The organism is Metapseudomonas boanensis (genome assembly GCF_042232855.1).
Taxonomy (GTDB): Bacteria; Pseudomonadota; Gammaproteobacteria; order Pseudomonadales; family Pseudomonadaceae; genus Metapseudomonas; species Metapseudomonas boanensis.
Genome location: NZ_CP113889.1, coordinates 2,420,117 through 2,475,227 on the forward strand (window position 1 = coordinate 2,420,117; position 55,111 = coordinate 2,475,227).

The window sequence follows — 55,111 nt, forward strand, 5'->3', positions numbered from 1 at the left end:
GCGGCTGTGGGCCGAGGTCCAGCAGCCAGGACAGGGTACGGCCTTCACCTTCCCAGGCGTCGGCCTTGGCGGCCAGCGCCCCGGCGTCCAGGCCTTTGTCCTGCAGCAGGCGGCGGTTGCCCAGGGCCAGCAGACGGCCATCGACGCGCCCCTGGATCCCGCGTCCGGCCAGTGCCATGCTCTCGTCCACTGCAGGCACCGCCAGTTGGCGTTCGGCGCAGGCGTCCAGCACCGCCTTGGCCAGCGGGTGCTCACTGCCGCGCTGCAGGGCTCCGGCCAGTTTCAGCAGTTCTGCTTCGTTGCCGTTCTCGGCCGAGAGGTGGGCGATTCGCGGAGTCCCGGAGGTAAGGGTGCCCGTCTTGTCGAAGGCCACCACATTAACGCCGTGGGCCACTTCCAGTGCTTCGGCGTCCTTGATCAGGATGCCGTAACGGGCGGCGACGCCGGTGCCGGCCATGATCGCTGTCGGCGTGGCAAGGCCCAGGGCGCAAGGGCAGGCGATGACCAATACGGCCACCGCATTGATCAGCGCGATTTCCAGAGGCGCTCCCGCCAGTAGCCAGCCGGTGAGAGTGACCAGAGCGATCAGCAGTACCGCGGGTACGAAGACCTCGCTGACCTTGTCCACCAGTTTCTGGATCGGTGCCTTGGCGGCCTGTGCGTCTTCCACCAGGCGGATGATCCGCGCCAGCACGGTCTCCCCACCGAGAGCGGTGGTGCGGACCAGCAGGCGGCCTTCGCCGTTGATGGCCCCGGCGGTTACCTTGTCACCCGGCTGCTTCGCCACGGGCAGGCTTTCGCCGCTGATCAGCGCCTCGTCGGCATGGCTTTGGCCTTCGATCACTTCACCGTCGGCCGGGAAGCGCTCGCCGGGTTTGACTACCAGCACATCGTCGAGGCGCAACGCAGCGATGGCGACGTCTTCCTCCTGGCCGTTGCTCAATCGGGTGGCGCGCTCCGGGCGAAGGGCTTCGAGGGCGCGGATAGCAGAACTGGTCTGGCGTTTGGCGCGGCTCTCCAGGTATTTGCCGAGCAGGACCAGGGCGATGACCACGGCGGAGGCCTCGAAATACAGGTGCGGCATGCCGCCTGCTGGTGTGGCCCACCATTGGTAGACACTCAGCCCATAGCCAGCGCTGGTGCCGATGGCTACCAGCAGGTCCATGTTGCCAGCGCCAGCCCTGACCGCTTTCCAGGCTGCACGGTAGAACCGCGCGCCGAGGACGAACTGCACCGGCGTGGCGAGGGCGAACTGCACCCAAGCCGGCAACATCCAGTGGATGCCCAGCCATTCCAGCGCCATGGGCACCACCAACGGCAGGGCCAGTGCGATCGCCAGCAACACGGCCCAGCGTTCGCGATGTAGTCGGGTTTCGGCATCGTCGACGGGCGGGTGGCCTGCATCGATTAGCCTCGCCTGGTAGCCGGCCGCAGCCACGGCCTGGATCAGCGCGTTGCTATCGGGCTGGCCGAAGAGTTGCAGGTGGGCTCGTTCGCTGGCGAGGTTGACGGTGACATCGGCGACGCCGGGCACCTTGCGCAGGGCCCGCTCGACGCGGCCGGCGCAGCTCGCGCAGGTCATGCCAGTGATGGCCAGTTCCAGACGCTGGCTCGGCACTTCGTAACCGGCTGCTTCGACGGCTGCAATCAGTGCGGGGAGACTGTCACCCGAGGCTTCGACGCGGGCGTGTTCGGTGGTCAGGTTGACTGTTGCGGCCTGCACGCCGGGTACCTTGCCGAGCGCGCGCTCGACGCGGCCGACGCAACTGGCGCAGGTCATTCCACTGATGGGCAGGTCGATGGTGGTAAGGCTGGACATGGGACGATCCTCCTTGGATTAAGGATAGGATCAACCTTGACATGAGGTTAAGGTCAAGGGGCTTCTGCGTTCGCCGGTTGCGCGGCTGGGCTTTGCGGAGCCCAACCTACGTTTCTGCCGTTCCCGCAGGAGCGAGCTTGCTCGCGAACTTGGCCCCGCCTTCGCCAGCAAGAACTCGGCGTCCCCCTGGCTCCTACAAGAAAACACCACCGGCGATGGGCTGGGGAGCGGGAGAGCGGTGTCACTGCCGCGCCGTCGTCGGCACCAGATGCAAGCCTTCCGTGCTTTGTACCAGTCGGAACTTGCGCGCTTCACCGGCCACCAAGGTGACGGACTGCTGGCGCAACTGTTCGATGCCTGGTTTGCAAGGACCGGGCCCCAGCAGGCTGAGGCGGATGGAGAGCGGGCCCGGCGGCAGGTTGAAGGAGACCGCCTGGCCTTGCACCAGGCGTGCAGCCAGCTGGTCCTGGAGGTAGAGACCCACGTCACAGGCGGTGGCCAACTCGACCCGCTCGCGGGAGATGATCAACACGCCATAGTCGACCTGGGACCGCGCACCAGCCGCTTGCATGCCGGTGAGCAAGGCGAGGGCGAGCAGCAGGTTGGAACGAAAGCCAGACATGGTGCGCTCTCCGGCAAGGCACTGTTCCTGCAGTGTAGGAGCATTTCGGTCGGTCTTGACCTTGCCATCATGGCAAGGGTGAGACTGTCAGCGTTATCCACAAACGGAGTTCGATCATGCAGGTATTCAAGGTTCAGGGTATGTCGTGCGGCCATTGTGTGCGCGCCATCACTCAGGCGGTCCAGGCTCTGGACAAGGCCGCCGAAGTCCAGGTCGATCTGGCAGCAGGCGAGGTGCGGGTCGCCAGCCGGCTGGCCGAGGAGCAGGTCGTGGCGGCCATTCGCGAGGAGGGGTATCAGGTCGAGGCGGCCTGAGTCCACTCGTCTGACTGCCACATCAGGCAGGGCGTGGGCCAACGGTGGAAGTTGCTGCGCACATCCATCATGGCCCGTGTCACTCCCAGTCACGCACCAGTCCGGCGAACAACGCATCGACCATGGGTTCGGCATCGCGCAGCGGATCGAACAGGCCGGGGTCGCGTGTCCAGTCGATGAATAGGCCGATCACCAAGGCATGCACGGCGCGCGAGGCCTGCAGCGGCGTCAGTCCGGCGCGCAGGCGCTCCAGGCAGCCAGGGCGAGCGAAGAGTTGCTCTCCCAGCTGAATGAACTGATTGACGAAGTCCCGGTGGCGTTCCTCCGCTTCGCGCAGTTCTGCGGTGAATTCGCAACGGTGCAGCAGGATGTTCATCACGCGCTGGCGCTGCGGATCGCGCGCCAGGCTGACGACACCCTCCACGCAGAGGTCGCGCAGGGCTCGCAAGGGGTCCTGGTTGCCGCAGCCACTCAGGCGTTCGGTCATTTCTTCCGGAGGCAGTCGCACCTGGTTGAGCATTTCGTGGAACAGATGGGCCTTGTTCTGGAAATGCCAATAAACCGCGCCACGGGTCACCCCGGCAGCACGAGCAATCTGTTCCAGCGAGGTATGGGCGACACCGTGCTCGAGGAACAACAGTTCGGCGGCAGAGAGGATGGCGCTGCGGGTTTTCTCGGCTTCTTCTTTTGTTCTGCGCATAGCAGTTGGGCTAATACTGTCTAGGCTTCTTATTTGGGGAACAGAGTGTACCGATTATTGCGCGGAAAACCCTGTTTACAAACAAAGGTGCACGTAAATGCATCGCTAGATCGCTTGCCCAACCGGCGTCGTATGGAGACACCTTATGCCGTTTGCCCGTTTATTCCCTATCAGCCTCACTCTCCTGATGGCTTTGGCAGGGGGGGCCAAAGCTGCAGATGCTCCATCGGGCGCCCCACCCGTACCGGAAGTGGTGGTGGAGATCGCCAAGGCTGGGTCCCTGCCGCTGGTACTCGAGTATTCAGGACGTACGGCGGGTTATCGCGAAGTGGAAGTTCGGGCCCAGGTGAGTGGCATCCTGCAGCAACGTACCTACCAGGAAGGTAGTCGCGTCAAGCAGGGGCAGGTGCTGTTTCGCATCGACCCGCGCACCTATGAGGCTGCGCTGGCCCGGGCCAAGGGTGCGCTGGCCCAGGAACAGGCCCGCTACCGGCAGACCGAGCGCGACCTCAAACGTACCCGCGAACTGCAGAAGAAGGGCTATGCCAGCGAAAGCGAGCTGGACAATGCCATTTCCAATTTCGAGCAGAGCAAGGCCAACGTAGAGGCCGCCCAGGCCGAGGTCAAGGCGCGGCAGATCGATGTCGACTACACCACCGTCGAAGCGCCCATCTCCGGCATGACCAGCAAGGAAACCCGCTCCGAAGGCAGCCTGGTGGTGGCCGGAGACCCCAACTCCAGCCTGCTGACCCAGCTGACCCAACTCGATCCCATCTACGTCAACTTCGCCTACCCGGACACCGAAGCCGAGCGCCTTCGTGAGGGGGTCAAGAGTGGCAAGCTGGAACTCCCGCCGGATGGCTTGTTGAGCGCCGATGTCGAGTTCGGCGATGGTTCGACCTATCCGCTGTCGGGGCGGGTGGACTTCACCGACAGTTTCGTCAACACCGGCACCGGAACCGTCAGTGCCCGCGCAGTCATCCCCAATCCGGAACAGAAGCTGTTGCCCGGTATGTTCGTCCGCGTCCTGGTGAAGGGATTCAATCGCAGGGAAGTCGTCACGGTTCCGGAGCGGGCCCTGGCCCAGGGGCCACGCGGCACCTTTGTCTACGTGGTGGATACCGAAGGCGTGGCCCGGGTCAGGCAGGTGAAGACCGGCGACACCCGTGATGGCCGCTGGGTCATCGAGTCGGGGGTGAGCGACGGTGAGCGCGTGATCGTCGAAGGCTTGCCCAAGGTGCGTCCGGATGCGCCAGTGAAGGCCATCGAGGCCGGCACCGTCGCCGATCAGTCCACGAAGAAATCCTGAAGGAGCGCCGCCGTGATCTCGCGCTTCTTCATCGACAGGCCGGTGTTTGCCGCCGTTATCTCCATCATCGTCGTGCTGGCCGGCCTCGCTGCCATGCGCGCGTTGCCCATTGCCCAGTACCCGGAAATCCTGCCGCCGCAGGTTTCGGTGAGCGCGTCATACCCCGGCGCCAGTTCCCAGGTCATCGCGGAAACCGTCGCCGCTCCGCTGGAGCAGGAAATCAACGGCGTCGAAGGCATGATCTACCAGCTGTCGAACTCCGATAGCAGCGGTGCCATGAGCCTGACGGTTTACTTCCAGGTCGGTACCGATCCGGACCAGGCCACCATCAACGTCAACAACAAGGTTCAGGCCGCCCTGGCCAAGCTGCCGGAGGAAGTGCGGCGGCAAGGGGTGAAGGTGGAGAAGAAATCCTCCGACATCCTCCAGGTTGTTACCCTGTTCTCGCCGGATAACTCCCGTGACCCGATCTTCATCAGCAACTATGCGCTGATCAACGTGATCGACGAACTCAAGCGCATTCCCGGCGTCGGAGATGCCAGCCAGTTCGGCTCCAAGGACTATTCCATGCGCATCTGGCTGCGGCCGGACAAGCTGGCGCAGTACAACCTCACCCCGACCGATGTGGTCAACGCGATTCGCGAGCAGAACTCGCAGTTCGCCGCGGGCAACTTCGGGCAGCAGCCGCTGAACCAACCCCAGGACTTCACCTACACGGTGACGACCCAGGGCCGCTTCACCGATCCGAAAGAATTCGAGCAAGTCATCCTCCGATCCGACGCCACCGGCGCCAGCCTGTTGCTCAAAGACGTGGCGCGGGTCGAGCTGGGGGCCCAGTCCTACTCGCTGATGACTTCCCTCAACGGCCAGCAGAACGCCGCCTTCGGCATCTACCTGCAACCGGGTGCCAACGCCTTGGATACTGCGGAAGCCGTCAAGGCGACCATGGAACGACTGTCCAAACGCTTCCCCGGCGGCATCGCCTACAAGATCCCCTACGACACCACCAAATTCGTGGAGGTCTCGATCGAGGAGGTGATCCACACGTTCTTCGAAGCCCTGGTGCTGGTGGTGCTGGTGGTCTTCATCTTCCTGCAGAACTGGCGCGCCACGCTGATTCCAGTGCTCGCGATTCCGGTTTCGCTGATCGGTACTTTCGCCGGCATGTACGCTCTTGGCTTCTCGATCAACTTGCTGACCTTGTTCGGCATGGTGCTGGCGATCGGTATCGTGGTGGACGATGCCATCGTGGTGATCGAGAACGTCGAGCGGGTCATGGCGACCAAGAAGATCGGTCCGCGGGAGGCCGCCATCGAGGCTATGGAGGAGGTGACCGGTCCGATCATCGCCATCGTCCTGGTGCTCTGCGCGGTGTTCATCCCGGTGGGCTTCCTCGGCGGCCTGGCGGGGCAGATGTACAAACAGTTCGCCATCACCATCGCAGTGTCGGTGGTGATCTCCGGCATCGTCGCGTTGACGCTGTCGCCAGCGCTCTGCGCCTTGATGCTCAAGCCCGGCCATGGGCAGCCAATTGCACCATTCCGCTGGTTCAACAGCTTGTTCGATCGTATGACGGAAGGGTACGGCGCAGGCGTGCAGTTCTTCCTCAAGCGCTCGCTGCTCGGGTTGGCGCTGTTCGGTGGAATGATCGTCCTGCTGGTCATTCTCTTCGGCCGGGTACCCGGCTCTCTGGTACCCGATGAGGACCAGGGCTATGTCCTCAACGCCTACTTCCTTCCACCGGCGGCCTCGCTGACCCGCACCGAGCAGGTCACCAGTGCCGTCACCGAACAGTTGATGGAGCACCCGGCGGTGCAGGATGTGGTGACCTTCGCCGGCTTCGACATCCTCACCTTCGGCACGCGCAGCAATGCCGGCGTGTCCTTCATTCCGCTCAAGGACTGGCGCGAACGCACTACCCCGGAACTGGACGCGCGCAACCTGACACGCACCTTCATGGCCATGGGGGCCGGGCAGAAGGACGCTTTGGTGATGACCTTCAACCCGCCGCCGATCTCCGGCATGAGCACCACTGGCGGCTTCGAGGCCTACATCCAGGATCGCAGCGGTGGCACCACCATGCAGCTGCAGGAAGTGGTGCAGAAGTTCCTGGCGGCGGCGGCCAAGCGGCCGGAACTGGCGGGGGTCAACAGCACCTTCAACGCCAACGTGCCGCAGTACTACATCGACCTGGACCGCACCAAGGCGCGGGCCTTGGGCGTGGCGATCAACGATGTGTTCACCGCCATGCAGGCCACCTTCGGCAGCTACTACGTCAACGACTTCAACCTCTATGGCCGCACCTGGCAGGTCAGCCTGCAGTCGGAGTCGGAGTTCCGTCGCAAGCCGGAGGATCTGAGCCAGGTCTATGTGCGCTCGGCCAGCGATGATCTGGTCCCGCTGTCGTCCCTGGTTCGGGTGGAGCGCATCCTCGGGCCTGACTCCTATGCGCGGTTCAACGTCTACCCGGCCGCCAAGGTACTGGGCGGTCCAGCGCCGGGCTACAGCTCCGGGCAGGCGCTGGCGGCCATGCAGGAGGTGGCCGATGAGGTGCTGGGTGAGGACTACAGCCTTGGCTGGATCGGGTCGGCCTTCCAGGAACTGGCCACCCAGGGCTCCGGCAGTATCGCTTTCGTCTTTGGCCTGATCATGGTGTTCCTCATCCTCGCCGCCCAGTACGAGCGCTGGACGTTGCCGTTGGCGGTCGTGACTGCGGTACCCTTCGCGGTATTCGGCGCCATCCTTGCGGTGTGGTTGCGGGGCATCCAGAACGACGTGTACTTCCAGGTCGGTCTGGTGACCCTGATTGGTCTGGGGGCGAAGAATGCAATCCTCATCGTCGAATTCGCCGTGCTTTGCCGCGAGCAAGGCATGGGCCCGGCACAGGCAGCGTTGGAGGCCGCCAAGCTGCGCTTCCGTCCCATCGTCATGACCTCGCTGGCCTTCATTCTTGGCTGCGTACCGCTGGCGATCAGCTCTGGCGCGGGTTCAGCGAGCCGGCACTCCATTGGTACCGGGGTGATCGGGGGCATGCTGGCGGCGACCGTGCTGGCCACCTTCATGATTCCGATGTTCTTCATGCTCGTGGAGAAAGCATCGGACTGGATGGCGCAGAAGAAGGCGCCCAAGGCCGAGCAGATGCATGAGGGCTAGGTAACGGTTGGCTTGCGTGTCGTGGGTGCAAATTCATTGACAAAGGGGCGCGCAGCGCCCCGGGTGGGGGCGATGGCCGGGCCTGCCGGATCGGTTAGCGAATGAATTCACCCCCCACAGAAAAATGTCCTCGGCACAATGCCGCTCCCAACCCCTGCTACTATCTGGCGCCTTCTCCGCAATGGATGGCGCCGGCCCTGACCATGACTTTCCGCATTCTGCTGATCCTAGGTGCATTGAGCGCCTTCGGCCCCATGGCCATCGATTTCTACCTGCCCAGTTTCCCTGCCTTGGCCGAGGCATTCGCCACCGATGTCGAACATGTCCAGCTGAGCCTGGCCTCCTACTTTATCGGCCTGGCCATAGGGCAACTGATCTACGGCCCGCTGGCGGATCGCTTCGGCCGACGCAAGCCGTTGTTGGTCGGCGTGGCGATATTCATCCTCGCGTCCATCGCCTGTGCCCTGGCACCGAGCCTGGAGTGGCTGATCGGTGCCCGCTTCGTCCAGGCCCTGGGCGGTTGTGCCGGGATGGTGGTGTCGCGGGCGGTGGTGCGTGACCTGTGCGACCCGATTTCGTCGGCCAAGGTGTTCTCGCAACTGATGCTGGTGATGGGCTTGGCGCCGATCCTGGCACCGCTGGGAGGAGGCCTCTTGCTCGACCTGTTCGGCTGGTCCTCGATCTTTTATGGGCTGACGCTGTTCAGCGCGCTGGTGCTGCTTGGCATAGCCTTCTGGTTGCCGGAAACCCTCGCCGCGGATAGCCCGCGTGCGCCATTACGAGGCGCGGCGGGCCAGTACCTGCGCTTGTTGAAGGATGGCCAGTTCATTGCGTTCGGTCTCACCGGCGGCCTGGCAATTGCCGGGATGTTCGCCTACATCGCCGGCTCGCCCTTTGTGTTCATCCAGCTCTACGGTGTGCCGCCGGAACACTATGGTTGGTTGTTCGGTGCCAACGCGGCGGGCTTTATCCTTGCCGCGCAGGTCAACGCGTACCTCATGCGCTGGCGTGGTCCAGCGTTCTGGATGCGTCGGATCGTATGGTTCTACCTGGTCTGCGCGCTGGCGCTGGTGCTGGTGGCCTATCAGCGCACTGATGCGCTCTGGCCATTGTTGCTACCGCTGTTCGGTTGCATGGCCAGCCTTGGCTGCATCCTGCCCAATGCTTCGGCATGTGCCATGGCCGGCCAAGGCCAGAACGCAGGCAGTGCTTCGGCATTGATGGGCAGCTTGCAGTTCAGTGTGGCGGCGGGGGCCGCCACACTGGTTGGCGTACTGCATAACGGCACGGCGATGCCGATGGCAGTGGTCATCGGTCTATGCGGGGTAGCGGCGGTTGGTTGCTCGGTATTGACCTGGCACCTGGGCCGAAACAGCCCTGTGCTTTAACCGGCAGCGCGTTGGGGCCAACTGGGAAGGACGTGTGGGGCTTTCAAACGGGCCTCCAGGACACTGACGAACTGGCGCGCTTCCGCCTCGTTTCGGAAGCTGACTGCATGCTGGTCAAGGCATACCTGCCAGACAGTTCCTTGGGGAGTAGGGGTTGGACGAACGAGTATTTTCACCTCAGACATCTCCCAAAAATGTACGCGGGAATGAAAGTGTAGACCTGGCCTGATGGCAGAAAATGATCCAGGTCAACCTCCCGACTGATGGTCGAAGGCAAGGCCTAGGCGCTGTCGTGCTGGTCGTCGGCGACGAGCGTTGGCGACGCGCCATACCGGCTCGCCTAAGCTTCAGCCCAGGTCGAGGGAAATGAGAACTTCTAACATTTTGCCGCGCCCTGCCAATACCGACTCGAGGGCTCCATCATGCGCGCACTTCCGCTGCTCCTCCTGACCATTGCCTGCCCGATGGCGCTTGGCGGCCCGCTGTGTACCAACGCCGACAAGGTCCAGTGGCAGGACCCGGTCAAGTTCCAGGAAAACCTCAAGGCCCAGGGTTACGAGATCAAGAAATTCAAGGTCACGGACGGCAACTGCTACGAGATCTACGGCCTGGACAAGGACAAGCGCAAGGTCGAGATCTATTTCGATCCCGTTAGCGGCGACGCGATGCAAGAGGAAGAGGAAGAGTACTGATAGTCGCTTCGCGGCAATTGCCTGCGCTGCCGTTGCCGGGGTGAGGTGACGCCGCTGAGCCTTTTCTGCATCCAGCATGCCCCTGGCGCGAGTTCGGATGGCGTCGCTGTGCGGTGGGCGCCTGCCCGATGAGCCTTGGCTGTAATGACTTGCAACGTGCCCATACGGCGATGCCCGGTGACAGGCTCGGTGGCTTCACTTAAGCTGCGCATCCCTTTGAGTGAATGAGAAGTTCTAACATTCGCTCTCGCTGACTCAATAACAATTCGAGGTGTCACCCATGCGCAAACTCCTGCTCCTTTCCCTGGTCCTGGCCAGCCCGCTCGCTGTTGCCGGCCCCGAATGCACCACCACTGACAAGGCCCAATGGCAGGACCAGGCCAAGTTCCAGGAGAACCTGAAGGCTCAGGGTTACGACATCAAGAAGTTCAAGGTCACCGGCGGCAACTGCTACGAGATCTATGGCTGGGACAAGGACAAGCGCAAGGTCGAGGTCTACTTCGACCCGGTCAGCGGCAAAGTGATCAAGGAAGAGATTGAGGACTGATACTTGTCGAGCGAAACCCTGCGCCTCTGGGACCCTTTGGTACGCATCTGCCACTGGATCCTGGTAGCCGCCTTCATCGGGGATTACTTCCTCAACGAAGCCGGCGACGGCTGGCACCGCTGGCTCGGCTATGCCGCACTGGCGGCGGTGCTGGTACGGCTGGTGTGGGGTTTCGTCGGCCCTCGCTCCGCGCGTTGGGTGGACTTCTGGCCGACCCCGACGCGCCTCGCCAGGCACTTGCGGGTGCTGGTCAGGGGCGGTCATATGCATCACCTCGGTCACTCGCCCCTGGGCGGTCTGGTGATGATTCTGATGCTGTTGTTGATGACCGGCCTCGGCATCAGCGGCTTCCTGATGGAAGAGATCGACTACTTCTGGGGTGAGGACCTGCCCCGGGATATCCACGTATTCATGGCTGACAGCGTGTTCGCGTTGGCCTGCCTGCATGTCTTCGCCGCCATCGTGGAAAGTTTTCGCCTGCGCGAGAACCTGCCCTGGTCGATGGTCACCGGCCAACGCCGACGCCCAGCCGAACTGGGCGAGTGAGCTGAAGTTGGGCCCCGGCCAGGTCGGTCCGGGTTGTCGCGAGGTCGCAACCAGTGCATATCGGCTCCCCCCTCCCTGACCATACTCGGGCTGACCTCAACAGCCGACTACGGAAGGGACTCCCATGCATGCCCCGGGCTATAGCGCCGCCGAGCGCCTCGAACGTCTACCTCTCAGCGGTTACCACCGACTGATCTTCATCATCATCGCGTTGGCGTTCTTCTTCGACTCGATGGACCTGGCGATGATGACCTTCCTGCTGGGCTCCATCAAAGCCGAGTTCGGTCTCAGCAGTGCCCAGGCGGGACTGCTGGCCAGTGCCAGCTTCTTCGGCATGGTGCTCGGCGCCTCCTCCTCGGGGATGCTCGCCGACCGCTTCGGACGCAAGCCGGTGTTCCAATGGAGCATCGTGCTCTGGGGTGTAGCCAGCTACCTGTGTTCCACCGCTCAGGATGTCGAGACCCTGACCCTGTATCGCGTCCTGCTCGGGATCGGCATGGGCATGGAGTTCCCCATCGCCCAGTCGCTGCTCTCGGAAATGATTCCGGCAAAGCGCCGTGGCCGCTACATCGCCCTGATGGATGGCTTCTGGCCGCTGGGCTTCGTCGCCGCTGGGCTGCTTTCCTACTTGCTGCTGGAGCGCATCGGCTGGCGTGACATCTTCCTGGTGCTGGCCTTCCCGGCGATCTTCGTGCTCATGATCCGCTTCTTCATTCCCGAGTCGCCGCGCTGGCTGGAGCAGGTCGGCAAGCTCAAGGCAGCGGACAAGGTGCTGCGCGGCATCGAGACACGCGTGATGGCGTCGCTGGGCACCTCGGAGCTGCCGGAGCCCGTGCGTATGCCGCGTCAGGCGGCTCGCGAGCCGAGCCTGTTCACCGCGTTCGGCGAACTCTGGTCGCCACGTTTCCGCCAGCGCACCTTGATGATCTGGAGCGTCTGGTTCTTCGCGCTGCTGGGCTTCTACGGCCTGACCTCCTGGCTCAGCGCCCTGCTGCAGCAATCGGGCTTCGCCGTGACCCAGTCGGTGTACTACACCGTGCTGATCTCCTTGGGCGGTATCCCCGGATTCCTCGTGGCCGCCTGGCTGGTCGAGTGCTGGGGACGCAAGCCGACCTGCATCATGACTTTGCTCGGCGGCGGCATCATGGCGTTCTGCTACGGGCAGAGCGCCGTGTTCGGCGGCAACCTGGCGCTGCTGATCGGCACCGGGCTGCTGATGCAGTTCTTCTTGTTCGGCATGTGGGCGGTGCTCTACACCTACACGCCGGAGCTGTACCCCACCTCGGCCCGCGCTACCGGATCCGGGTTCGCCTCGGCTATCGGTCGGGTCGGCTCACTGCTCGGCCCGACACTGACCGGTCTGATCTTCCCGCTCACCGGCCAGGGCGGCGTATTCGCCCTGGGGGCGCTGTGCTTTGGCGTTGCCGCATTGGTGGTCTGGGCGTTCGGGATGGAAACCCGTGGGCGGACGCTGGAGGAGCTTTCGGGGGCCTAGGGCTAGGCATGGTGGGGACTGGTTAGGTCCCCCTCCTTGGATGCACTAGTGGCGGGTTGCGCCGCTTGGCGAACAAATTCGCCCCTAGCGGACGCCGGGCAGCGGACAGGGTGGAGCGTGTCTTGAATCGAAGGCTATTCCTGACACGCGGGTCAAGTTAGAATGCGCGCCGTCGTGGCGACCCCGCTGCGACATGGGTTCCCTCACCCCATCGGCAAAAAGGATGCGAATCACCATGCCCGTTGTGATCCCTGCGGTCTGGCGCCCGGCGCTGGCCGGCCTGATCGTGTTCCATATCCTCATCATCATTGCCAGCAATTACCTGGTGCAGCTACCCATGACCCTGTTCGGCTGGCAGACCACCTGGGGCGCATTCAGCTTTCCGTTCATCTTCCTGGCCACCGACCTGACCGTGCGCCTGCTCGGCAAGCAGGCAGCGCGGCAGGTCATAGCGCGAGTCATGCTGCCGGCGCTGGCGGCCTCCTACGTGGTGTCGGTGCTGTTCCAGGAGGCGGCGTTCCGCGGCCTGGATTCGTTGCTGGAGTTCAACACCTTTGTCGCACGTATCTCGTTGGCGAGTTTCCTGGCGTACGCGCTCGGCCAGGTAATGGACATCCAGGTCTTTGACCGTCTGCGGCATGTGCGTCAGTGGTGGATCGCGCCGGTGGCCTCGACCATTGCCGGCAACCTGCTGGACACCTTCACCTTCTTCTCCGTTGCTTTCTGGCACAGCGACAACGCTTTCATGGCCGAGAACTGGGTGGAGATCGCCACCGTGGACTACGGCGTGAAACTTACCGTGAGCCTGGTGCTGTTCGTACCACTGTATGGGGTGCTGCTGGGCGGCATCCTGCGGGCGATGACGCCGAAGGCGGCGCAATCGGCCTAAGGGCGTTGTGGGGGCGAATTCTTCCGCAGGCCGTTGGCCTGCCCTGCCGACGCACTCGGGGCCGCAGCGCGACCCTTTGCGAATGAATTCGCACCCACAGGTTTCTGCGCTAGGGCTCCCTACTTCACCAAGCGCGCATCCAGGCTGTTCTGTGCCAGACGCCTGGCCTGTTCCTGGGTCATGCCCAGATGCTCGTGCAGGGCGGCGAAATTTTCGGTGACGTAGCCGCCGAAGTAGGCCGGATCGTCCGAGTTCACCGTCACCTTCACGCCGCGCTCCAGCATCTCGAGGATGTTGTGGTGGCGCATGTGGTCGAACACACAGAGCTTGATGTTGGACAGTGGGCACACGGTGAGTGGGATCTGCTCGTCGATGATGCGCTGCATCAGGCGCTCGTCCTCGACAGCGCGCACTCCGTGGTCGATGCGTTCGATCTTGAGCAGATCCAAGGCTTCCCAGATGTATTCCGGCGGGCCTTCCTCGCCCGCATGGGCGACGGTGAGAAAGCCTTCGGCGCGGGCGCGGTCGAAGACGCGCTGGAACTTGCTCGGCGGATGGCCTTTTTCCGAACTGTCGAGGCCGACGGCAATGAAGGCATCGCGGAAGGGCAGGGCCTGGTCGAGTGTCTTCTGCGCTTCCTCCTCGGAGAGGTGGCGCAGGAAACTCAGGATCAGCCCGGAGCTGATGCCCAACTGCTCGCGGCCATCTTCCAGTGCCTGGCAAATGCCGGCCAGCACCACCTCGAAGGGAATACCCCGGTCGGTGTGGGTCTGTGGGTCGAAGAAAGGCTCGGTGTGGATGACATTCTGGGCCTTGCAGCGTTCCAGGTAGGCCCAGGTCAGGTCGTAGAAATCCTGCTCGGTGCGCAGCACGCCGGCGCCCTGGTAATACAGGTCGAGGAACTCCTGCAGGTTGTTGAAGGCGTACGCCTTGCGCAGTGTTTCCACGTCGGCCCAGGGCAGGGCCACCTTGTTGCGTTCGGCCAGGGCAAAGAGCAACTCGGGTTCCAGGGAGCCTTCCAGGTGCAGGTGCAGTTCGGCCTTGGGCAGGGCATTCAGCCATTCATACATGGTGGTTTCTCGTAGTCAGGCACGGTTGGGGGAAAGTTTAACCGCCCGTACAGGAACTCGCCGCGCTTGATCCTGGCGATCGCATTCCGCCTTGCCGTCACCGCGCGGGTCGTTGGCGGATGCGCTCATTGCTGGTGCGGCATGGATCCTTACGGGGTGGATCGCTGGCGATTATTTGACCAGCCTTCCGCAGGCGCCGTCGGCCTTGGCCTTGAGCGTCTTTCCCTAAGCTTATCCACAGTTTTGTCCCCGTCGTTCGGGGACAAATGAAGGCCCGTCACGCGTGCTGCCGAGAGCGCTGCCCGGGCATGGTGCAGGGCACAATAGACCGAAAAATCAGCTGCTTATCTTTGGTGCAGGGTTGAATCCAGTGCCGCTGAACAAAAAGTGAACAATGGCTGATAAGGCGCGGCACTGGAGGGCTCCAGCAAGGAGTCCACGAGTTATCCACAATCCGTTCAACAGATTTTGTGAGTGGCCCGGCGACATCGAGGCTGCTGTTGGATGATTCCTGGGAGGAGTATCAGAGCCGCTTGAGCTCCAAACGTCCCCGGCTGATGTCCCGCAGCAGCCGTTCCAGTCCGGCGGTCTGGCCCTCGGGCAGGGCCAGCACCAGTTCGGCGCCATCGGCGTCGAAGCTTTCGCTTTCCAGCAGTGCCTCGAATTCTCCGAGACGGGCCTTCAGTACTGGCAGTTCGGCGAAGCCTGGATGGCAGCTGACGCGGCTACGCGCCACCAGTTCAGTGCGCTGCCCTCCTTGCAGGCACTTGGCGGCGCTGCCGCCGTAAGCGCGAGCCAGGCCGCCGGTGCCGAGTTGGATGCCGCCGTACCAGCGGATCACCAGCACCGCCACCTGATCGCAATCCTGCCCCTCGATGGCCGCGAGTATCGGGCGGCCAGCCGTACCTCCGGGCTCTCCGTCGTCGCTGAATCGGTATTGGTTGCCGACTTTCCAGGCCCAGCAATTATGCGAGGCGCTCGCCTCGGACAGGCGCGCAATGAACGCTTGCGCCTCGGCTGCGCTGGTCACCGGCGCAGCATGGGCGATGAAGCGGCTCTTCTTGATTTCCTCGCGGTATTCGCAAGGTATGGACAAGGTGAATGGCATCAGGCGGTCGGCGGAGTCAGACCGCAACCTTTGAGGATGATGTGGATAAGATTCTGCGTGGCCGACTCGAAGTCATCCTTGGTCAGGCGCTTGCGCCCGGTGACGCGGCAGATTTGCGCGCCGAAATCGGCGTAGTGCTGCGTGCTGCCCCAGAGCAGGAAGATCAGGTGTACCGGATCGACCGGGTCCAGCTTGCCAGCAGCGATCCAGGCCTCGAATACTGCGGCGCGGCCACGGAACCAGTCGCGGTAATCCTGGTTGAAGTGCTGTTCCAGGCAACTACCGCCGCTGATCACTTCCATTGCGAAGATCTTCGAGGCCAGCGGATAGCGGCGCGAGAACTCCATCTTGGCGCGAATGTAGCGGGCCAGTGCTTCGGCCGGATCGTCCTCGGCGGTAAGGGTGTTGAAGGTGCTGTCCCACAGATCGAGGATGTTGCTCAGCACCGCGATGTACAGGCCAAGCTTGTTACTGAAGTAGTAATGCAGGTTGGCCTTTGGCAGTCCGGCCCGGACTGCGATGGTATTCATGCTGGTGCCCTTGAAGCCGTGCCGGGCGAACTCTTCTTCAGCCGCGGCCAGAATCAGCTCTTCGTTCTTCTGGCGGATGCGGCCGATGGGTTTGGCGGAGGGGGTCGGGCTATGGGCGGGCACCAGTGAGGTCATCAGGCCTTCCAGATTGTGTGGGAATGGGCGAGTGCACTGATAGCGCAGTGCCCGCGCCGATACAAGCCGCTACGCAAGAAAAACCAATGCGATGGTCAGCTTTCTGACACTCCGATCGCTCCCGTAGGGTGTTTCATGTTTTATCGATCAACCCGTCGTCGCCAGTGCTTCGAGGAAGCTCTCCAGCACCAGGTGCGGTCGCCGTCCCTTGCGCGTCACCGTAGCGAGGCTCAGGTCGTAGTAGCGGCTGTTAGGCTTGAGCGCGCGCAGGCGGCCCTGTTGCACCCAGAAGGTGGCGTAGTGGTCCGGCAGATAGCCGATATAGCGCCCGGTGAGGATGAGGAAGGCCATACCCTCGCGGTCAGAGGCACTGGCGCTGCAATTGAGCACCTGGTACTGCGCCTGGATGTCCGCCGGTAGACGGAAGGTGGGGGCGATGGCTTCCTGCTCGTTGATCCGTGCATCGCTGAGCTGCGCGTCGTCGGCGTAGAACAGCGGGTGGCCGACCGCGCAGTAGAGCAGCGAACGCTCGTCGTACAGTGGCTGATATTCCAGGCCGGAAAGGGCCACCGTCTGCGGCACCACGCCGACGTGCAGGCGACCGTCGAGCACGCCTTGTTCCACTTCGCTCGGCGGCGTCATGCGGATATTGATCCGCACGTCTGGCCCGCGCTCCTTCAAACGCGACAAGGCGTGGGTGATGCGCATGTGCGGCAGCGTCACCAGGTTGTCGGTGAGGCCGATGTTCAGCTCGCCACGCAGGTGCTGGTGCAGGCCGTTGACCTCGGTCCGAAAGCTCTCCAGCGCCGCCAGCAGCTGCATCGACGACTGGTAAACCTCGCGACCTTCCTCCGTCAGCGCGAAGCCGGCTCGTCCGCGCTGGCACAGGCGCAGACCGAGGCGCTGTTCCAGGTCGCTCATCTGCTGGCTGATGGCCGAACGGCCGATACCAAGCACGCTCTCGGCGGCGGAAAAGCCGCCGCATTCCACGACGCTGCGGAAGATGCGCAACAGGCGGATATCGAAGTCGCTGACCTGCGCCAGCGGTTCGGGGCGGCGGCTGCTCATGGTTTAGTAACCTCTAACCTAAAGATTTGAAAAGTTGGATTTTCGTGACTTTATGCTCGTGGCAATGTCGGCAGCAAGTAGCGCGTAGTTCCCGTTTACATCCCCTAGCCCCGGACGGGCGAGGGCAGAACAAGACAGAGGCCACTCCATGAACATGCCGCAGACCGCATCTCTCTCGCTGGCCAGCCAACTGAAGCTGGACGCCCACTGGATGCCCTTCTCCGCCAACCGTAACTTCCATCGCGATCCGCGCTTCATCGTCGGCGCCGAAGGCAGCTGGCTGATCGACGACCAGGGTCGTCGTGTCTATGACAGCCTCTCCGGCCTGTGGACTTGCGGCGCTGGCCACTCGCGCAAGGAAATACAGGAAGCCGTGGCCAAGCAGCTCGGCACCCTCGACTACTCCCCGGGCTTCCAGTACGGCCATCCGCTGTCCTTCCAGTTGGCCGAGAAGATCGCCAACCTCACGCCGGGTGAACTGAACCACGTGTTCTTTACCGGTTCCGGCTCCGAGTGCGCCGACACCGCGATCAAGATGGCCCGTGCCTACTGGCGCCTGAAAGGCCAGCCGGCCAAGACCAAGCTGATCGGCCGCGCCCGGGGTTACCACGGTGTGAACGTCGCCGGCACCGCGCTGGGCGGCATCGGCGGCAACCGCAAGATGTTCGGCCAGCTGATGGACGTCGACCATCTGCCGCATACCCTGCAACCGGGCCTGGCCTTCACCAAAGGCGCGGCCGAGACTGGCGGCGTCGAGCTGGCCAACGAACTGCTCAAGCTGATCGAACTGCACGACGCGTCGAACATCGCCGCCGTGATCGTCGAGCCGATGTCTGGCTCCGCCGGCGTCATCGTCCCGCCGGCCGGCTACCTGCAGCGCCTGCGCGAGATCTGCGACCAGCACAATATCCTGCTGATATTCGACGAAGTGATCACCGCCTTCGGCCGCATGGGCAAGATGACCGGCGCCGAATACTTCGGCGTGACGCCGGACCTGATGAACGTGGCCAAGCAGATCACCAACGGCGCCATCCCCATGGGCGCGGTAATCGCCAGCCGCGAGATCTACCAGACCTTCATGAACCAGGCGACGCCGGAGTACGCCGTCGAGTTCACCCACGGCTACACCTACTCCGCCCACCCGGTCGCCTGCGCCGCTGGCCTCGCCGCCCTGGAGCTGCTGGAGAAGGAAAACCTGGTGCAGCAATCCGCCGAACTGGCCCCGCACTTCGAGAAGGCCATCCACGGCCTGAACGGCGCCAAGCACGTCATCGACATCCGCAACTGCGGCCTGGCCGGCGCCCTGCAACTGGCCCCGCGCGACGGCGATGCCATTGTGCGTCCGTTCGAGGCCGGCATGGCGCTGTGGAAGGCTGGCTTCTACGTGCGCTTCGGTGGCGACACCCTGCAGTTCGGCCCGACCTTCAACGCCAAGCCGGAAGAACTGGACCGGGTGTTCGACGCCGTCGGCCAGGCTCTGCAGGGCATTGCCTGATGAGCCAGCGTCCCCAGGCCGTACCCACCGTGCAGGTGGACAACGACGAAGTGATCGTCACCGAGTGGCGTTTCGCTCCCGGTGCCGAAACCGGCCGGCATTGCCACGGTTACGACTACGTGGTGGTGCCGATGACCAACGGCACCTTGCTGCTGGAAACTCCTGAGGGCGACAAACACGCCCCTCTGGTGGCCGGGCAGAGCTACTTCCGCAAGGCCGGTGTGGAACACAACGTGATCAACGCCAGCGACCACGAAGTGGTCTTCGTGGAAACCGAAATCAAGTAATGCACGGTCTGCGCCCTCTCCCAGCGGGAGAGGGCTGGGGTGAGGGAAGCAACCTCCCCGTGGACTCACCGAACAAAGCCCTACAAGAGAAACGACCATGAGCAGCATCCCGCACCTGATCAACGGCGAACGCATTGCCGAGCAAGGCCGCAGCACTGACGTGTTCAACCCGTCCACCGGCGAAGTCGTACACAAGGTTGGCCTGGCCAGCCGCGCGACCGTGCAGCAGGCCATCGATGCCGCCAAGGCTGCCTTTCCTGCCTGGCGCAATACCCCTCCGGCCAAGCGCGCCCAGGTGCTGTTCCGCTTCAAGCAACTGCTGGAACAGAACGAGGCGGTGATCGCCAAGCTGATCAGCGAAGAGCATGGCAAGACCCTGGAAGACGCCGCAGGTGAACTCAAGCGCGGCATCGAGAACGTCGAATACGCCTGCGCTGCCCCGGAAATCCTCAAGGGCGAGTACAGCCGCAACGTTGGCCCGAACATCGACGCCTGGAGCGACTTCCAACCGCTGGGTGTGGTCGCCGGCATCACTCCGTTCAACTTCCCGGCCATGGTTCCGCTATGGATGTATCCGCTGGCTATTGCCTGTGGCAACACCTTCATCCTCAAGCCTTCCGAGCGCGACCCGAGCTCCACCCTGCTGATCGCCGAACTGTTCCACCAGGCTGGCCTGCCTAAGGGCGTGCTGAACGTGGTCAACGGCGACAAGGAAGCCGTGGACGCGCTGATCGAAGCGCCGGAAGTCAAAGCCATCAGCTTCGTTGGCTCGACTCCGATCGCTGAATACATCTATAGCGAAGGCGCCAAGCGCGGTAAGCGCGTCCAGGCCCTGGGCGGCGCGAAGAACCACGCCGTGCTGATGCCTGACGCTGACCTCGACAACGCCGTCAGCGCACTGATGGGCGCGGCCTACGGTTCCTGCGGCGAGCGCTGCATGGCCATCTCCGTGGCCGTGTGTGTGGGGGACCAGATTGCCGACGCGTTGGTCGAGAAGATCGTCCCGCAGATCAAGGCGCTGAAAATAGGCGCCGGCACCTCTTGCGGCCTGGACATGGGCCCACTGGTCACCGGAGCGCACCTGGACAAGGTCACCGGTTACGTGGAAGACGGCGTCAAGGCCGGCGCCCAATTGGTGGTTGACGGCCGCGGCATCCAGGTCGAAGGCAATGAGAACGGCTTCTTCCTTGGCGGCTGCCTGTTCGACCGCGTGACCCCGGACATGCGCATCTACCAGGAAGAAATCTTCGGGCCGGTGCTCTGCATCGTCCGCGTGAATAGCCTCGAAGACGCCATGCAGCTGATCAATGACCACGAATACGGCAACGGCACCTGCATCTTCACTCGCGATGGTGAAGCCGCCCGCCTGTTCTGCGACGAGATCGAAGTCGGCATGGTGGGCGTCAACGTACCGCTGCCGGTACCGGTGGCCTACCACAGTTTCGGCGGCTGGAAGCGTTCCCTGTTCGGCGACCTGCATGCCTACGGCCCGGACGGCGTGCGCTTCTACACCCGCCGCAAGGCCATCACCCAGCGCTGGCCGCAGCGCGCGACACACGAGGCAGCGCAATTCGCGTTCCCGAGCAATGGTTGATCGGGATTGAGTGGTGAAGAAAAGGCCAGTCGAGAGACTGGCCTTTTTGCTTGAGGGGTGATGACGAGCATCCTACGAGTCGACATGGCCTGGGACCTGCTCCCGCGGCATCCACAGCTCGCTATCCGGAGCCTGCTGGCCGTGCAGAGTGGGGATGACTGCGCGGGTCGGCCATTCATCGAGCTGGTGGCATTCGGGATGGCCGAAGCGGATCAGGGCCTTGTAGAGGCCGACTTCGTTGATGACGTGGATGACTTCTTCATTGCCGTTGGTGTAGCGAACAGGGACGCGCCGGGTTTCAAAGGGCTTCAGGAGTCGGTGCAGGCTGAGCAGGCGGGTGAGGTCGTAGGCGGCGAACCCGGGTTGGTTGTCGCTCATCACGCCGCGCTGGGGGCGGTTGTGGCGGTCACTCGGGTATCGGACGCGGGTTGGACGTTCGTAGGTTGCGGCTGAGCTAAGCGAAGCCCAACGTTTCGGGCGAGGCACCGCTGTTGGGCTTCGCTGCGCTCGCGGAACGCCGCACGGCCCAACCTACCGGTTCAAGCGGCAGGTATCGAAAGCGTCACGGGCCTGGAAGGCGGTGTAGGTCATCTGTGCGGCGAGCAGGCCGGCGAGGCCGAAGGTACGGGTGAGGCCAAAGTGGCTGAATCCCGCGGGAATGGGCGTTGATCGGGCGATTGCGTCTGCCAGGACTTCCCCGGCCACGGTGGTCGGCGCCATACCGTGGCCGCCGAACCCGACAGCGTGCCAGATGCCGGCTTCGTTCTGGCCGATCTGTGCCATCTGGTGGCGGCCGTAGCTCATAAGTCCGCCCCAGGCGTATTGGACCTCGACGTCTTCCAGCTGTGGATAAACCGATATCAGGTCCTGTTTCAGCAGGGCGGCGATGGCGTCCGGTCGACGGTCCAGGATGGAGATGCGGCCACCCCAGAGGATCCGGGAATCGGTGAGCGGCCGGTAGTAATCGAAGGCGAAGCGGGTGTCGTAGATCGCCGAACGGCAGTCGATGGCGTCCTTGAGCCGTTCACCCAGCGGCTCGGTAGCCATGACGTAGGTGGCGATGGGCAGCACCGCGCGCTCGATGGGGCGGTAGACGCCACGCGCATAGCCGCCGCCGGAGAAGACTACATGCTCGGCATGCACCTCGCCGCCCTCGGTGTGTACCACGTAGCGGCCGGCGCGCCGCTCGATGGCCAGCGCCGCTGAACCTTCGAAGATACGCACGCCGAGCCGGGCTGCCGTGCGGGCGACGCCACAGACGTACTTCAGTGGATGGAAGTGGAAGGCGTTGCGTTCCAGCAGACCGCCGAAGTAGCGGTCGGTTTTCAGTTGCTCCTTGAGCTGGCCGGGTGGGATGGGTTCCCAGTGGACACCGTAGGCCGCCTTCATCAGCTGGCGGGGTTCGTCCAAGCGGGCCGAGTCGTTGAACCAGTTGGCGAGGATCACGCCTTCGTCCACCAGGTCGCAGTCGATGTTGTATTGCCGGACACGGTGGCGAATCAGCTCCACGGCATCGATGGTGAGGCGGTAGAGGCGCCGCGCTTCCTCGGCGCCCAGAGTGGCCAGCAGGTCGGCGTTGCCCAGGCTGTATCCGCCGAAGACGAACCCACCGTTGCGCCCGGAGGCGCCATGGCCGACGCTGTGCGACTCCAGCACCACCACGTCGGTGACGCCGCGTTCGGCCAGGCCCAGGGCAGTCGAAAGGCCGGCCAGCCCGCCGCCGAGGATGCAGACGCTCGTGTCGATCCGGCCGGACTGGGCGGGGAAGGTCGGTTTGTCGACCGTGGCTTCGTAGAAGGTCTGGGAAAATGGGCTTTGCATCAGTCGCTCCTGTCCGTGAGGGTTTGCCCCTGCGCCTGTCGGTTAGTTGAACGACTGTTTAGCGTCATGAGTGGGGGGAGGGCAACCGAATATTCCTCCGCATGTCATTCCGCGAGGGAATGTTTTGCGAACTGGCAGCAGCTCGTAGGACAGGTGAAAAGAAAAAGGCCAGTCGCGAGACTGGCCTTTTGCTTGTTGGGTATCGCGTGGCTCAACCCAGTTCGATGCAGTCGAACTGCACTGCTGGCGATACGTCGGCGTCGTAGTCGACGTCCTTGCGCTCGAAGCCGAACAGCTTCAGGAACTCGTGCTTGTAGCCGGCGTAGTCGGTGAGCTGGAACAGGCTTTCGGTGGTCACCTGCGGCCACAGCGCCTTGCACTCGCCTTGGACGTCGTCGCGCAGTTCCCAGTCGTCCAGACGCAGGCGATGCTCACCGTCGGTCTCGGCTGCCTGGCCGTCCTCGCGATAGAGACGCTCGCGGAACAGACGGTTGAGTTGTTCGATGGTGCCTTCGTGCAGACCCTTGTCCTTCATCACCTTGTAGACCAGCGCGATGTACAGCGGCATTGCGGGGATCGCGGCGCTCGCCTGGGTCACTACGGACTTCAGCACTGCCACATTGGCGCCGCCGTTGCGTTTCTGCAGGCGCGCATCAAGGCGCAGGGCAGTGGCGTCTAGGTCGGCCTTGGCCTTGCCCAGTGCGCCGTGCCAGTAGATCGGCCAGGTGATTTCGGTGCCGATGTAGCTGAACGCTACGCTGCGAGCACCCGGTGCCAGCGCGTCGGCACGCTCCAGGGCATCGATCCACAGTTCCCAGTCCTGGCCACCCATCACAGTGACGGTGTCTTCGATTTCCTGCTCGTTAGCCGGCTCGATCGACGCTTGGATGATGGTGTCCTTGTTGGTGTCGATCGCGGTGGAGGTGTAGGTCTCACCGATCGGCTTCAGTGCCGAACGCTTCAGTTCGCCTGAGCCGGGCAGCTTGCGCACCGGCGAAGCCAGCGAGTAGACCACCAGGTCAACCTGGCCACCCATCTCGTTCTTGATCAGTTCGATGGTCTTTGCGCGGGCTTCGTCGGAGAAGGCGTCGCCGTTGATGGAGCGGCTGTAGAGGCCTTCCGCCTTGGCGAACTTGTCGAACGCTGCAGCGTTGTACCAGCCGGCGGTGCCGGGTTTGCTCTCGGTGCTGGGCTTCTCGAAGAACACGCCCAGGGTGTCGGCACCGTAACCGAATGCGGCGGTAATCCGCGCCGCCAGGCCGTAGCCGCTAGAAGCGCCAATCACCAGGACCTTCTTCGGCCCGTCAGTGCGCACGCCACGCGCGCGAGTCGCTTCGATCTGATCGCGTACGTTGAGCTCGCAGCCCAGCGGATGCGTGGTGGTACAGATGAAACCGCGTACTTTGGGATGGATGATCAACTTGTATACCTCACCAGGGAATGCGCCTGTCGTATCCGAATGCCTCTCTGGAGGCTAGTCATTCAAATGCCGACAAGCGTTGTCGCGAAATGGGTGCCCGATATTAGCGCAAGGAGTCGGGTTTATGGTTCGTTGCGGCCAGCGATTGGCGACGCACCGTGAAATGGACGCAGGTCGACGCCGATCAGACACGTCTTGATGGATATCACATCGATGTTTCCCACGCGGGTGATGGGCCGGGTAGCTCCAGATCGGCTATTTGCCGGACTTGCGATTGCGCACGTACAGCGACTCGCCGCCGCTGGCGCTGCTGCCCCTGACCTGGATCTCGAAACGTTTGTTCTGTCCCTTGACCAGGTCGCTGAGCTTCTTGAACCCATAAAGGCGGGCATCGAAGGCCGGGCGTAGCTTGCTGATGTTCTGGCCAAGGGCGCCGAGCTGGATCCAGCCGTCTTCGTCGGAGACGTCGTCAATCAGCTTGGCGATGAAGTCCACCGGCACCTTCTGCGGCTTGGGTTTCGCTTCTTCCCTGGGCTGTTCGCTAGGGGGTTCCCCCGCTGCGACGGGCTGTGGTTTGTCACCGCTGCTGACCTGGGCTTCGGCGCGGAGGATTTCGGTGTAGATGAACTTGTCGCAGGCAACGACGAAGGGCTTGGGCGTTTTCTCTTCGCCGAAGCCGTAGACGCTGAGCCCTTCTTCACGCAGGCGTGCGGCGAGTCGTGTGAAGTCGCTGTCGCTGGAGACCAGGCAGAACCCATCGAAGCGTCGAGTGTAGAGCAGGTCCATGGCGTCGATGATCAGGGCGCTGTCGGTGGCGTTCTTGCCCTTGGTGTAGGCGAACTGCTGGATAGGCTGGATGGAGTGGTCGAGCAGGACCTTCTTCCAGCTCCCAAGTTGGGGCCCGGTCCAGTCGCCGTAGATGCGTTTGACGCTGGCAACGCCGTACTTGGCGATTTCCTCGAACAGGCCTTCGATGATGGCGGCCGGTGCGTTGTCGGCATCGATCAACACCGCGAGGTGCTTCTGCTGACGCGGGGACTGCGGTTTGATGGCCATGGTTCGTCCTTGCTGGGGGATGGCTGAACATACTGCGGTTGGGCGCCGGAGCGCCATGGGGCGGATGTGCGTTCGGTCGACTGGCAGTGAAGGTGAAGCAGATTGAACCTGCGAAGCCCAGCGGCTCTGGGCTCTGGGCACCTTGTTTCTAGTCTCGTGGAGCCAACCTGGGGCAAGGCGTTGGTGAGGGGGAAGCGGGGGAGGAACTTCGAGCGGAGCCCCCCTCTCCCTGAAAGAGAGAGGGAGCCAAGCGGCGTCAGACCTTGCGGACAAACTCCGACTTCAGCTTCATGGCGCCGATGCCGTCGATCTTGCAGTCGATGTCATGGTCGCCGTCGACCAGGCGGATGTTCTTGACCTTGGTGCCGACCTTGACCACCAGCGAGGAGCCTTTGACCTTGAGGTCCTTGATGACGGTGATGGTGTCGCCGTCCTGGAGGACATTACCAACGGAGTCCTTGATCACCTTCTCGTCGCTGGCGGTTTCGGCGGAGGCGTCAGCGGGCCATTCGTAGGCGCACTCCGGGCAGATCAGCTGGGCGCCGTCTTGGTAAGTGTATTCGGAGTTGCATTTGGGGCAGGGCGGCAGAGTGCTCACGGAAACCTCGATATCAGGCGTGGAAAAACCGCATATTGTATAGGGGATCTTGTCGAATTGGGGCGTTCTTCCTGTAGGCAGGGGCATGTTGTGCAGGGACTCAGGGTGTGTCCCGGGGCTCGGGAATGCTGATCACGCCCGCGTTGGTAAAGCGACGGGTGCCCCAGAGTCCGCCGCCCAGTTTGCCACGCAACCTGTAGGGCACATGCTGCACTGGGCCATTTTCGGTGATCCCCCAGGCTTGCCGCAGTATGGAAAAGGCGGAAATGGTCACCGGGACTTCGATCAGGCTCTCACCGAACCCATTCACAATACCGCCCCGGCTGCTGACGCCGCTGGCGAGCGGTAGGCCGTTCACGTCCAGTTCCAGTGCCACGCCGTTGTAGTTGATGGCCGCTTCATTGGGGTTCTGTATCCGCAGCTTGAGATTGAAGCGCATTTCCAGTCCCGCGCCGGGTAGCGGCTGCATGCCTGCCAGATCGACGCGCAACGGATCTTGTTGGCCAAGGCTGCCACAGCCAGCAAGCAGAAGGGCCAGAAAGGTGCCGGCGATCGGCCTGGAGAGTCTGGGATAGCGCATGCAGGCTGCCCCCTCGGGAATCTGCCTTGAGTAAAGGACAGACTGGCGGCTGCATCTTTGCGTGCCCACAAATTCTGTGGAGCGCACTGTGGATATCTTTTGGATAGTTCGTCAGGGCGCCCGTACTTGCTGTGCCAGCGGCGGTTGCTCGGTCATTGATCGCCAGGGGTGCAACTCGTGCATGGGCGAGGCATTGTCGTCGGTGATTCGGGATACCCACGGATTCTGTGGGGCAAGTTGTGGATAGCTTCTGGATGCTTATCTGCAAGGCCCAAGGTTAAAGGCTTTGAAGCGGTTGCTTGGTTTTTGTGCAGGAGGGTTGTAGTCAAGGATGTTCGGGTTGCACCGGAAAGGCCTCTGGCCTGCGTTCGGGGAAGAATTCGCTCACACATATGGGGCTTTGGCGCGGGTTGGAACAAGCGGAGATGCACACAGAATCTGTGGGGCTCTCTGTGGATATCTTCGGGATAAAAGTCTGGGTTGCCCATGAGGGCTGGGCTGGAAGCAGTTGCTTGGTTCTTGAGCGGTTCAGTCGTATTCGGCTGCTTCGTGGTCGCCAAGCAGGCGGCGTTGGCGGGGTGAGCAGGCAGCCAGGACTGTGGGGTTGAAGTGCCAGTCCAGGTAAGGGGAGAACTTCTGCGCCACCATGCGGCGTCCGTAATGCACCTGCAGCAGGTAGCGGGTGCGGTCGGGGGTGCGGTTGCGGCTGCCGGCATGCCAGAGCTCGCTTCGGAAGATGAGCACATCTCCGGCCTTGCACAGCACTGGCCGGGCAGCCTGCTCGTGCCAGCGGGTTTCGCCGGGCGCGGGTCTGCGGCCGGCGCGGTGGCTGCCGGGAATCACCAGCGTGGGGCAGAGGTCGGCGTCGATGTCGTCGAGATAGAGGTGTGCGGTGCAGATCTGCATCGGCAGCTGGAATCCCGGGTCGGCCAGCAGCGCCTCGGGCAGTTCCATCACCAGGTAGTCCAGATGCAGGTCAGCACCGATGAAGCCTGGATGGCTGCGCCAGGCGGTCTGGCCAACGACGTGGCAGTCCGGCCCGAGCGCGGCTTCGGCCAGTTCGATGATGCCCGGCAGGTCGAGGTAGGGCAGCCAGGATGGATCCCGGTTGAACACGCACTTGAAGTGGTCGTCGAGCAGGCCGATGTAGTCCCAGTGAATGGGCTGGAGCTGGTCGATGGCAAGACGCAGGGCTTTGACCTGCTGGGCGTCCAGAATGCCGGGGAGGAGGGTGAAGCCCTGGGTGTGGAGGGCCTTGAGGTGCTGGGCGATATCCATGGTGAGGTCTTCCCGGTCGGGGATGACTTCAGGGTGGCACTGGTTTGCGGGCGGAGCCAGTCGGCGTTGCCCTCTCCCCATGGTGGAGAGGGCGGCAGCGCCTCACGCCTTTAACAAACCCTCCAGCCTAACCCGCAGCGGCTCGATGTCTTCCTCGACCAACCCGATCCGGAAGTCGACAAGCAGCGTTTCGATGATCTGCTCGGCGCTCTCCAGCGTGCGGCTGTCCACTCGGCCATCGATATAGCGACGGTTGAAGGTGCCATTGGCCAGAGTGAGGCGGCTGTCGCCTTCGGTGCGGGCGATCATCAGCATCTGGCGGAAGATGCTGTCGGGGTGGGTGGAGGTGTACCAGTTGCGGGCGATGTAATCGACCCAGGGGCTGGGCGTCAGGTTGAATCGGTAGACCGCCACCCAACCCTGTTCCGGCCGGTGGTTTTCCAGTTGCAGCTCGCCGCTGGCGTCATCCTGCGAGCGCAGCCGAAATGGGAAATCCGGCAGCTCGGTGCCATCCAGCGGCATGGCGCGGAAGGGTGTGGCGGAGCCGAAACCGACGTCGACGAGAAATGGGCCCTCGTCCAGCTGCACACGCAGCGCCAGGTGAGACTGCATGGTTTGTGGGGCGTCCAGCGGCAGGCCCCAGCGTACGCGGGCGATGAGCAGTTCGACGGGATAGCCAAGACCGAGTAGCAGGCGGGCGAACAGCGAGTTGAGCTCAAAGCAGTAGCCGCCGCGCTGTCGCTCGACGACTTTGGCGAACACCGCATTGGCCTCGATAGCGATGGGCCGGTCGAGCAGGACATCGACATTCTCGAAGGCCACGCGCTGCTGGTGGGCGGCAATCAGCCGGTCGAGGGTCGCCAGGTCGGCTCGCTGCGGCGCAGGTACGTCCAGGTAGCGCAGGTAGGTTTCCATCTGCTGTGGGTTCAGCGCGTGCATGGGGAGTCAGCTCCGTGACAGTAGAGCGAGGATGCTAGCAGAACGGGTTCGATTAGCCGCTACCTCCTGCAGCGGTGTTTTTCTTAAGCAACGGTCATTGTAAAAAATAAAAAACTATCGAGTCACAGGATGATGGCGATATCTGCTCTATGTAGGGGCTTTTAGTCGATTTGTGGGTTTTTCTCACCAAGCATTCTGTCGATTTTTATGCTCACTAGCATCGTATTTGTTTGACATATTTTACGTCTTTGGCAGACTGCGCGACCGTGGCAAGTGCCCGAGGTCCTGTAATCCAGGACTCGCCACGCCAATAACAAAAACTTCGTCCGTCGTGGTGCCCTGTGCGAGCTCCCTTCCTCGGCAGGTTTCCAGACCCCGACTGTCGTGCCTCTGGAACAAGAACAAATGCTGATCTGGTTTGTCGCGGTTTACCTGCTGATCACGGTGGGTGTCGGTTTCTACGCATCCACTCGAGTCAAAAACTCCAAGGACTTCGCGGCCGGTGGCCGGAGCATGTCCTTCCCCTTGGTTGCGGCGATGGTGTTCGCCACCTGGTTCGGTTCGGAAGCCGTGCTGGGTATCCCCGCGACTTTCATCGAGGAAGGCTTCGCCGGGATTGTCGAAGACCCCTTTGGCTCCTTCGGTTGCCTGATGCTGGTGGGCCTGATCTTCGCCCGGCCGCTCTACCGCATGAACCTGTTGACCATCGGTGACTTCTTCCGCAAGCGCTTCGGCCCGAACGTGGAAATGATCACCAGTCTGGTCATCATCGGCTCTTATCTGGGCTGGGTAGCAGCACAGCTCACTGCGCTTGGCGTGGTGTTCAACGTGCTGTCGGACGGCTCCATCACCACTACCCAAGGCATGCTGATCGGCACAGCCATCGTGTTGCTCTACACCCTGTTCGGCGGTATGTGGTCCGTGGCCCTGACCGACTTCATGCAGATGATCATCATCGTTGTCGGACTGGTCTACCTGACCTGGCTGGTCGGTGACATGGCCGGCGGTCCCGAGGCGGTGATCACGCATGCGGCATCGGAGGGCAAGTTCGCCTTCATGCACAGCTTCGAGCCGAAGGACATCGTGGCTTTCATCGCAGCGGCTGTGACCATGATGTTCGGCTCCATTCCGCAGCAGGACGTGTATGCCCGGGTGATGTCGGCCAAGACCGAGAACATCGCTGCGCGTGCATCCATGACCGGCGCGGTGTTCTACCTCTCCTTCTGCATGCTGCCAATCTTCCTGACCTACGCCGCCTCGATGATCGACCCGGCCATGGTGCAGAAGTGGCTGGCGGAGGATTCGCAGATGATCCTGCCGCACCTGATCATGGAGCGTACGCCGCTGTTCGCGCAGATCATGTTCTTCGGCGCGCTGCTGTCGGCGATCATGTCCACCGCTTCCGGTACCTTGCTGGCGCCTTCGGTGACCTTCACCGAGAACGTGCTCAAGCGCTTCATCCCGAACATGAACGATCGCCAGTTCCTGCTGGCCATGCGTCTCAGCGTACTCGCCATGACCGTGGCGACCTCGGTGTTTGCGCTGTACTCCGACGCGAGCATCTACGAGATGGTCGGCAACGCCTACAAGGTGACCCTGGTTGCCGCTGTAGTGCCGCTGTTCGCCGGTCTGTTCTGGAAGCGCGCGACCACCCAGGGTGCCTTGGTGGCCATCGCCTTCGGTCTGCTGTCCTGGATCTACCTGGAAGCGACCTACCAGGAAACCGACTTCTGGCCGCCGCAGCTGGCAGGGCTGATGCTCAGCGCGCTGGGTATGCTGATCGGCTCGCTGCTGCCGCAGTTCGTAGGCACCCGCCGCGAGTCGCTGGAAGCAGCTCCGGCCAACGCTTGATTGCCGGCTTGATGAAAAGGCCCCGCCTCGTGCGGGGCTTTTTTGTGGACGCAATCAGCGTTCCTTTCCCCTGACTCCTCTCTATTACGGGCGAGGGGACGGGGAAGCGGGGCACTCCGGATGAATCCGCCCCCGCAAGAAGCCAAGCCTCAGGCATTCCATTCCAATTGCAGTTCTTCCTGCCAGGCCACCCGGACGAAGTGGCTGCCAACGATTTCCTGTAGGCGGACGAGGCCCTCTTGCGTCTGGCTTTCCACGCTGAGGGTCAGACCGTCGCCTTCGGCGCGGAGCAGGCCAAGGCCAAGGTCGAATTCGATGCGGCCTCGTTGCTCGTCGAACTCCACCGTGACCCGGTGGGCGAAGTGCTTGCACAGGCGGCTGATGTAGCGCGCGGGGGTGGGGGTGGCGACGTGAGCGGATGCGGTAAGGGTCATGCTGACTCCTGGGCTCAATAGCTGACGGTAAAGCGTTGGCGGAGGTGCTGCGGTTGTTCCAGTTCGTCGACGATGGCCACCGCGAGGTCGGCCACCGAAATGCTTGCCGGGTGATCGCCACTCATCAGCAACTGGTCGCCGCCAATACGGAACTTGCCGGTGCGCTCGCCGGGCTGGAGCAAGGCCGGCGGGGAGAGAAAGGTCCAGTCCAGTGCGGTTTCTTCACGGATCAGGTTGAGGGCCTGGCGCGCGCCTTCGGCGCCTTCCTTGTATTCGGCGGGAAACTCCGGCGTGTCGATCAGTTGCAGGCCGGGCGCGACGTAGAGGCTGCCGGCTCCGCCAATCACCAGCAGGCGCTTGACGTCGGCCTGTTTTACACCGTCGAAGATCGCCCGGGTGCCCTGGATAAAGCGCTCACGGATGTCCGGGGTACCCCAGCCCGGGTTGAATGCGTGGACCACGGCATCGTGGCCGGTCACGGCCTGGGCAATGGATGCGACGTCATAGGCATCGGCTTTCTGCGGCGTCAGGTTGACGTGCTGCAGCAGCTTCTCCGGGTGGCGGACGATGGCGGTTACCTGGTGGCCACGTTGCAGGGTTTCGTTGAGAACGGCTGCGCCGACAAAGCCGCTGGCGCCGATCAGGGCGATTTTCATGGGGCATCTCTTGGGTAGGTTTTAAGGTGATGCATAATCGCTGCTGGATAATGGTTCGAAAAAGTGCTTGAAGGTGGTTTGACAATTAAGCGGAGCTTACGAATGGAGCAGCTCAAACGCATGGCGGTGTTCGCCACTGTGGTCGATAAGGGGAGCATGGTGGCCGCCGCCGAGGCCCTGGGCATGACTGCCTCGGCGGTGAGCCAGCAGATTCGCAAGCTGGAGCAGGAGACCCAGGTCAGCCTGTTGCACCGCACCACCCGCAAGCTGACCCTGACCGAGGCCGGGGCAGTGTTCTACCGCAGTTGCGCCCAGGTGCTGGAGCTGGCGCAGCAGGCCGAGCAGCGTCTGGCCGAGTTGCGTGATGCACCGGTCGGTGAGTTGCGCATCGCCGCGCCCGTGGGGTTTTCCGGCAAGCCTCTGACCGATGCCCTGGCGCCCTTGCTGGACGCCCATCCCGGGTTGAGCCTGCAATTGTTCTTCCACGATGAGCAGATCGACCTGATCGAGCGGCGCATCGACCTGGCCATTCGCGTCGGCCGTCAGGAAGATTCCAGTCTGGTGGCACGGCACCTCGGCGACTGGCCGACGGCCCTGTGCTGCGCGCCGGCCTACCTGGCGCGCACAGGGCCGATCCAGCGACCGGAGCAGTTGCTGGCGCTGGATTGGATCACCCTCAATGGCGAGCGCCAGCTGCGTCAGCTGAGCCTCCAGGGGCCGGGCGGCGAGCAGCAGCGCCTGCGGATAGAGAGCCGGGTGAGCTGCAACAACATTCTTTCGGTACGCAGTTTCACCCTGGCGGGGATGGGCGTATCACTGCAGCCGGTGCCGGAAATCCGCGAGGAGCTGGCGAGCGGTCGCCTGCTGGCGCTGCTGCCGGAGTGGCGCCCGGCGGACATCGGCATCTACATAGTGACCCCGCGCCGGGATGCGCAACCGGCCAAGGTCCGCTACGCCATCGAAGCCCTTCGTCATACGTTGCTGCGACGTGGATAGGCGAGCGGCTCCGCATGCCGTATAACGTCGCTCAACAATGATGCCCCTGATAGCCCGAGGTTGCCTGTAGCACACGCATGAAGACGCCAAAACGCATTGAGCCATTGGTGGAAGATGGCCTGATCGACGAAGTCGTAAGACCGCTGATGAGCGGCAAGGAGGCTTCGGTGTACGTGGTGCGCTGCGGCGATGAGCTGCGCTGCGCCAAGGTCTACAAGGAAGCCAACAAGCGTGGCTTTCGCCAGGCGGCCGAGTATCAGGAAGGTCGCAAGGTTCGTAACAGCCGAGACGCCCGGGCCATGGCCAAGGGCTCCAAGTACGGTCGCCGCGAGCGCGAGGACGCCTGGCAGAACGCCGAAGTGGCGGCGCTCTTCCGCCTGGCCAACGCCGGGGTCAGGGTGCCTAAGCCCTACGACTACCTGGACGGCGTGCTGCTCATGGAACTGGTCTCCGATGGCGAGGGCGACGCCGCGCCGCGACTCAATGACGTCGATCTGACGCCTGAGGACGCACGCGAATTCCACGCCTTCATGATCGGCGAGATCGTCAAGATGCTCTGTGCCGGCCTGGTCCATGGCGACCTGTCCGAATTCAACGTGCTACTCGACCCCTATGGCCCGGTGATCATCGACCTACCGCAGGCGGTGGATGCCGCCGGCAACAACCACGCCTTCCGCATGCTGGAGCGGGATGTCGGCAACATGGCTGAGTATTTCGGCCAGTTTGCTCCCGAGCTCAAGTTCACCCGCTACGCCAAGGAAATGTGGGCCCTCTATGAGGAAGGGAAGCTGACCCCGGAGACACCGCTCACCGGGCAGTTCGTCGAGCCGGAAGACGCCGCGGACATTGATTCGGTGATGCGCGAGATCAAGGCCGCCCTGGCCGATGAGGCACGGCGCAAGGCCGCCCTGGCGGAGCAGGATGCGCCCGCCGATCGAGACGAGCCGCCGCCGCCACCCTGGATGAACCACTGAGACAACGTTGCGAGCCCTTGGGGCCTCCCGGCTTGACCAGTCTGGTTCTGCGCACGATCCTTATCCGCTGTATTGATGTGGAGATGTGACATGCAAGGGCAAGCTGAAGTCGTCGAGTACCTCAAGGACCTTCTACGCGGAGAACTGGCCGCCCGCGACCAGTACTTCCTGCACTCGCGGATGTACCAGGACTGGGGCTTCACCAAGCTCTACGAGCGTATCAATCACGAGATGGAGGAGGAGACTCAGCACGCCGATGCCCTGCTGCAGCGCCTCCTGTTCCTGGAAAGCTCGCCGGATATGCGCCCCAAGACCATCCACCCAGGCCAGACCGTGCCGGACATGCTGCGTGCTGACCTCAAACTGGAGTACGACGTACGCGCCGCGTTGAGCAAGGGCATTACCCTGTGTGAGAAGCACAAGGACTACGTCAGCCGCGACATTCTCACCGCCCAGCTAAAGGACACCGAGGAAGACCACGCGTACTGGCTTGAGCAGCAACTCGGCCTGATCGACCGCATCGGCCTGCAGAATTACCTGCAATCGCAGGTGTCCTGATCTCACCCCTGCACCTTGGTTCGTAGGATGGGGCGGGCGGCGTTCCGTAAGTATCGGGATACTCATCGATCGCCGCACCAATGTTGGGTGTCGCTGCGCTCCGCCCAACCTACGCTAGAACCCTCGGCAGCGGGTCACTGCTCCTCGATATCCAGCATCAGGTTCTCGATCGCTTCCCGGTATTCCCCCGGGTTTTCCCACAGCCCGCGTTGTTGCGCTTCTACCAATCGCTCGGCAATGTCGCGCAGTGCTTCGGGGTTGTGCTGCTGGATGAAGGACCGCGTGTCGGCGTCCAGCAGGTAGGCATCGGCCAACAGTTTGTACTGGTGATCGTCGACCAGTTCGCTGGTGGCGTCGAAGGCAAACAGGTAGTCGACGGTGGCCGCCAGTTCGAACGCGCCCTTGTAGCCGTGGCGTTTCATGCCGGCGATCCACTTGGGATTGGCGGCCCGTGAGCGCACCACACGACTCAGCTCCTCTTTGAGACTGCGGATGCGCGGCAGGTCCGGCTGGCTGTGGTCGCCGTGGTAGCTGGCGACCTTCGCACCGCGCAGGGTTTCGGCCGCTGCGAGCATGCCGCCCTGGAACTGGTAGTAATCGTTGGAATCGAGGATGTCGTGTTCGCGGTTGTCCTGGTTGTGCAGCACCGCTTGCAAGCGCTCCAGGCGCTGGGCGAAGCGCTCGCGCGCCGGTGTGCCGGCATCCTGGGCGCCATAGGCATAGCCACCCCAGTTGAGGTAGACCTCGGCCAGCTCGGCACGGTCCTGCCATTGGCGTTCTTCGATGGCGCCCTGCACGCCCGCGCCGTAGGCACCGGGCTGGGCGCCAAAGATGCGCCAACCGGCTTGCAGGCGAGCGTCTTCGGCATTCAGACCGTCCGCTGTGAGGCGCACGCTTTCCTGCTTCACGCGGGCGGCCAGAGGGTTCAAATCTTCGGGCTCGTCCAGGCCGGCCACCGCCTGCACCGCGGCATCGAACAGACGGATGAGGTTGGCGAAGGCATCGCGGAAGAAACCGGACACGCGCAGGGTGACGTCCACCCGCGGGCGGTCGAGCAAGGACAGCGGCAGGATCTCGAAGTCCTCCACGCGCTGGCTGCCGGCCTGCCACGCCGGGCGTACGCCCATCAGGGCCAGGGCCTGGGCGATGTCGTCGCCGCCGGTGCGCATAGTGGCGGTGCCCCAGACCGAGAGGCCGAGCTGGCGCAGATGGTCGCCGTGGTCCTGCAGATGGCGTTCCAGCAACAGGCTCGCGGACTGGAAGCCCAGGCGCCAGGCAGTGGGCGTGGGCAGGTTGCGCACGTCCACGGTGAAGAAGTTGCGCCCGGTGGGCAGCACGTCCAGGCGTCCACGGCTGGGCGCGCCGCTAGGGCCGGGCGGGACGAAGCGGCCTTCCAGCGCTGCCAGCACGCCGCCGATCTCGCCGCTGCCGCAGGCATCCAGCGTGGGCGCGATGACCGTGTGCAGGTTGTGGATGACTGCATCACTGGCGGGGCCGACGGATTCGAAATCCGCTGTCTCGATCATCCGTAGCGCAAGCAGTTCCAGGCGTTCACGGGTGTCGCCATTGCTCCGCCAGGGCTCGTTGCTCACGGCCTCCAGAACGGCGGGGCGCGGGCCTTCCCAGTCTTCGGCCCAGTTGCAGTCCAGCGGGTCTCGGCCCAGTTGCAGGTCCGCGGCCAAGGCGCGCAGCAGGCTGGCGTTGGCGCCTCGGCCATCGCCACGGGGGATGCGTACCAGTGAGAGCAGTGTGTCGTCACGCAGGCGCCCACTGGGGGATTCGCCGAACACGTGCAGGCCGTCGCGAATCTGCGATTCCTTGAGGTCGCAGAGGTAGGCATCCAGTTGTGGCAGCCAGCTTTCCGGATCGTCGCTGAGGCTGAGGTTCAGCTCGCGGTCCAGGGCAGTGGCTTTCACCAGTTCGAGGATTTCCCTGCGCAACTGCACGGCACGGCGCGGGTCGAGCAGGGAAGCGTCGTAGTACTCGTCGGCCAGGCGTTCGAGGTCACGCAGCGGGCCGTAGTTTTCGGCGCGGGTCAGCGGTGGCATCAAGTGGTCGATGATCACAGCCTGTGCGCGGCGCTTGGCCTGGGCGCCCTCGCCGGGATCGTTGACGATGAAGGGATAGATGTTGGGCAGCGGGCCCATCACCGCATCTGGCCAGCATTCATCTGAAAGGCCGACGCCCTTGCCCGGCAGCCATTCCAGGTTGCCGTGCTTGCCGACGTGGATCAGGGCATCGGCCGCGAAGGCTTCGCGCAGCCAGAAGTAGAAGGCAAGGTAGCCGTGGGGCGGTACCAGGGCGGCGTCGTGGTAGATGGCTGCCGGGTCCAGTTGGTAGCCCCGCGCTGGTTGGATGCCGACGAAACCGAGGCCGAAGCGCAGGCCGGCGACCATCATCCGACCGTTGCGGAACATCGGGTCCTGCTGCGGCTCGCCCCAGCGTTCGCGCACCGCACGCTGGTTGGCCTCGGGCAGGTGGGCGAAGCAGGCGAGGTAGTCGGGGAGTGCCAGGCTCTGGGCGCAAGGGCGCAGATCGAGGCTGTCGAGGTCGTTGCTGACGCCGCCGAGCAGCTTGTGGATAAGTGCCGTGCCGCTGTCCGGCAGGCCTGCCACGGGATAACCCTCGGTTTCCAGCGCACGGAGGATGTTCAGGGCGGCCGCCGGTGTATCCAGGCCCACGCCGTTGCCGATGCGGCCGTCGCGAGTGGGGTAATTGGCCAGGATCAGTGCGACGCGTTTGTCGGCATTGGTCTTGCGTGCCAGCAGGCACCAGCGCCGCGCCAGTTCGGCGACGAAATCCATGCGCTCCAGTTGCGGCAGGTAGCAGACCACGTCGCTCTGACTGCGCTCGCTGCGCCAGGCCAGACCCTTGAAGCTGATGGGGCGTGTGATGATCCGTCCATCCAACTCCGGCAGGGCGATATGCATGGCAAGGTCTCGGGGACCGAGCCCTTGCGGGTTATCGCGCCAGAGCGGTTCGTTATCCAGCGAGCAAATGGCTTGTAACACGGGGATATCGCGCCTGAATGGGCGCTGGCTGGGCGCGTCAGGGTTGGACTGGGCGAAGCCGGTGGTGTTGATGATCAGCTCGGCCTGCGCTTTGTCCAGCCAATTTTCCACAGCTTCCAGGCAAGCCGCCTCCTTGAGGCTGGCGACGGCGATGGGCAGTGGATTCAGGCCCAGGGCGGCCAGGCGTTCGCAGAAGGCGTCGATAAACGCGGTGTTAGCCGCTTGCAGGTGGGTGCGGTAGAAGAGCAGGGCGGCGACGGGCTGATCGGGGTGCCAGCCCGCCTGCCAGTGCGTCAGTTCGGCCTGCGGTTGGCGCGGGTGGTAGATCGCCACGCGAGGCAGGGCACGGGGCTCACTCCAGGGATGGTCGCGCCCCAGCCATTGGTTGGCGATGCAGCCGAAGAGTTGCCGGGCATTGTCCAGGCCACCCTGGCGCAGGTACTGCCAGAGGCGATCCGCGTCCTCGACCGACACGTTGCACAGGCTGGCCAGCTCTGGGTCGGGGCGATCATCGCCGGGAACCAGGATGAGCTTTGCGCCACGCTCGGCCAGGGTCACCAGTTGTTCAATGCCGTAGCGCCAGTAACCGACGCCGCCATGCACCGAGATCAGGATCACCTTGGCGTGCTGCAGCACCTCGTCGACGTAGAGATCGACCGAGGCGTGGTTCTGCAGCTGCATCGGGTTGGCCAGGCGCAGGCTTGGATAGTCCGTCGGCAGTTCGCGGGCGGCTTCGGCCAGCAGCGCCAGATGCGAGTCGCCGCTGCAGAGGATCACCAGTTCGGCGGGCGTCTGCGCCAGATGGGCGATACCGTCGTCGGGGACGAAGCCGCCGGGTTGGGTGCGCAGGAGGTGCATGGCGGGACTCCAGATGGTGTAGGAGCGAGCTTGCTCGCGAAGGGTTTGCCGCGATTCGCGAGCAAGCTCGCCCCTACGATCCGATCAGCTCGGTAGGAGGGGTTGAGCGCAGTGATCAGGCGAGTGCGGTTCTCAATTCATTGGCAATCACCGCCTGGTCCAGCTCCTGTCCAATCACCACAAGCCTTGTGCCACGGGCTTCGCCATTCAGCCACTGGCGATCGAAGTGCTTGTCGAAGCGCTTGCCGACGCCCTGGATCAGCAGGCGCATGGGTTTGCCGGGGATGGCGGCGAAGCCCTTGATGCGCAGGATGTCATGGCGCTCCACGAGTTGGTTGAGAGCGTCGAGCAGGGGCCGTTCCTCGACCTCCGGGAGGTCGACGTGAAAGGAGTCGAACTCGTCATGGTCGTGGTCTTCGTGCCCTTCGTGGTCGTGGTGGGTTGGGCGGCTGTCGATGTGCAGTTCGGCCTCTGCATTCAGGCCCAGCAGCACGGAGAGCGGTAGCTTGCCGCTGCTGGCTTCAACGATCTTCACCGCTGGCGGCAGCTCTTCGGCAACTTCGGCGTGTACGGCAGCCAGGACTTCGGCTTCCAGCAGGTCCGCCTTGTTGAGGATCACCAGGTCGGCGCTCGCAAGCTGGTCTTCGAACAGTTCGTGCAGGGGCGACTCGTGGTCGAGGTTCGGGTCCTGCTTGCGCTGTTCATCCACTTGCTCGGGGTGTGCGGCGAAGGTGCCGGCGGCGACGGCGGGGCTGTCGACCACGGTGATCACCGCATCCACGGTGCAGGCGTTGCGGATTTCCGGCCACTGGAAGGCCTGTACCAGTGGCTTGGGCAGCGCCAGGCCCGAGGTTTCGATAAGAATCTGGTCGAGGTCGCCACGGCGTGCGACCAGTTCGCGCATCACCGGGAAGAACTCTTCCTGCACTGTGCAGCACAGGCAGCCGTTAGCCAGTTCGAAGACGCGGCCCATGGCCTCTTCTTCGCTGCAGCCGATGGAGCACTGTTTGAGGATTTCACCATCGATGCCCAGTTCGCCGAACTCGTTGACGATGACTGCAATGCGGCGGCCTTCGGCATTGTCGAGCATGTGGCGGAGCAGGGTGGTCTTTCCGGCACCGAGGAAGCCGGTGACGATGGTGACGGGGAGTTTGGCCAGGGTTTTCATGCGCGGCAGCCCTTTGCTGGGAGTCGATCGGATCGGCGGGCGTGCAGGACGAAGGCGCGGGTCGTCCCGGCCTGGATTCGCCACCGGATCACCCCGCCCGGTTGTCAGAAAGCGTTGCGAGGCAGGTCTCCTGGCTCACAGCCTGGCGCGGTGCGCCGTCTTTCCGCCTTCCCACCCAAGGGCAGTGGCTGTGGATAAGACTTCAGCTGTTCACAGTTGCGGGGGCAGCCGTGGCCTTGACCACGTTCCCTCTTAGCTCCGACGCATGATCGGAGAACCTCGAAAGGGCAGAAGGCTACGCAGCACGCCAACGGTGGTCAATCGCGGCAGTTGACGCCTTGTCGGACTCATGGTGTCCTAGCACGGTTTTTTCAGGTGCCCAGCGTCGTCGCGCGCGGGGTGAAACGGGAAGCCGGTGCGTCCATCTCGGACCAGTCCGGCGCTGCCCCCGCAACGGTAGGCGAACGTAGGGATCGGTAGGCCACTGTGTCGATAAGACATGGGAAGGCGATCCCGCTCTGCAACATGCAGGCGTCGCAAGCCCGGAGACCGGCCTGGAAGCTCAGAGTTTGGCAAACCCGCGGTGGGCGGGCGCAAGCCGGAAGCGTGGACACGCCTGTGTCCGCGGCCCTCGCGCATGCACCCTTCTGCCGATATCAGTCGTCATTGCAGAGGGAACTTCCATGTCCAGCAGCGCCTTGTCTCAATCCGCAGTCGCCTCGTCTTCACTGACCAAGCGCCTGGTCCTGGCCTTCAGCGCCGGGCTAATTGGCCTCTCGCTCGTCTACTTCGCCGGCTTCTCTCATCTCGAGGCCGTACACAACGCTGCTCACGACACCCGCCACAGTGCCGGCTTCCCCTGCCACTGAGGAGGTTTCGATGATCAAGCGTATTGCCCAGACCGCAGGTTTTGCCGGTCTGATCGCCGCCGTGGTGCTGACCCTGTTGCAGAGCCTGTGGGTCACCCCGTTGATTCTCCAGGCGGAAACCTACGAGACGGCCGAGCCCGCCGCCCAAGTGGAACACGTCCACGAACTTGAGGCTTCCGGCGCTGTCGGCGCACATAGCCATGAGCACGATGCCGAAGCCTGGGCGCCGGAAGACGGCTGGCAGCGCACGCTGTCTACCGGAGGTAGCAATCTGGTGGTCGCGGTCGGCTTTGCTCTGATGCTCGCTGGAGTGTTCAGCCTGCGCGGCCCGAGCCGAGCCTGGCAGGGCTTGCTCTGGGGGCTGGGCGGTTTCGCCACCTTCACGCTGGCGCCTTCCATTGGCTTACCGCCCGAACTGCCGGGAACTGCCGCCGCCGATCTGGCTCAGCGCCAGGTCTGGTGGATCGGCACCGCTGCCTCAACTGCCGTCGGGCTGGCGCTGATCGCCTTTGGCCGCCACTGGATCCTGCGTGTCGCAGGTCTGGCGCTGCTGCTGATTCCTCATGTAGTAGGTGCGCCCCAGCCCGAAGTGCACTCCAGCCTGGCGCCGCAAGCCCTGACGCATGAGTTCATCGCAGCCTCGCTGATCACCAACGCGCTGTTCTGGGTTGCCCTTGGTTGGGCGGCAGCCTGGCTCTACCAGCGGCACACTCAAGCGTGAGCTTGCGCAATTCCAACCCCGCAGGCGGTGTAGCCGTCTGCGGGGTTTTGTTTTTTTCGAGGGGGCGGCCATGAGGTTGGTGGCGGGCCTTGGCTGTCGGCGCGGCTGCTCGGCCGAAGAGCTTCGGGGTCTGTTGATGCGGTGCCTTGCTGAAGCCGACCGGCCCCTCAGCACGCTGGTTGCGTTGGCCAGCAGCGAGCACAAGGCCGGTGAACCGGGTTTGCATGACTTGGCCCAGCAACTGGGGTTGCCCCTTCATTGCCTGCCGAGCGCGCGCTTGGCAGCCTACGATGGACAACTCCAGCAAGCTTCGGACCTGGTCCTGCGTACCACCGGCAGCGCTGGCGTCGCCGAAGCTGCAGCGTTGGCCCAGGCATTTGCTTTGTCCGACGGATCAGCCGAACTGCTTATCGAGAAACGCCGCAGCGCCAGCGCGACCTGCGCCCTGGCCTGCATTGATGATGAGGCGCAGCAGCCATGACGGTCTATTTCATCGGCGCCGGTCCCGGTGATCCGGAACTCATCACGGTCAAGGGGCAGCGGCTGATCCGCACCTGCCCGGTGATTCTCTACGCCGGCTCGCTGGTGCCAGAGGCCGTACTGGAAGGACATAACGCCGAGCGGGTGGTGAACACCGCCGAACTGCACTTGGAGGAGATCGTAGCGCTCCTGGCTGAGGCCCATCGCAAGGGGCAGGACGTGGCGCGGGTGCATTCCGGCGACCCTTCGCTATATGGCGCCATCGGCGAGCAGATCCGCCATTTGCGCGAACTGGGGATTTCCTACGAAGTAGTGCCGGGGGTGACAGCCACCGCTGCCTGCGCCGCGCTGCTCGGTTGTGAACTGACCCTGCCGGACATCTCGCAAACCCTGATCCTCACCCGCTACGCCAGCAAGACTCGAATGCCCGAAGGTGAAGCACTGGGCGACCTGGCCCGCCACCGCGCGACCATGGCCATCCACCTTGGCGTCAACCAGTTGGCGAACATCGTCGACGAATTGCTGCCGCATTACGGCCCCGCCTGCCCGATAGCGGTGATTCATCGTGCCAGCTGGCCGGACCAGGATCAGGTAACCGGCACCCTGGCCGATATCCTGCCGAAGGTCGTGGCCAAGGGGTTCCGCCGGACCGCGCTGATTCTGGTCGGACGGGTGCTGGGCGCCGAGGGCTTTGCCGACTCCTCGCTCTATTGCGCCGGCCATGGCCACTTGTTCCGCCCACCGGGAGGAGCTGAGCCGCCACGCGGCTAGTGACGTCTGGCTACTAAACACGCAGAATGCGGATTTTATGCGGCGGGTTCCCACCCCGCGCGATCCTTCTAACCGGCCTTGAGCGACCTGATTTCCCTATGCGAATGCGCTTGATGCTGTTGGGTGGCGGCAATGCACTTGGACAGGCGCTGATTCGCCTCGGCGCCGAAGAAGACATTGGTTTTCTCGCACCGCGTCCGCCCGAACAGGGCTGGGACGCCGCCAGCCTGACCCAGCTGCTCGACGACACACGGCCCGACGCCGTGATCAACCTTGCCTACTACTTCGACTGGTTCCAGGCCGAAGCGGTCGATGCCGCCCGGTTGGCTGCCCAGGAACGTGGCGTCGAGCGGCTTGCTGAGCTTTGTCAGCACCACGGCATCATCCTGCTGCAACCCTCGAGCTACAGGGTGTTCGACGGTTCGCGGGCCACCGCTTACAGTGAGAAGGACGAAACCGTGCCGCGCAGCCAGCGTGGCCAGGCACTCTGGCGCATGGAGCAAAGCGTGCGAGCGGTATGCCCCAAACATGTGCTGCTGCGTTTCGGATGGCTGCTGGATGACAGTCGGGAAGGTTCGGTTGGCCGCTTCCTCCAGCGTGCTGAAAAGGACGGCGAGATATCCCTGGCGGATGACCGCCGCGGCAACCCGACACCGGCAGACGACGCTGCTCGCGTTTTACTTGCCGTGCTCAAGCAGCTCGATTGCCAGGCGCCGCTCTGGGGCACTTACCACTACGGCGGCCATGAGGCCACCACGCCGCTCGCCCTAGGCCAGGCCTTGCTCAGTGAAGCGCGCAGCCTGCATCCGCTGAACGTGCAGGACATCCTGCCCCAGGCCCACGCGGCCCGTCCCGATGCGGCAGACGAGCCGCAGAATGCGGTGCTGGCCTGCAAGAAGATTCTCCATACCTTCGGCATCAAGCCGCGTGCCTGGCGCGCGGCCCTGCCGACTCTTCTGGATCGTTACTACCGTCATGGCTGACTCCCCCATCCTGATCACCGGCGGTGCCGGTTTCATTGGATCGCACCTGACCGATGCGCTGCTTGCCAAGGGCCACAGCGTGCGCGTTCTGGATAACCTGTCCACGGGCCGTCGCAGCAACCTGCCGCTGGAAAACCCCCGGCTTGAACTGATCGAAGGCGATGTCGCCGATGCGGCCCTGCTGGCACGCATCATGGCCGGCTGCAAAGCGGTCGCGCATCTGGCAGCGGTGGCTTCGGTTCAGGCTTCGGTTGACGATCCGGTGGCGACCCATCAGAGCAACTTCGTCGGCACCCTGAACGTGTGCGAAGCCATGCGCCTGCAAGGCGTGAAGCGTGTACTGTTCGCTTCCAGCGCAGCGGTTTACGGACAGAACGGCGAGGGCCAGGCGATTGATGAGGAAACCCCCAAGGCGCCCCTGACGCCCTACGCTGCCGACAAATTGGCCAGTGAGCATTACCTGGACTTCTACCGTCGGCAGCATGGGTTGGAGCCGGCGGTTTTCCGTTTTTTCAATATTTTTGGGCCACGCCAGGACCCGTCGTCGCCTTATTCGGGTGTGATCAGTATCTTCACCGAGCGCGCTCTGGCCGGTTTGCCGATCACGGTGTTCGGCGATGGCGAGCAGACTCGCGATTTCGTCTATATCGGCGATCTGGTGCAAGTGCTGGTGCAGGCACTGGAGCAGCCTGCTGTCGAAGTCGGTGCAGTGAACGTCGGCCTCAACCAGGCCACCAGCCTCAAGCAGTTGCTGGCTGCCATCGAGGGAGTGCTGGGCGGGTTGCCTGCGATCTCCTATGCCGCACCGCGCGCCGGGGATATTCGCCACTCGCGAGCCTGCAATGCCCGTTTGTTGCAGCGCTTCGACTTCCCGCAGCCGACGCCGCTGGGCGTGGGTGTTGCTCGCCTGCTGGGCCGCTGAGCCGGTATCAGGGACTTTGTAGGGGCGAGTTCATTCGCCAAAGGCTGCGCGGCAGCCCCGGCAAGTCAAAAGGGCAGCCCTTTGCTCTGCTTGGCAAATGATTTCTTCCCTACAGTGTTTTTCCTCGCATTCCTGCCCACAAAAAAGGCGCCGGAAGGCGCCTTTGAGCGGGGATATCCCCAGGGAGTGCTCGGTTAGAAGCGATAGCCGACACCAACCATGTAGACCCACGGGTCCACGTCCACGTCCACTTTCACTTTGCCAACACCGGCCAGGTTGGTGGTGGCCTCGGTGTCGATGTCGAGGTACCACACCGCGGCATTGAGCAGCACGTTCTCGGTCAGCATATAGTCCATACCCGCCTCGAAGCCAAGGCCCCAGGAGTCATCCAGCTCCAGATTGCTGAAGCCCTGGCCTTTGCGCTGGCTGGTCAGGTCTTCATCGAAGAACATGGTGTAGTTCAAGCCTGCACCGACGTAGGGCTGGAATGCAGAGCTGGACTCCATTGGGTAGTACTGCAGGGTCAGGGTCGGCGGCAGATGCTTGATGTCGGCCAGCTTGCCGTCCAGTGCGCCAAGACCCTTGACGCCTACTTCATGCTTGAACGGAGTGGCGGCCAGGAGGCCGATGCCGACGTGATCGGTGAACATGTAGGTGCCGGTCAGACCCAATTGGGTGTCGCTGTCCAGAGTTGCCTTCGTGCCTGCGACCTTGGTACCGGCGATGGACAGGTCGGAGCTGTCCTCACGGGGATCGACGGTGGCTGCGCCTGCACGGACGATCACGTCGCCGGCCTTGTGGGCTTGGGCAAGAGGGGACGCAATGGCGAGAGCGAGCAAAGACGCGGTCAGAAGGTGCTTGTGCATGGATGGCTCCAGTCAGTCCTGAATTTTGGTTGGCTGGGCGCAGTTTCTTTGACAGCAGGTATCCGTGTTTTGACCCAGAGCAATGCCGGGCGGGATGTGCAGCCTGGAGCGGCGGATTGTCGCAGGGCCCCGCTGCAGCTCAGTTGGTCGGCGTTTCGTATGGATAAATCTTGCTGGCTTCCATCTGGTAGCCGGCTTCGGCCAGTTCGCTGCTGGTGGGCTTGACCTGCAGCGGACCTTCAATCCAGAACGGCTGGTACAGCGCATCCATCAGTACGCCCAGTTCACTGGTCACATGGACGATCTGGTTCGACGGTGGCGGTGGTACGTGGATGCAGGCCCCGAAGTAGGGTACCAGCAGGAACTCGGTGACACGGCCCGCCTCGGTCACATCCAGCGGCACGATGTAGCCGGGTAGTTTCACTTCCTGGCCATCCAACGCCTTGACCACAGGAGCCGACGGCGATTGCTGGGTGGCGGCGGGGCCGGACTCCGCTGCCAGGGCGTCGGAGAGTTGCGACAGGTCGTGGATAGCGGCTGGCGGCGGAGGCGGCGGGGCGTCCGCCGGGATCATCTCGGACCAGGTCAGCTCACGCACTTCGCTAGCCCAGAGTGGCGTGGTGACGATCAAGAGGAGGGTCAGCAGGATGCGCTTCATCAGGTTCTCACAGGCGGATGGATAGGCCGTCGGCCAGCGACTGCCGATAGGCTCGCCAGGCTGGGACTGTGCCCATCAACAGGGCAGCGGCCAGAATAGCGCCGAGCAGCGCCCACTCATAGGGACTCGGGAACGCCAGCGGCAGGTAGAGGCCGTAACTGGCCTGCACATAGCCCTGGCTGATGCCGATACCGAGGTACAACAGGGCAACACCGAGCACAGCTCCTGCCAGGGCAAGGGTGACGGCCTCCAGGACCAGCAGGCTGCCGATGTGCCAGGGGCGGGCGCCCACTGAACGGAGGATGGCCATCTCCCGGCGGCGCTCATTGAGGCTCGTCAGGATGGCGGTGAGCATGCCGATCAACCCGGTCAGCACGACAAACAGAGAAACCACGAAAAGTGCTTTCTCCACCGTGCCCATCAGGCTCCAGAGCTCCTGCAGGGCAACGCCTGGGAGGATCGCCAGCAACGGTTCGCCGCGAAACTCGTTGATCTGCCGCTGCAAGGCGAAGGTGGCGATCTTGCTGTTGAGCCCGAGCAGGAAGGCGGTGATTGCCTTGGGCTGCAGGTCCATCGCCCGAGCCTGTTCGGCACTGACCTTGCCCTGGCCGCGCGCCGGCACGCCGTTCTGCCAGTCGACGTGCAGCGCTTCCATGCCGGCGAGGGAGATGTGCAGTGTGCGGTCCACTGGGGTGCCGGTGCGCCCGAGTATGCCGACCACGGTGAACGGCTTGTCGTCGTGCTGCGTCAGGCTGACAGTGCTGACGCCGTGAGCTAGGACGATCTTGTCGCCAAGCTTGTGATGCAGGGCTTCGGCCACTTCGGCGCCCAGCACCACCTCGAACATATCGGCGAAGGGCTTACCCCGGGCCAACTGCAGCGGTTGGCCGTGGCCGTAGCGGTAGTGCTGGAAGTAGGCAGGACTGGTGCCCATCACCCGGTAGCCGCGGTGGGAGTCGCCGAGGGAAATGGGGATGGCCCACTTCACGCGGCGGTCCTGGGCAATGGCTTCGAAGCTGTCCCAGCGGATGTTGTTGGTGGCGTTGCCGATGCGGAATACGGAATACAGGAGCAGGTTCACCGAACCGGAGCGGGCGCCGACGATCAGGTCGGTGCCACTGGTGGTGCTGGCGAAACTGGCGCGAGCTTCGGTGCGGACACGCTCCACGGCCAGCAGCAGGCAGACCGATAGTGCGATGGCAAAGACTGTCAGCAGGGCAGTGAAGCGGCGGTTGGCCAGGCTGGCCAGGGCCAGGCGCAGCAGATACATCTCAAACCTCCAGAGGGCGCGCGGCGTGATTCAGGTCGGACAGCGACAGGCTACGGTCAAACAGGGACGCCAGGCTCTGGTCATGGCTGACGAACAGCAAGCTGGCGCCGGCTTCACGGCACTCGGCGAAGAGCAGTCGCAGGAAAGCTTCGCGGGCATCGGCATCGAGCGCCGAGGTGGGTTCGTCGGCGATCACCAGTTCCGGTTGGCCGATCAGTGCGCGGGCAGCGGCGACCCGCTGCTGCTGGCCGATGGAGAGGGCGTCAGCTCGACGTCCCAGCAGATCTTCCTTGAGACCGAGGTGGCGTAGCAGTGTAGCGGCGGCCTGGTCGACACTGCCGTGGCGCTGGCGCGCGCGTTCGGTGCGCAAGCGGGAGAAGTGACAGGGCAGCTCGACGTTCTCGCGCACCGAGAGAAACGGCAGCAGGTTGAATTGCTGGAAGATGTAGCCGGTGTGGTCGACTCGAAAGCGATCACGGGCGCTGGGGGAGAGCTGAGTCAACTCCTGGCCGAGCAGTCGGATGCTACCGCGATTGGGGTTCTGCACGCCGCCCAGCAGGCCGAGCAGTGTGGTTTTGCCACTGCCGCTGGGCCCCTTGAGGAACAGGCTTTCGCCTCGTTGCAGACGGAACTCGGGGATATCCAGCAGTTCCGGGTGGCCGGGCCAGGCAAAGCCCAGCCTCTGGAGTTCGATCAGTGTCTGGCTCATGGATGGCCAGCCGGGTTGCTCCGACTGGTTCTACGTTGGGTTAGAAACTGAGAGTGGCGTTGTCGCGGGTGAGTTCGGCACCTTGTTGCCCCTGCGGACCGATCAGTTGCACCTGAATTTTCTCGGTTGCAGGGAAGCGCTTGAAGAGTTGCGTGAGGTCAAGTTGCTGCAGGGCGTCGGGAGCCTGGCAGGTCATCTGGTAATGGGCGTGAACGTTGCTGTGCTCATGTTCGTGACCCTTGGCATGGTCTTCATGGGGCTCATCGTCATGGTGTGGCTCGTCGTCGAACAGTGGGCTCTCCAATTCTTGGGAGGCAACCGCGCAGATTGCCGCGTTAGGAATGCCGAAGAGAACCAGCGGCTGCACCAGTTCCTCACGGGCAGCGGCGGCCTTGGCCTTGTCCGATGCGCTTCGGGCCGCGTGCTCGAAACCGACCAGGTTCATCGCCGGGCTGTCCAGCTCCAGTTCCAGGGTGTTGCCGTCCAGGGCAGCATTCAAGCGCGCGATGCCATGCTCGTGAGTTTCAAGGCTGCCGTGCGCTTCTTGTTCGTGACCGTGGTCATGTCCGTAGGGCTGAGCGTGGGCGGCGGTCAGGGGTAGCAAGGCAAATGGCAGGGCAAGGAACAGGTGACGCATAGCGCTCTCCGGGAAATTTTGCGTTACGTTATAACAATTTTGGCTTGCTTGGCCAACCTGCTTGGCGCCCCGATGACCGGCGTGGGAGCATTACTGACAGTCTTTTGGAGGAGTTGGACATGCTGCGTATTCGCGGGCATATCGGGGAATGGGCGGTCGATCTTGCGGTGGAGATGGATGCCGAGGACTGGGACCGGCTGACCAGCCGCCTGACGGCCGAGGCGGGCGCCGTACCGCCGGCTGCGGTAGCCAGGCCGACTGAGCGTGGCGATGCGTTATGGGAGACCGCACAGCAGCTGCTGCGTGACGCCGGGCAGATGGAAGGGCCGCGGTTGTTGGCTGAGCTGGAAGCCCTGGCTGGTGGTGCGGCAGCGGGCAAGCGCCTGTTGGTGCGGCTGCGTCACAGTGAGCGGGTGCTTGTAGAGGTCGGCGAGGATGCGCCGCTATACATCTGGCGCGGTTGATGGCTAATTAGTGGCCCGGACTTCAGTCCGGGCTACGAGGGAGAGCGGAACAGTTGCTCAATAGATCGCCTGATACAGCTTGCGGCGGTAAGTGGTAACGAGTGGGTGGTCATTGCCCAGCAGGTCGAATACCTGAAGCAGGGTCTTGTGCGGCAGGCCGTCGGCATGGCTGCGGTTGCGGACGAATAGCTTGAGCAGACCATCCAGCGCCGGCTCGTATTGCTGGCGGGAGAGCTGCTGGATCGACAATTGATAAAGCGCCTCGTCGTCACCCGCGTCCTGGGCCAGGCGGGACTTCAGGCTGGCCACTTCCGGCAGATCGGCCGCCTGGCGCAGGAAGGTCAGTTGGGCGCGGGCACCGGCCAGGGCCTGTTTATGTTCGTCGCTCTTCACTGCATTCAGCACGGCTTCCGCTTCACCCAGTTCGCCACGCTCGGCGAGGCAGCGTCCATAAAGGATCAGCGCAGCAGCGTTGGTGTTGTCTTCGGTCAGCAGTTGCTTGAGCAGGTTTTCGGCTTCGCCGATGCGACCCTCGGCAAACAGAGCCTGGGCGCTGTCCAGCAGGTTGCATTCGGGCGCGGCCGGCTGCTGCACGTGGGGTTCAAGCATCGTGCGGATGGCCGATTCGGGCTGCGCACCAGCGAAACCGTCGACCGGCTGACCGTCCTTGAACAGCACCACGGTGGGCAAGCTACGGATCCCGAAGCGCATCACGATGTCCTGCTCGATATCGCAGTTGACCTTGGCCAGCAACAGCTCGCCTTGATAGGACTCGGTGATTTGTGCCAGCAGCGGCATCAGGGCTTTGCAGGGGGCGCACCAGTCAGCCCAGAAATCCACCAGTACGGGTTTCTGGAAGGAGCTCTGGATCACCGCCTGGTCGAAGTCGGCGCCGGTGGTATCGAAGATATAAGGGCTGTCGCTCATCTGAAGTCTCGAAAGCGCAAGAGATGTGCGAACTATAAAGGTGCCAGCGGCTGGACGGATACAGCGGAATGGCTATCTACCATGCCCGGAGCGGTTTCCTGTGGGGGCGAATTCATTCGCGAACCGGGTCGAAGACCCGGCCATGGACGTCCAGAGAGGGCCGCTGCGCGACCCATTGCGAAGGAGTTCGCACCCAAAGGTGTCTGCAGCTCGCCACTGAACAGTCAGCGAATGGCGTGATACAGGCTCACGTTGCGAAATTCCGCGGGCTCGGCCAGGTCCGGCCAGGTGCAGGCGTCCAGCACCGCCAGGCGGGTGTAAAGCGGGTGCTGGAAGTCGCGCACGCGCGAGTCGGCCACCAGAGCTTGGCGGCCGCGAGTGAGGAAGTGATCGAGCAGTGGCAGGTTGGCGCGGTCGTAGAGCACATCGGCGACGATGATCAGGTCGAAGCGATCCTGCTCCCGGAAGAAGTCCGTCGAGTAGCTGAGCGTCACGCCGTTCAGCTCGGCATTGGCACGGCAGGCCTCCAGGGCCAGCGGGTCCAGGTCGCAGGCTACGGCTTCAGCGGCGCCGGCCTTGGCGGCGGCGATGGCGGCAACCCCCGAGCCGGTACCAAAGTCGAGTACGCGCTTGCCGGCGACCCAGTCGGGCTTTTCCGCCAGCCAGCGTGCCAGGGCCAGGCCGCTGGCCCAGCAGAAGCACCAGTAGGGCGGTTCCTCTAGGATGCGGCGGGTTTCCTCGGGGCTGAAGGCGCGATCCATGTTCTCAGCGTCGATCAGCCAGAGTTTGAGGTCGGTGCCTGGCAGGGTTTCCGCACTGAGGCGGGCGTCGCCGAGCAACTGACTGAGCGCCTGCTGCAAGTGTTGCGGGGCAATCATGGGGCCGGTACCAGTTGCAGTGTGCCGAGGGCGCGGCTTTCGGGCTGGGTGATGAGCAACGGGTTGAGCCTCTGGATCAGGCGGCCGGACTGGCTGACACGGGCGCGTAACTCTACCCGCTCGCCCCTTGGGAAGGTCTCGGGGTTGAACAGCAGGCGAAAGGGCAGGGGACCGCCGTTGCCATTCAGTAGTTGGCTGCCGAGCAGGCGTAGCGGGCGGTCACGGCCATCGACTTGCAACAGCGCGAGCTCCACTTCGCTGCCGGCTGGCGGCTGTTGCAGGACTCCGCTGAGCTCGCGCAAGTGGGCGGGTGTCGCGGCCTCGACCTTGGGGGATGGGGCCACAGGCTTGGCTGGTGCCGGCGGCTCGCTGGAACAGGCGGCCAACAGGCCGGCGAGGAACAAGGGAATGTAGGGGCGCATGCTGGGTTCCTGAGCTTTGCGAGTCCGCCCATGGGCAACGTCCAGCGTTGGCATCCGCTGCATCCTGCGCGCATGCGCAAGAACCTGAACAGACTCTGTGCGCGGGCCTTATAGCGCAAAGCCAGCGGCTTGTCTTGCCCTCGGGATGCGCTACCATGGTCCACCTTTTGCCAATGCCTGCTGCCACGCCATGCACTGTCCCTTCTGCGGCGCCCACGACACCAAGGTCATCGATTCACGGCTGGTTGCCGAGGGCGACCAGGTGCGCCGTCGGCGCGAGTGCCTGGCCTGCGAGGAGCGTTTTACCACCTTCGAGACTGCCGAACTGGTCATGCCCAGGCTGATCAAGCAGGACGGCAGCCGCCAGCCTTTCGACGAGGACAAGCTGCGTGCCGGCATGCAGCGAGCGCTGGAAAAACGGCCGGTCAGCGTCGAGCGCCTCGAAGCCGCCATTGCCCATATCAAGCACAAGCTGCGCGCCACCGGCGAGCGTGAGGTGAAGTCGAGGGTCCTGGGCGAACTGGTGATGGCCGAGCTGCAGAAGCTCGACGAGGTCGCCTACATTCGCTTCGCCTCGGTCTACCGCCGCTTCCAGGACCTCAACGAATTCCGCGAGGAAATCGAACGCCTGGCCCGCGAGCCATCGAAAGACTAATGGACAGCAACGACCAGGCCTACATGGCCCGCGCCCTTGAGTTGGCGCGCAAAGGCATCTATTCCACCCATCCCAACCCCCGCGTAGGTTGCGTCATCGTGCGCGGCGGGCAGATCGTGGGCGAAGGCTGGCATGTCCGTGCCGGGGAACCCCATGCCGAAGTGCATGCCCTGCGCCAGGCCGGCGACCTCGCTCGCAGTGCCACCGCCTACGTCACCTTGGAGCCTTGCAGTCACCACGGCCGCACGCCACCCTGCGCCGATGCGCTGGTGAGTGCTGGCGTCGCCCGGGTGGTGGCTGCCATGCAGGACCCCAACCCGCAGGTGGCTGGCCGTGGCCTCAAACGCCTGGCGGATGCGGGCATCGATGTGCAGAGCGGCGTGCTCGAGGCCGATGCGCGGGCGCTCAACGTTGGCTTCATCAAGCGTATGGAGCAGGGCCTGCCCTTTGTGCGGGTCAAGCTGGCGATGAGCCTGGACGGTCGTACGGCCATGGCCAGCGGCGAGAGCCAGTGGATCACCGGCCCCGAAGCACGCGCTGCGGTACAGCGCCTGCGGGCTCGCTCCAGTGTGGTGCTGACGGGTGCCGATACGGTTCTGGCCGATGGCGCGCGCCTTACCGTGCGTCCGGACGAGCTGGGGCTGAATGCCGAGCTCACTGCCCTGGCGCTCAGTCGTCCGCCACTGCGGGTGCTGGTCGATGGCCGCCTGCGGGTGCCACTCGATGCTCCGTTCTTTCAGGCAGGTCCTGCGTTGGTGGCCACCTGTGCCGCAGTCGAGTCAGGTGAGCCATTCAAGGCGGCGGGTCATGAGCTGTTGTGCGTCCCGGGTATGGATGGCCAGGTCGATCTGCGCCAACTGTTGAGGGAGCTGGCCGCGCGTGGAGCCAGCGAGGTATTGGTCGAAGCCGGACCGCGCCTGGCAGGGGCGTTCGCCAGTGCCGGGCTGGTGGATGAGTACCAGCTGTTCGTCGCCGCCAAGTTCCTCGGTTCCAGCGCGCGCCCGTTGCTGGACTGGCCGCTGGCGCGAATGGCCGAGGCCCCGGAACTGAAGATCATCGAGATGCGTGCGGTCGGCGACGACTGGCGCGTCATCGCCGTGCCTCGCCGCGACAGCTGAACACTGGCCTGGGCGCATCGCGCGATGGGGCGATGCAACTTCCCCGTGACTGTGATAAAACGCCTGCCAGTCATGTTCAATGCATGGCTGAAACGTTCTCAGGGCGGGGTGCAAGTCCCCACCGGCGGTAATTGCGCGCAAGGCGCAGAGCCCGCGAGCGCCTGCTTGCAGGAGCCTTCTCACGATTAGGCGAGCTAGAGCGAGACAAGGTGCAACGACCAACGGGAGTAACAGCCATAGGCTGGCCCGAAGGGGGAGCGCCAGCGAATCAAACAACCGAGGAAGCGAAGTTTACGAGTGTAAATGAGCATTCCGAGGCTGTTTTCAACGCCGTATCGCCGATGCGCAGCAAATCGTGGGCTGGCTCCCTGGCAGGGTCAGCAGACCCGGTGAGATCCCGGGGCCGACGGTAACAGTCCGGATGAAGAGAGAACGGGATTGCCTGCATAGGCTCAGGTACCTTCGTGCCTGCGTATATCCCATTCGATCCGAAAGCCCTGTTTTTTACGAAACAGGAGTTCCATCGATGTCACAAGCAACAGTCCAATCCCTACCGACGCCGGCGGCCTGCCTGCGCGCGGGCGAGGGGCGGGCGCCTATAATGCGTCTTCTGCCGGCCAGCGCCGGCCTGGTTCTAGCTCTGGAGGCCCCATGTTCACTGGCATAATCGAAGCCATTGGCACCATTCGCGCGCTGACCCCGAAGGGCGGTGACGTCCGCGTCCTGGTGGAAACCGGCAAGCTGGACCTGGGCGACGTCAAGCTGGGCGACAGCATCGCGGTCAATGGCATCTGCCTGACCGCCGTCGAGCTGCCGGGCAACGGCTTCTGGGCCGATGTCAGTCGCGAGACCCTGGCCCGTTCGGCATTCGACGACCTCAAGCCAGGCAGCCGAGTCAACCTGGAAAAGGCCCTGACTCCCTCGAGCCGCCTTGGCGGCCATCTGGTCAGCGGCCATGTCGACGGCGTCGGCGAAGTCGTGGCGCGGGAAGACAACGCCCGTGCCGTTCAATTCAGGATCCGCGCACCGCGTGAACTGGCGAAATACATTGCCCTGAAAGGGTCGATCACAGTCGACGGCACGAGCCTGACGGTGAACGCGGTGAATGGTGCCGAGTTCGAGCTGACCATCGTTCCGCACACCCTGGGCGAGACCATCATGGCCGACTACCGGCCAGGGCGCCGGGTCAACCTCGAGGTGGACTTGCTGGCCCGCTACCTGGAACGCCTGCTGCTGGGCGACAAGGCAGCCGAGCCCCAGGCGTCCGGCCTGACTGAAAGTTTCCTGGCCGAACACGGCTACCTCAAACACTGAATTCATAAGGAGGGCCCATGGCTCTCAACACGATTGATGAACTGATCGAAGACATCCGCCAGGGCAAGATGGTCATCCTCATGGATGACGAGGATCGCGAGAACGAAGGCGACCTGATCATGGCCTCCGAGTGCGTGCAAGCCGAGCACATCAACTTCATGGCCAGGTTCGCTCGCGGCCTGATCTGCATGCCGATGACCCGCGAACGCTGCGAGCTGCTCAAGCTGCCGCTGATGGCACCGCGCAACGGTTCCGGCTTCGGCACAAAGTTCACCGTCTCCATCGAGGCGGCCGAGGGCGTGACTACCGGCATTTCCGCCGCTGACCGCGCCCGCACCGTGCAGGTAGCCGCCGCCAAGAGCGCCAAGGCCGAGGACATCGTCAGCCCCGGTCACATCTTCCCGCTGATGGCCCAGCCGGGCGGCGTGCTGGCCCGTGCCGGCCACACCGAAGCGGCCTGCGACCTGGCTCGTATGGCGGGCTTCGAGCCCAGCGGTGTGATCTGCGAAATCATGAATGACGACGGCACCATGTCCCGTCGCCCCGAGCTGGAGGCCTTCGCCGCCGAGCACGGGATCAAGATCGGCACGATCGCCGACCTCATCCATTACCGCCTGATCCATGAGCGCACCATCGAGCGCATTGCCGAGCAACCATTGGACAGCGAGGTGGGCCACTTCAACCTGGTGACCTACCGCGACTCCGTCGAAGGCGACATCCACATGGCCCTGACCCTGGGTACCATCAGCCCCGACGAGCCGACCCTGGTGCGGGTGCACAACATGGACCCGCTGCGCGACCTGTTCATGGTCAACCAGGCTGGCCGCTGGAGCCTGAGGGCCGCCATGTCCGCCGTGGCCAAGGCCGGCAGCGGCGTGGTGCTGTTGCTGGGCAATCCGCTGACCGGTCCGCAACTGCTGGCCCACCTGGAGCGTCAGCTCGGTGCGGATGCCAAGGTCACCAACCCGACGACCTACAGCACCGTGGGTGCCGGTTCGCAGATTCTGCGTGACCTCGGGGTGCGTAAGATGCGCCTGATGAGTTCGCCGATGAAGTTCAATGCGATATCCGGTTTCGACCTGGAAGTTGTAGAATACTTGCCCGCTGAATGACCCGCAGGGCCCCGGCCAAAGAATGGTCGGGGCCCTCGCTCTTTAATTGACGAGAACTCGCCCATGTCCCTGAAGACCATCGAAGGTACCTTCATCGCCCCCAAAGGCCGCTATGCCCTGGTGGTCGGCCGTTTCAACAGCTTCGTCGTCGAAAGCCTGGTGAGCGGCGCCGTAGACGCCCTGGTTCGCCACGGTGTTCGTGAAGACGACATCACCCTGATTCGCGCTCCAGGCGCCTTTGAAATCCCGCTGGTAGCCCAGAAGGTCGCCCAGCAAGGCGAGTACTCCGCCATCATCGCCCTCGGCGCGGTCATTCGTGGCGGCACCCCGCACTTCGAATACGTAGCCGGTGAATGCACCAAGGGCTTGGCCCAGG

The 55,111-nt window shown here is 63.6% G+C and carries 56 protein-coding genes and 2 riboswitches (2 of these 58 cut by a window edge); of the genes, 28 read left to right on the forward strand and 28 right to left on the reverse strand.

Annotated features, from left to right (window positions below; all coding sequences use genetic code 11):
- Both OXH74_RS11140 and OXH74_RS11145 read right to left on the reverse strand, forming a co-directional pair.
- On the reverse strand, window positions 1–1,819 hold the 5' portion of the coding sequence (locus OXH74_RS11140; protein WP_375741224.1) for a heavy metal translocating P-type ATPase. The gene continues 563 nt to the left of window position 1, outside the view; the window shows 1,819 of its 2,382 coding nt (coding positions 1–1,819); it begins with the start codon at window positions 1,817–1,819; its stop codon lies off the left edge, out of view.
- Between the two features lie 241 nt (window positions 1,820–2,060).
- Window positions 2,061–2,441, reverse strand: coding sequence for a hypothetical protein (locus tag OXH74_RS11145; RefSeq protein ID WP_375741225.1), 381 nt, complete (start codon window positions 2,439–2,441; stop codon window positions 2,061–2,063).
- Window positions 2,442–2,557: 116 nt separating this feature from the next.
- On the opposite strand from OXH74_RS11145, the gene OXH74_RS11150 reads away from it, so the two are divergent.
- Window positions 2,558–2,755 carry a heavy-metal-associated domain-containing protein gene (locus OXH74_RS11150; RefSeq protein WP_375741226.1) on the forward strand — a complete coding sequence of 66 codons (198 nt, stop codon included), beginning with the start codon at window positions 2,558–2,560 and terminating at the stop codon, window positions 2,753–2,755.
- 79 nt (window positions 2,756–2,834) lie between these two features.
- Here OXH74_RS11150 and OXH74_RS11155 read toward each other — a convergent pair whose 3' ends face one another.
- On the reverse strand, window positions 2,835–3,455 hold the full coding sequence (locus OXH74_RS11155; protein WP_215377665.1) for a TetR family transcriptional regulator: 621 nt from the start codon (window positions 3,453–3,455) through the stop codon (window positions 2,835–2,837).
- Between the two features lie 145 nt (window positions 3,456–3,600).
- Between OXH74_RS11155 and OXH74_RS11160 the strand changes: the two genes are divergently transcribed.
- From OXH74_RS11160 to OXH74_RS11170, 3 genes are all read left to right on the forward strand, one after another.
- Window positions 3,601–4,764: an efflux RND transporter periplasmic adaptor subunit gene (locus tag OXH74_RS11160; RefSeq protein ID WP_375741227.1), complete on the forward strand. Its 1,164-nt coding sequence runs from the start codon at window positions 3,601–3,603 to the stop codon at window positions 4,762–4,764.
- Window positions 4,765–4,776: 12 nt separating this feature from the next.
- Window positions 4,777–7,917, forward strand: coding sequence for an efflux RND transporter permease subunit (locus OXH74_RS11165; RefSeq protein ID WP_375741228.1), 3,141 nt, complete (start codon window positions 4,777–4,779; stop codon window positions 7,915–7,917).
- 203 nt (window positions 7,918–8,120) lie between these two features.
- On the forward strand, window positions 8,121–9,305 hold the full coding sequence (locus tag OXH74_RS11170) for a multidrug effflux MFS transporter (RefSeq protein WP_375741229.1): 1,185 nt from the start codon (window positions 8,121–8,123) through the stop codon (window positions 9,303–9,305).
- Here OXH74_RS11170 and OXH74_RS11175 read toward each other — a convergent pair.
- A complete protein-coding gene (locus OXH74_RS11175) occupies window positions 9,302–9,481 on the reverse strand; it encodes a hypothetical protein (RefSeq protein WP_375741230.1) in 180 nt (59 codons plus the stop codon). The two genes, OXH74_RS11170 and OXH74_RS11175, sit on opposite strands and share 4 nt — an antisense overlap.
- Window positions 9,482–9,727: 246 nt before the next feature.
- Between OXH74_RS11175 and OXH74_RS11180 the strand changes: the two genes are divergently transcribed.
- The 5 genes from OXH74_RS11180 to OXH74_RS11200 all read left to right on the forward strand — a co-directional run bounded on the left by OXH74_RS11180 (window position 9,728) and on the right by OXH74_RS11200 (window position 13,474).
- On the forward strand, window positions 9,728–9,997 hold the full coding sequence (locus tag OXH74_RS11180) for a PepSY domain-containing protein (RefSeq protein WP_375741231.1): 270 nt from the start codon (window positions 9,728–9,730) through the stop codon (window positions 9,995–9,997).
- Between the two features lie 280 nt (window positions 9,998–10,277).
- A complete protein-coding gene (locus OXH74_RS11185) occupies window positions 10,278–10,544 on the forward strand; it encodes a PepSY domain-containing protein (RefSeq protein ID WP_215377676.1) in 267 nt (88 codons plus the stop codon).
- A 3-nt stretch (window positions 10,545–10,547) separates the two neighbouring features.
- Entirely contained in the window at window positions 10,548–11,090 is a 543-nt protein-coding gene (locus OXH74_RS11190) for a cytochrome b/b6 domain-containing protein (protein ID WP_375741232.1), read from the forward strand.
- Window positions 11,091–11,214: 124 nt separating this feature from the next.
- Entirely contained in the window at window positions 11,215–12,585 is a 1,371-nt protein-coding gene (locus OXH74_RS11195; protein WP_375741233.1) for an MFS transporter, read from the forward strand.
- A 235-nt stretch (window positions 12,586–12,820) separates the two neighbouring features.
- Complete coding sequence (locus OXH74_RS11200; protein ID WP_375741234.1) at window positions 12,821–13,474, forward strand: 7-cyano-7-deazaguanine/7-aminomethyl-7-deazaguanine transporter; 654 nt, start codon at window positions 12,821–12,823, stop codon at window positions 13,472–13,474.
- 119 nt (window positions 13,475–13,593) lie between these two features.
- Here OXH74_RS11200 and OXH74_RS11205 read toward each other — a convergent pair whose 3' ends face one another.
- The 4 genes from OXH74_RS11205 to OXH74_RS11220 form a co-directional block, all read right to left on the reverse strand.
- Entirely contained in the window at window positions 13,594–14,544 is a 951-nt protein-coding gene (locus OXH74_RS11205; protein ID WP_375741235.1) for an adenosine deaminase, read from the reverse strand.
- A gap of 523 nt (window positions 14,545–15,067) precedes the next feature.
- Entirely contained in the window at window positions 15,068–15,652 is a 585-nt protein-coding gene (locus tag OXH74_RS11210; RefSeq protein WP_375741236.1) for an IMPACT family protein, read from the reverse strand.
- Window positions 15,652–16,317, reverse strand: a complete 666-nt coding sequence (locus OXH74_RS11215) for a TetR/AcrR family transcriptional regulator (protein WP_375741237.1) — start codon at window positions 16,315–16,317, stop codon at window positions 15,652–15,654. Before OXH74_RS11215 ends, OXH74_RS11210 begins: the two co-directional genes overlap by 1 nt.
- Before the next feature lie 147 nt (window positions 16,318–16,464).
- Window positions 16,465–17,385, reverse strand: coding sequence for a LysR family transcriptional regulator (locus OXH74_RS11220; protein ID WP_375741238.1), 921 nt, complete (start codon window positions 17,383–17,385; stop codon window positions 16,465–16,467).
- 148 nt (window positions 17,386–17,533) lie between these two features.
- Here OXH74_RS11220 and OXH74_RS11225 point away from each other — a divergent pair, with 148 nt between their 5' ends.
- From OXH74_RS11225 to OXH74_RS11235, 3 genes are all read left to right on the forward strand, one after another.
- Window positions 17,534–18,880 (forward strand): aspartate aminotransferase family protein, encoded by a 1,347-nt coding sequence (locus OXH74_RS11225; protein ID WP_375741239.1) that lies wholly within the window; start codon window positions 17,534–17,536, stop codon window positions 18,878–18,880.
- Window positions 18,880–19,167: a cupin domain-containing protein gene (locus OXH74_RS11230; protein ID WP_375741240.1), complete on the forward strand. Its 288-nt coding sequence runs from the start codon at window positions 18,880–18,882 to the stop codon at window positions 19,165–19,167. The genes OXH74_RS11225 and OXH74_RS11230 overlap by 1 nt, the downstream gene beginning before the upstream one ends.
- Before the next feature lie 97 nt (window positions 19,168–19,264).
- Window positions 19,265–20,761, forward strand: a complete 1,497-nt coding sequence (locus tag OXH74_RS11235) for a CoA-acylating methylmalonate-semialdehyde dehydrogenase (RefSeq protein WP_375741241.1) — start codon at window positions 19,265–19,267, stop codon at window positions 20,759–20,761.
- 72 nt (window positions 20,762–20,833) lie between these two features.
- Here the strand turns inward: OXH74_RS11235 and OXH74_RS11240 are convergent, their stop codons facing one another.
- The 8 genes from OXH74_RS11240 to OXH74_RS11275 all read right to left on the reverse strand — a co-directional run bounded on the left by OXH74_RS11240 (window position 20,834) and on the right by OXH74_RS11275 (window position 28,453).
- Window positions 20,834–21,139, reverse strand: coding sequence for a hypothetical protein (locus tag OXH74_RS11240; protein ID WP_375741242.1), 306 nt, complete (start codon window positions 21,137–21,139; stop codon window positions 20,834–20,836).
- 153 nt (window positions 21,140–21,292) lie between these two features.
- Entirely contained in the window at window positions 21,293–22,582 is a 1,290-nt protein-coding gene (locus OXH74_RS11245; RefSeq protein ID WP_375741243.1) for an NAD(P)/FAD-dependent oxidoreductase, read from the reverse strand.
- A 211-nt stretch (window positions 22,583–22,793) separates the two neighbouring features.
- Window positions 22,794–24,002 (reverse strand): enoyl-ACP reductase FabV, encoded by a 1,209-nt coding sequence (gene fabV / locus OXH74_RS11250; RefSeq protein ID WP_375741244.1) that lies wholly within the window; start codon window positions 24,000–24,002, stop codon window positions 22,794–22,796.
- A 255-nt stretch (window positions 24,003–24,257) separates the two neighbouring features.
- Window positions 24,258–25,058: an NYN domain-containing protein gene (locus OXH74_RS11255; RefSeq protein ID WP_375741245.1), complete on the reverse strand. Its 801-nt coding sequence runs from the start codon at window positions 25,056–25,058 to the stop codon at window positions 24,258–24,260.
- Window positions 25,059–25,314: 256 nt separating this feature from the next.
- On the reverse strand, window positions 25,315–25,656 hold the full coding sequence (locus OXH74_RS11260; RefSeq protein ID WP_215377709.1) for a zinc ribbon domain-containing protein YjdM: 342 nt from the start codon (window positions 25,654–25,656) through the stop codon (window positions 25,315–25,317).
- Between the two features lie 100 nt (window positions 25,657–25,756).
- The gene (locus OXH74_RS11265; protein WP_375741246.1) at window positions 25,757–26,236 is read right to left on the reverse strand and encodes an LEA type 2 family protein; all 480 of its coding nucleotides are present in this window, start codon (window positions 26,234–26,236) and stop codon (window positions 25,757–25,759) included.
- Window positions 26,237–26,764: 528 nt separating this feature from the next.
- Window positions 26,765–27,514 carry a phytanoyl-CoA dioxygenase family protein gene (locus OXH74_RS11270; protein WP_375741247.1) on the reverse strand — a complete coding sequence of 250 codons (750 nt, stop codon included), beginning with the start codon at window positions 27,512–27,514 and terminating at the stop codon, window positions 26,765–26,767.
- Window positions 27,515–27,616: 102 nt separating this feature from the next.
- A complete protein-coding gene (locus OXH74_RS11275) occupies window positions 27,617–28,453 on the reverse strand; it encodes an arylamine N-acetyltransferase (RefSeq protein WP_375741248.1) in 837 nt (278 codons plus the stop codon).
- A 405-nt stretch (window positions 28,454–28,858) separates the two neighbouring features.
- Here OXH74_RS11275 and OXH74_RS11280 point away from each other — a divergent pair, with 405 nt between their 5' ends.
- Window positions 28,859–30,304 (forward strand): sodium:solute symporter family protein, encoded by a 1,446-nt coding sequence (locus OXH74_RS11280; protein WP_375741249.1) that lies wholly within the window; start codon window positions 28,859–28,861, stop codon window positions 30,302–30,304.
- A 149-nt stretch (window positions 30,305–30,453) separates the two neighbouring features.
- Here the strand turns inward: OXH74_RS11280 and OXH74_RS11285 are convergent, their stop codons facing one another.
- Window positions 30,454–30,738, reverse strand: coding sequence for a DUF2218 domain-containing protein (locus tag OXH74_RS11285; protein WP_375741250.1), 285 nt, complete (start codon window positions 30,736–30,738; stop codon window positions 30,454–30,456).
- Window positions 30,739–30,752: 14 nt separating this feature from the next.
- A complete protein-coding gene (locus OXH74_RS11290) occupies window positions 30,753–31,394 on the reverse strand; it encodes an NAD(P)-dependent oxidoreductase (protein ID WP_375741251.1) in 642 nt (213 codons plus the stop codon).
- Between the two features lie 102 nt (window positions 31,395–31,496).
- Between OXH74_RS11290 and OXH74_RS11295 the strand changes: the two genes are divergently transcribed.
- From OXH74_RS11295 to bfr, 3 genes are all read left to right on the forward strand, one after another.
- Entirely contained in the window at window positions 31,497–32,390 is an 894-nt protein-coding gene (locus tag OXH74_RS11295) for a LysR family transcriptional regulator (RefSeq protein WP_375741252.1), read from the forward strand.
- A 77-nt stretch (window positions 32,391–32,467) separates the two neighbouring features.
- Window positions 32,468–33,364, forward strand: coding sequence for a PA4780 family RIO1-like protein kinase (locus tag OXH74_RS11300; protein WP_375741253.1), 897 nt, complete (start codon window positions 32,468–32,470; stop codon window positions 33,362–33,364).
- 90 nt (window positions 33,365–33,454) lie between these two features.
- The gene (bfr, locus tag OXH74_RS11305; RefSeq protein WP_375741254.1) at window positions 33,455–33,922 is read left to right on the forward strand and encodes a bacterioferritin; all 468 of its coding nucleotides are present in this window, start codon (window positions 33,455–33,457) and stop codon (window positions 33,920–33,922) included.
- A 134-nt stretch (window positions 33,923–34,056) separates the two neighbouring features.
- Here the strand turns inward: bfr and cobN are convergent, their stop codons facing one another.
- Together cobN and cobW are read right to left on the reverse strand one after the other, a co-directional pair.
- Window positions 34,057–37,791, reverse strand: a complete 3,735-nt coding sequence (gene cobN / locus OXH74_RS11310; protein ID WP_375741255.1) for a cobaltochelatase subunit CobN — start codon at window positions 37,789–37,791, stop codon at window positions 34,057–34,059.
- 115 nt (window positions 37,792–37,906) lie between these two features.
- Window positions 37,907–38,959: a cobalamin biosynthesis protein CobW gene (gene cobW / locus OXH74_RS11315; RefSeq protein ID WP_375741256.1), complete on the reverse strand. Its 1,053-nt coding sequence runs from the start codon at window positions 38,957–38,959 to the stop codon at window positions 37,907–37,909.
- A 102-nt stretch (window positions 38,960–39,061) separates the two neighbouring features.
- A riboswitch (cobalamin riboswitch) is annotated at window positions 39,062–39,256 on the reverse strand.
- Between the two features lie 59 nt (window positions 39,257–39,315).
- A riboswitch (cobalamin riboswitch) is annotated at window positions 39,316–39,532 on the forward strand.
- A gap of 110 nt (window positions 39,533–39,642) precedes the next feature.
- On the opposite strand from cobW, the gene OXH74_RS11320 reads away from it, so the two are divergent.
- From OXH74_RS11320 to OXH74_RS11345, 6 genes are all read left to right on the forward strand, one after another.
- A complete protein-coding gene (locus OXH74_RS11320; RefSeq protein ID WP_375741257.1) occupies window positions 39,643–39,828 on the forward strand; it encodes a CbtB-domain containing protein in 186 nt (61 codons plus the stop codon).
- A gap of 10 nt (window positions 39,829–39,838) precedes the next feature.
- The gene (locus OXH74_RS11325) at window positions 39,839–40,549 is read left to right on the forward strand and encodes a CbtA family protein (RefSeq protein ID WP_375741258.1); all 711 of its coding nucleotides are present in this window, start codon (window positions 39,839–39,841) and stop codon (window positions 40,547–40,549) included.
- 70 nt (window positions 40,550–40,619) lie between these two features.
- Window positions 40,620–41,030 carry a cobalamin biosynthesis protein gene (locus OXH74_RS11330; protein WP_375741259.1) on the forward strand — a complete coding sequence of 137 codons (411 nt, stop codon included), beginning with the start codon at window positions 40,620–40,622 and terminating at the stop codon, window positions 41,028–41,030.
- Window positions 41,027–41,800, forward strand: a complete 774-nt coding sequence (gene cobM, locus OXH74_RS11335) for a precorrin-4 C(11)-methyltransferase (protein WP_375741260.1) — start codon at window positions 41,027–41,029, stop codon at window positions 41,798–41,800. The genes OXH74_RS11330 and cobM overlap by 4 nt, the downstream gene beginning before the upstream one ends.
- A 98-nt stretch (window positions 41,801–41,898) precedes the next feature.
- Entirely contained in the window at window positions 41,899–42,783 is an 885-nt protein-coding gene (locus OXH74_RS11340) for a sugar nucleotide-binding protein (RefSeq protein WP_215377742.1), read from the forward strand.
- Window positions 42,776–43,705 (forward strand): NAD-dependent epimerase/dehydratase family protein, encoded by a 930-nt coding sequence (locus OXH74_RS11345; RefSeq protein ID WP_375741261.1) that lies wholly within the window; start codon window positions 42,776–42,778, stop codon window positions 43,703–43,705. The genes OXH74_RS11340 and OXH74_RS11345 overlap by 8 nt, the downstream gene beginning before the upstream one ends.
- Before the next feature lie 194 nt (window positions 43,706–43,899).
- On the opposite strand, the gene OXH74_RS11350 is transcribed toward OXH74_RS11345, so the two are convergent.
- The 5 genes from OXH74_RS11350 to OXH74_RS11370 all read right to left on the reverse strand — a co-directional run bounded on the left by OXH74_RS11350 (window position 43,900) and on the right by OXH74_RS11370 (window position 47,845).
- Window positions 43,900–44,571, reverse strand: a complete 672-nt coding sequence (locus tag OXH74_RS11350; protein WP_215377746.1) for an OmpW family protein — start codon at window positions 44,569–44,571, stop codon at window positions 43,900–43,902.
- Window positions 44,572–44,710: 139 nt separating this feature from the next.
- Window positions 44,711–45,229, reverse strand: coding sequence for a DUF3299 domain-containing protein (locus OXH74_RS11355; RefSeq protein WP_375741262.1), 519 nt, complete (start codon window positions 45,227–45,229; stop codon window positions 44,711–44,713).
- A gap of 7 nt (window positions 45,230–45,236) precedes the next feature.
- Window positions 45,237–46,499 carry an ABC transporter permease gene (locus OXH74_RS11360; protein WP_375741263.1) on the reverse strand — a complete coding sequence of 421 codons (1,263 nt, stop codon included), beginning with the start codon at window positions 46,497–46,499 and terminating at the stop codon, window positions 45,237–45,239.
- 1 nt (window position 46,500) lies between these two features.
- Window positions 46,501–47,208, reverse strand: a complete 708-nt coding sequence (locus OXH74_RS11365; protein WP_375741264.1) for an ABC transporter ATP-binding protein — start codon at window positions 47,206–47,208, stop codon at window positions 46,501–46,503.
- Between the two features lie 40 nt (window positions 47,209–47,248).
- Window positions 47,249–47,845: a DUF2796 domain-containing protein gene (locus tag OXH74_RS11370; protein WP_375741265.1), complete on the reverse strand. Its 597-nt coding sequence runs from the start codon at window positions 47,843–47,845 to the stop codon at window positions 47,249–47,251.
- Between the two features lie 119 nt (window positions 47,846–47,964).
- Here OXH74_RS11370 and OXH74_RS11375 point away from each other — a divergent pair, with 119 nt between their 5' ends.
- Window positions 47,965–48,309: a hypothetical protein gene (locus tag OXH74_RS11375; RefSeq protein ID WP_375741266.1), complete on the forward strand. Its 345-nt coding sequence runs from the start codon at window positions 47,965–47,967 to the stop codon at window positions 48,307–48,309.
- Between the two features lie 57 nt (window positions 48,310–48,366).
- Here OXH74_RS11375 and trxA read toward each other — a convergent pair whose 3' ends face one another.
- From trxA to OXH74_RS11390, 3 genes are all read right to left on the reverse strand, one after another.
- Window positions 48,367–49,236 (reverse strand): thioredoxin, encoded by an 870-nt coding sequence (gene trxA, locus OXH74_RS11380; protein ID WP_375741267.1) that lies wholly within the window; start codon window positions 49,234–49,236, stop codon window positions 48,367–48,369.
- Between the two features lie 224 nt (window positions 49,237–49,460).
- Window positions 49,461–50,114, reverse strand: a complete 654-nt coding sequence (locus OXH74_RS11385) for a methyltransferase (protein WP_375741268.1) — start codon at window positions 50,112–50,114, stop codon at window positions 49,461–49,463.
- Window positions 50,111–50,536: a YbaY family lipoprotein gene (locus OXH74_RS11390; protein ID WP_375741269.1), complete on the reverse strand. Its 426-nt coding sequence runs from the start codon at window positions 50,534–50,536 to the stop codon at window positions 50,111–50,113. The genes OXH74_RS11385 and OXH74_RS11390 overlap by 4 nt, the downstream gene beginning before the upstream one ends.
- Window positions 50,537–50,726: 190 nt before the next feature.
- Here OXH74_RS11390 and nrdR point away from each other — a divergent pair, with 190 nt between their 5' ends.
- From nrdR to ribE, 5 genes are all read left to right on the forward strand, one after another.
- Window positions 50,727–51,191 carry a transcriptional regulator NrdR gene (gene nrdR, locus OXH74_RS11395; RefSeq protein ID WP_044872644.1) on the forward strand — a complete coding sequence of 155 codons (465 nt, stop codon included), beginning with the start codon at window positions 50,727–50,729 and terminating at the stop codon, window positions 51,189–51,191.
- Window positions 51,191–52,309, forward strand: coding sequence for a bifunctional diaminohydroxyphosphoribosylaminopyrimidine deaminase/5-amino-6-(5-phosphoribosylamino)uracil reductase RibD (gene ribD / locus OXH74_RS11400; protein WP_375741270.1), 1,119 nt, complete (start codon window positions 51,191–51,193; stop codon window positions 52,307–52,309). Before nrdR ends, ribD begins: the two co-directional genes overlap by 1 nt.
- 651 nt (window positions 52,310–52,960) lie before the next feature.
- Entirely contained in the window at window positions 52,961–53,623 is a 663-nt protein-coding gene (locus OXH74_RS11405; RefSeq protein WP_375741271.1) for a riboflavin synthase, read from the forward strand.
- Between the two features lie 17 nt (window positions 53,624–53,640).
- Entirely contained in the window at window positions 53,641–54,735 is a 1,095-nt protein-coding gene (ribBA, locus tag OXH74_RS11410; RefSeq protein ID WP_215377772.1) for a bifunctional 3,4-dihydroxy-2-butanone-4-phosphate synthase/GTP cyclohydrolase II, read from the forward strand.
- A 63-nt stretch (window positions 54,736–54,798) separates the two neighbouring features.
- Window positions 54,799–55,111, forward strand: the 5' portion of a protein-coding gene (gene ribE / locus OXH74_RS11415) for a 6,7-dimethyl-8-ribityllumazine synthase (protein ID WP_215377774.1). The gene runs 164 nt beyond the window's last position; 313 of the gene's 477 nt are visible here — the first part of the coding sequence; the start codon lies at window positions 54,799–54,801; its stop codon lies beyond the right edge, outside the window.

Coding starts and splice junctions, on each gene's coding strand:
- cobM (WP_375741260.1), top strand. CDS start 41,027: ATGACGGTCTATTTCATCGGCGCCGGTCCCGGTGATCCGGAACTCATC.
- OXH74_RS11265 (WP_375741246.1), bottom strand. CDS start 26,236: ATGCGCTATCCCAGACTCTCCAGGCCGATCGCCGGCACCTTTCTGGCC.
- OXH74_RS11405 (WP_375741271.1), top strand. CDS start 52,961: ATGTTCACTGGCATAATCGAAGCCATTGGCACCATTCGCGCGCTGACC.
- OXH74_RS11185 (WP_215377676.1), top strand. CDS start 10,278: ATGCGCAAACTCCTGCTCCTTTCCCTGGTCCTGGCCAGCCCGCTCGCT.
- OXH74_RS11285 (WP_375741250.1), bottom strand. CDS start 30,738: ATGACCCTTACCGCATCCGCTCACGTCGCCACCCCCACCCCCGCGCGC.
- OXH74_RS11300 (WP_375741253.1), top strand. CDS start 32,468: ATGAAGACGCCAAAACGCATTGAGCCATTGGTGGAAGATGGCCTGATC.
- OXH74_RS11220 (WP_375741238.1), bottom strand. CDS start 17,385: ATGAGCAGCCGCCGCCCCGAACCGCTGGCGCAGGTCAGCGACTTCGAT.
- OXH74_RS11215 (WP_375741237.1), bottom strand. CDS start 16,317: ATGACCTCACTGGTGCCCGCCCATAGCCCGACCCCCTCCGCCAAACCC.
- cobN (WP_375741255.1), bottom strand. CDS start 37,791: ATGCACCTCCTGCGCACCCAACCCGGCGGCTTCGTCCCCGACGACGGT.
- OXH74_RS11245 (WP_375741243.1), bottom strand. CDS start 22,582: ATGCAAAGCCCATTTTCCCAGACCTTCTACGAAGCCACGGTCGACAAA.
- OXH74_RS11235 (WP_375741241.1), top strand. CDS start 19,265: ATGAGCAGCATCCCGCACCTGATCAACGGCGAACGCATTGCCGAGCAA.
- OXH74_RS11205 (WP_375741235.1), bottom strand. CDS start 14,544: ATGTATGAATGGCTGAATGCCCTGCCCAAGGCCGAACTGCACCTGCAC.
- OXH74_RS11240 (WP_375741242.1), bottom strand. CDS start 21,139: ATGAGCGACAACCAACCCGGGTTCGCCGCCTACGACCTCACCCGCCTG.
- OXH74_RS11330 (WP_375741259.1), top strand. CDS start 40,620: ATGAGGTTGGTGGCGGGCCTTGGCTGTCGGCGCGGCTGCTCGGCCGAA.
- nrdR (WP_044872644.1), top strand. CDS start 50,727: ATGCACTGTCCCTTCTGCGGCGCCCACGACACCAAGGTCATCGATTCA.
- OXH74_RS11365 (WP_375741264.1), bottom strand. CDS start 47,208: ATGAGCCAGACACTGATCGAACTCCAGAGGCTGGGCTTTGCCTGGCCC.
- cobW (WP_375741256.1), bottom strand. CDS start 38,959: ATGAAAACCCTGGCCAAACTCCCCGTCACCATCGTCACCGGCTTCCTC.
- OXH74_RS11170 (WP_375741229.1), top strand. CDS start 8,121: ATGACTTTCCGCATTCTGCTGATCCTAGGTGCATTGAGCGCCTTCGGC.
- OXH74_RS11325 (WP_375741258.1), top strand. CDS start 39,839: ATGATCAAGCGTATTGCCCAGACCGCAGGTTTTGCCGGTCTGATCGCC.
- OXH74_RS11155 (WP_215377665.1), bottom strand. CDS start 3,455: ATGCGCAGAACAAAAGAAGAAGCCGAGAAAACCCGCAGCGCCATCCTC.
- ribBA (WP_215377772.1), top strand. CDS start 53,641: ATGGCTCTCAACACGATTGATGAACTGATCGAAGACATCCGCCAGGGC.
- OXH74_RS11195 (WP_375741233.1), top strand. CDS start 11,215: ATGCATGCCCCGGGCTATAGCGCCGCCGAGCGCCTCGAACGTCTACCT.
- bfr (WP_375741254.1), top strand. CDS start 33,455: ATGCAAGGGCAAGCTGAAGTCGTCGAGTACCTCAAGGACCTTCTACGC.
- OXH74_RS11350 (WP_215377746.1), bottom strand. CDS start 44,571: ATGCACAAGCACCTTCTGACCGCGTCTTTGCTCGCTCTCGCCATTGCG.
- trxA (WP_375741267.1), bottom strand. CDS start 49,236: ATGAGCGACAGCCCTTATATCTTCGATACCACCGGCGCCGACTTCGAC.
- OXH74_RS11150 (WP_375741226.1), top strand. CDS start 2,558: ATGCAGGTATTCAAGGTTCAGGGTATGTCGTGCGGCCATTGTGTGCGC.
- OXH74_RS11340 (WP_215377742.1), top strand. CDS start 41,899: ATGCGAATGCGCTTGATGCTGTTGGGTGGCGGCAATGCACTTGGACAG.
- OXH74_RS11275 (WP_375741248.1), bottom strand. CDS start 28,453: ATGCACGCGCTGAACCCACAGCAGATGGAAACCTACCTGCGCTACCTG.
- OXH74_RS11230 (WP_375741240.1), top strand. CDS start 18,880: ATGAGCCAGCGTCCCCAGGCCGTACCCACCGTGCAGGTGGACAACGAC.
- OXH74_RS11145 (WP_375741225.1), bottom strand. CDS start 2,441: ATGTCTGGCTTTCGTTCCAACCTGCTGCTCGCCCTCGCCTTGCTCACC.
- OXH74_RS11385 (WP_375741268.1), bottom strand. CDS start 50,114: ATGATTGCCCCGCAACACTTGCAGCAGGCGCTCAGTCAGTTGCTCGGC.
- OXH74_RS11375 (WP_375741266.1), top strand. CDS start 47,965: ATGCTGCGTATTCGCGGGCATATCGGGGAATGGGCGGTCGATCTTGCG.
- ribD (WP_375741270.1), top strand. CDS start 51,191: ATGGACAGCAACGACCAGGCCTACATGGCCCGCGCCCTTGAGTTGGCG.
- OXH74_RS11255 (WP_375741245.1), bottom strand. CDS start 25,058: ATGGCCATCAAACCGCAGTCCCCGCGTCAGCAGAAGCACCTCGCGGTG.
- OXH74_RS11290 (WP_375741251.1), bottom strand. CDS start 31,394: ATGAAAATCGCCCTGATCGGCGCCAGCGGCTTTGTCGGCGCAGCCGTT.
- OXH74_RS11320 (WP_375741257.1), top strand. CDS start 39,643: ATGTCCAGCAGCGCCTTGTCTCAATCCGCAGTCGCCTCGTCTTCACTG.
- OXH74_RS11210 (WP_375741236.1), bottom strand. CDS start 15,652: ATGCCATTCACCTTGTCCATACCTTGCGAATACCGCGAGGAAATCAAG.
- OXH74_RS11295 (WP_375741252.1), top strand. CDS start 31,497: ATGGAGCAGCTCAAACGCATGGCGGTGTTCGCCACTGTGGTCGATAAG.
- OXH74_RS11280 (WP_375741249.1), top strand. CDS start 28,859: ATGCTGATCTGGTTTGTCGCGGTTTACCTGCTGATCACGGTGGGTGTC.
- OXH74_RS11390 (WP_375741269.1), bottom strand. CDS start 50,536: ATGCGCCCCTACATTCCCTTGTTCCTCGCCGGCCTGTTGGCCGCCTGT.
- OXH74_RS11370 (WP_375741265.1), bottom strand. CDS start 47,845: ATGCGTCACCTGTTCCTTGCCCTGCCATTTGCCTTGCTACCCCTGACC.
- OXH74_RS11360 (WP_375741263.1), bottom strand. CDS start 46,499: ATGTATCTGCTGCGCCTGGCCCTGGCCAGCCTGGCCAACCGCCGCTTC.
- OXH74_RS11160 (WP_375741227.1), top strand. CDS start 3,601: ATGCCGTTTGCCCGTTTATTCCCTATCAGCCTCACTCTCCTGATGGCT.
- OXH74_RS11200 (WP_375741234.1), top strand. CDS start 12,821: ATGCCCGTTGTGATCCCTGCGGTCTGGCGCCCGGCGCTGGCCGGCCTG.
- OXH74_RS11180 (WP_375741231.1), top strand. CDS start 9,728: ATGCGCGCACTTCCGCTGCTCCTCCTGACCATTGCCTGCCCGATGGCG.
- OXH74_RS11225 (WP_375741239.1), top strand. CDS start 17,534: ATGAACATGCCGCAGACCGCATCTCTCTCGCTGGCCAGCCAACTGAAG.
- OXH74_RS11355 (WP_375741262.1), bottom strand. CDS start 45,229: ATGAAGCGCATCCTGCTGACCCTCCTCTTGATCGTCACCACGCCACTC.
- OXH74_RS11270 (WP_375741247.1), bottom strand. CDS start 27,514: ATGGATATCGCCCAGCACCTCAAGGCCCTCCACACCCAGGGCTTCACC.
- OXH74_RS11345 (WP_375741261.1), top strand. CDS start 42,776: ATGGCTGACTCCCCCATCCTGATCACCGGCGGTGCCGGTTTCATTGGA.